General features: G+C 55.4%; 50 protein-coding genes and 2 pseudogenes (2 of these 52 cut by a window edge). 32 read left to right on the plus strand and 20 right to left on the minus strand.

The features are described 5' to 3' along the window. Positions 1-122 carry the 3' portion of a hypothetical protein gene (locus ACL2XO_RS07810; RefSeq protein WP_413723613.1) on the plus strand. The gene continues 289 nt to the left of window position 1, outside the view, so 122 of the gene's 411 nt are visible here — the last part of the coding sequence; the start codon falls outside the window, past its left edge; the stop codon is at positions 120-122. Positions 123-166: 44 nt separating this feature from the next. On the opposite strand, the pseudogene ACL2XO_RS07815 reads toward ACL2XO_RS07810, so the two are convergent. Both ACL2XO_RS07815 and ACL2XO_RS07820 read right to left on the minus strand, forming a co-directional pair. Then, positions 167-418: pseudogene (locus ACL2XO_RS07815) on the minus strand (autotransporter outer membrane beta-barrel domain-containing protein); the annotation flags it as partial. A gap of 795 nt (positions 419-1,213) precedes the next feature. Beyond that, positions 1,214-2,098 (minus strand): DUF2076 domain-containing protein, encoded by an 885-nt coding sequence (locus tag ACL2XO_RS07820; RefSeq protein WP_413742511.1) that lies wholly within the window; start codon positions 2,096-2,098, stop codon positions 1,214-1,216. Between the two features lie 290 nt (positions 2,099-2,388). Here ACL2XO_RS07820 and ydfZ point away from each other — a divergent pair, with 290 nt between their 5' ends. From ydfZ to ppnP, 8 genes are all read left to right on the plus strand, one after another. Beyond that, complete coding sequence (ydfZ, locus tag ACL2XO_RS07825; RefSeq protein WP_132922984.1) at positions 2,389-2,589, plus strand: putative selenium delivery protein YdfZ; 201 nt, start codon at positions 2,389-2,391, stop codon at positions 2,587-2,589. Positions 2,590-2,876: 287 nt separating this feature from the next. Beyond that, entirely contained in the window at positions 2,877-3,533 is a 657-nt protein-coding gene (locus tag ACL2XO_RS07830; RefSeq protein ID WP_413742512.1) for an epoxyqueuosine reductase QueH, read from the plus strand. 398 nt (positions 3,534-3,931) lie between these two features. Then, positions 3,932-5,140, plus strand: a complete 1,209-nt coding sequence (locus ACL2XO_RS07835) for an MFS transporter (RefSeq protein ID WP_203522422.1) — start codon at positions 3,932-3,934, stop codon at positions 5,138-5,140. Between the two features lie 210 nt (positions 5,141-5,350). Next, positions 5,351-6,892, plus strand: coding sequence for an FAD-dependent oxidoreductase (locus ACL2XO_RS07840; protein ID WP_413742513.1), 1,542 nt, complete (start codon positions 5,351-5,353; stop codon positions 6,890-6,892). 260 nt (positions 6,893-7,152) lie between these two features. Further along, positions 7,153-7,683, plus strand: coding sequence for a shikimate kinase AroL (gene aroL / locus ACL2XO_RS07845; protein ID WP_413726895.1), 531 nt, complete (start codon positions 7,153-7,155; stop codon positions 7,681-7,683). 120 nt (positions 7,684-7,803) lie between these two features. After that, the gene (locus ACL2XO_RS07850; RefSeq protein ID WP_132922980.1) at positions 7,804-7,995 is read left to right on the plus strand and encodes a hypothetical protein; all 192 of its coding nucleotides are present in this window, start codon (positions 7,804-7,806) and stop codon (positions 7,993-7,995) included. Between the two features lie 424 nt (positions 7,996-8,419). Next, positions 8,420-9,190: an IclR family transcriptional regulator gene (locus ACL2XO_RS07855; RefSeq protein WP_413742514.1), complete on the plus strand. Its 771-nt coding sequence runs from the start codon at positions 8,420-8,422 to the stop codon at positions 9,188-9,190. A 106-nt stretch (positions 9,191-9,296) separates the two neighbouring features. Beyond that, positions 9,297-9,587: a pyrimidine/purine nucleoside phosphorylase gene (gene ppnP, locus ACL2XO_RS07860; protein WP_132922978.1), complete on the plus strand. Its 291-nt coding sequence runs from the start codon at positions 9,297-9,299 to the stop codon at positions 9,585-9,587. 56 nt (positions 9,588-9,643) lie between these two features. Here the strand turns inward: ppnP and rdgC are convergent, their stop codons facing one another. Then, the gene (gene rdgC / locus ACL2XO_RS07865) at positions 9,644-10,555 is read right to left on the minus strand and encodes a recombination-associated protein RdgC (RefSeq protein ID WP_413742515.1); all 912 of its coding nucleotides are present in this window, start codon (positions 10,553-10,555) and stop codon (positions 9,644-9,646) included. Positions 10,556-10,873: 318 nt separating this feature from the next. Here rdgC and ACL2XO_RS07870 point away from each other — a divergent pair, with 318 nt between their 5' ends. Beyond that, on the plus strand, positions 10,874-11,905 hold the full coding sequence (locus ACL2XO_RS07870) for a CAP-Gly protein (protein WP_413742516.1): 1,032 nt from the start codon (positions 10,874-10,876) through the stop codon (positions 11,903-11,905). A gap of 13 nt (positions 11,906-11,918) precedes the next feature. Here the strand turns inward: ACL2XO_RS07870 and ACL2XO_RS07875 are convergent, their stop codons facing one another. Further along, on the minus strand, positions 11,919-15,599 hold the full coding sequence (locus ACL2XO_RS07875) for an AAA family ATPase (protein ID WP_413742517.1): 3,681 nt from the start codon (positions 15,597-15,599) through the stop codon (positions 11,919-11,921). Continuing rightward, the gene (gene sbcD / locus ACL2XO_RS07880; RefSeq protein ID WP_413723620.1) at positions 15,596-16,828 is read right to left on the minus strand and encodes an exonuclease subunit SbcD; all 1,233 of its coding nucleotides are present in this window, start codon (positions 16,826-16,828) and stop codon (positions 15,596-15,598) included. Before sbcD ends, ACL2XO_RS07875 begins: the two co-directional genes overlap by 4 nt. 269 nt (positions 16,829-17,097) lie before the next feature. On the opposite strand from sbcD, the gene phoB reads away from it, so the two are divergent. From phoB to proY, 5 genes and pseudogenes are all read left to right on the plus strand, one after another. Further along, complete coding sequence (gene phoB, locus ACL2XO_RS07885; RefSeq protein WP_132922973.1) at positions 17,098-17,787, plus strand: phosphate response regulator transcription factor PhoB; 690 nt, start codon at positions 17,098-17,100, stop codon at positions 17,785-17,787. 24 nt (positions 17,788-17,811) lie between these two features. Beyond that, complete coding sequence (gene phoR, locus ACL2XO_RS07890) at positions 17,812-19,146, plus strand: phosphate regulon sensor histidine kinase PhoR (protein WP_132922972.1); 1,335 nt, start codon at positions 17,812-17,814, stop codon at positions 19,144-19,146. Then, positions 19,146-20,081 (plus strand): annotated as a pseudogene (locus ACL2XO_RS07895) (PstS family phosphate ABC transporter substrate-binding protein). The gene phoR and the pseudogene ACL2XO_RS07895 overlap by 1 nt, the downstream one beginning before the upstream one ends. Before the next feature lie 258 nt (positions 20,082-20,339). Continuing rightward, the gene (brnQ, locus tag ACL2XO_RS07900; protein ID WP_132922970.1) at positions 20,340-21,659 is read left to right on the plus strand and encodes a branched-chain amino acid transport system II carrier protein; all 1,320 of its coding nucleotides are present in this window, start codon (positions 20,340-20,342) and stop codon (positions 21,657-21,659) included. A gap of 74 nt (positions 21,660-21,733) precedes the next feature. Next, positions 21,734-23,110, plus strand: coding sequence for a proline-specific permease ProY (proY, locus tag ACL2XO_RS07905; protein ID WP_132922969.1), 1,377 nt, complete (start codon positions 21,734-21,736; stop codon positions 23,108-23,110). 63 nt (positions 23,111-23,173) lie between these two features. Here the strand turns inward: proY and ACL2XO_RS07910 are convergent, their stop codons facing one another. Both ACL2XO_RS07910 and ACL2XO_RS07915 read right to left on the minus strand, forming a co-directional pair. After that, positions 23,174-23,776: a peroxiredoxin C gene (locus ACL2XO_RS07910; RefSeq protein ID WP_132922968.1), complete on the minus strand. Its 603-nt coding sequence runs from the start codon at positions 23,774-23,776 to the stop codon at positions 23,174-23,176. 233 nt (positions 23,777-24,009) lie between these two features. Then, a complete protein-coding gene (locus ACL2XO_RS07915; protein WP_132927850.1) occupies positions 24,010-24,597 on the minus strand; it encodes an ACP phosphodiesterase in 588 nt (195 codons plus the stop codon). 104 nt (positions 24,598-24,701) lie between these two features. On the opposite strand from ACL2XO_RS07915, the gene queA reads away from it, so the two are divergent. The 5 genes from queA to secF all read left to right on the plus strand — a co-directional run bounded on the left by queA (position 24,702) and on the right by secF (position 30,212). Then, the gene (gene queA / locus ACL2XO_RS07920; RefSeq protein ID WP_413742518.1) at positions 24,702-25,775 is read left to right on the plus strand and encodes a tRNA preQ1(34) S-adenosylmethionine ribosyltransferase-isomerase QueA; all 1,074 of its coding nucleotides are present in this window, start codon (positions 24,702-24,704) and stop codon (positions 25,773-25,775) included. A gap of 102 nt (positions 25,776-25,877) precedes the next feature. Next, a complete protein-coding gene (gene tgt / locus ACL2XO_RS07925; RefSeq protein ID WP_132922966.1) occupies positions 25,878-27,026 on the plus strand; it encodes a tRNA guanosine(34) transglycosylase Tgt in 1,149 nt (382 codons plus the stop codon). Next, positions 27,027-27,359 (plus strand): preprotein translocase subunit YajC, encoded by a 333-nt coding sequence (yajC, locus tag ACL2XO_RS07930; RefSeq protein ID WP_132922965.1) that lies wholly within the window; start codon positions 27,027-27,029, stop codon positions 27,357-27,359. A 27-nt stretch (positions 27,360-27,386) separates the two neighbouring features. After that, positions 27,387-29,234 (plus strand): protein translocase subunit SecD, encoded by a 1,848-nt coding sequence (secD, locus tag ACL2XO_RS07935; protein ID WP_132922964.1) that lies wholly within the window; start codon positions 27,387-27,389, stop codon positions 29,232-29,234. Positions 29,235-29,243: 9 nt separating this feature from the next. After that, positions 29,244-30,212, plus strand: a complete 969-nt coding sequence (gene secF, locus ACL2XO_RS07940; RefSeq protein ID WP_132922963.1) for a protein translocase subunit SecF — start codon at positions 29,244-29,246, stop codon at positions 30,210-30,212. 238 nt (positions 30,213-30,450) lie between these two features. On the opposite strand, the gene ACL2XO_RS07945 is transcribed toward secF, so the two are convergent. Beyond that, complete coding sequence (locus ACL2XO_RS07945; protein ID WP_413742519.1) at positions 30,451-31,041, minus strand: DUF3251 domain-containing protein; 591 nt, start codon at positions 31,039-31,041, stop codon at positions 30,451-30,453. A gap of 176 nt (positions 31,042-31,217) precedes the next feature. On the opposite strand from ACL2XO_RS07945, the gene nrdR reads away from it, so the two are divergent. The 6 genes from nrdR (at position 31,218) to pgpA (ending at position 35,342) form a co-directional block, all read left to right on the plus strand. After that, on the plus strand, positions 31,218-31,667 hold the full coding sequence (nrdR, locus tag ACL2XO_RS07950) for a transcriptional regulator NrdR (protein ID WP_132922961.1): 450 nt from the start codon (positions 31,218-31,220) through the stop codon (positions 31,665-31,667). Positions 31,668-31,676: 9 nt separating this feature from the next. Next, positions 31,677-32,801 carry a bifunctional diaminohydroxyphosphoribosylaminopyrimidine deaminase/5-amino-6-(5-phosphoribosylamino)uracil reductase RibD gene (gene ribD / locus ACL2XO_RS07955; protein ID WP_413742520.1) on the plus strand — a complete coding sequence of 375 codons (1,125 nt, stop codon included), beginning with the start codon at positions 31,677-31,679 and terminating at the stop codon, positions 32,799-32,801. 85 nt (positions 32,802-32,886) lie between these two features. Then, a complete protein-coding gene (gene ribE / locus ACL2XO_RS07960) occupies positions 32,887-33,357 on the plus strand; it encodes a 6,7-dimethyl-8-ribityllumazine synthase (RefSeq protein WP_132922959.1) in 471 nt (156 codons plus the stop codon). Positions 33,358-33,372: 15 nt separating this feature from the next. Next, positions 33,373-33,792, plus strand: a complete 420-nt coding sequence (gene nusB, locus ACL2XO_RS07965) for a transcription antitermination factor NusB (RefSeq protein ID WP_132922958.1) — start codon at positions 33,373-33,375, stop codon at positions 33,790-33,792. Positions 33,793-33,859: 67 nt separating this feature from the next. Beyond that, entirely contained in the window at positions 33,860-34,837 is a 978-nt protein-coding gene (gene thiL, locus ACL2XO_RS07970; protein ID WP_132922957.1) for a thiamine-phosphate kinase, read from the plus strand. A gap of 4 nt (positions 34,838-34,841) precedes the next feature. After that, a complete protein-coding gene (gene pgpA / locus ACL2XO_RS07975; protein WP_132922956.1) occupies positions 34,842-35,342 on the plus strand; it encodes a phosphatidylglycerophosphatase A in 501 nt (166 codons plus the stop codon). Positions 35,343-35,621: 279 nt separating this feature from the next. Here pgpA and ACL2XO_RS07980 read toward each other — a convergent pair whose 3' ends face one another. Next, the gene (locus tag ACL2XO_RS07980; RefSeq protein ID WP_132922955.1) at positions 35,622-36,596 is read right to left on the minus strand and encodes an aldo/keto reductase; all 975 of its coding nucleotides are present in this window, start codon (positions 36,594-36,596) and stop codon (positions 35,622-35,624) included. Between the two features lie 235 nt (positions 36,597-36,831). Here ACL2XO_RS07980 and ACL2XO_RS07985 point away from each other — a divergent pair, with 235 nt between their 5' ends. After that, the gene (locus ACL2XO_RS07985; RefSeq protein ID WP_132922954.1) at positions 36,832-38,088 is read left to right on the plus strand and encodes a dicarboxylate/amino acid:cation symporter; all 1,257 of its coding nucleotides are present in this window, start codon (positions 36,832-36,834) and stop codon (positions 38,086-38,088) included. Between the two features lie 98 nt (positions 38,089-38,186). On the opposite strand, the gene ACL2XO_RS07990 is transcribed toward ACL2XO_RS07985, so the two are convergent. Next, positions 38,187-39,137: an AraC family transcriptional regulator gene (locus ACL2XO_RS07990; RefSeq protein WP_243701450.1), complete on the minus strand. Its 951-nt coding sequence runs from the start codon at positions 39,135-39,137 to the stop codon at positions 38,187-38,189. Between the two features lie 160 nt (positions 39,138-39,297). Between ACL2XO_RS07990 and ACL2XO_RS07995 the strand changes: the two genes are divergently transcribed. Continuing rightward, positions 39,298-40,188 carry an oxidoreductase gene (locus ACL2XO_RS07995; protein WP_413723625.1) on the plus strand — a complete coding sequence of 297 codons (891 nt, stop codon included), beginning with the start codon at positions 39,298-39,300 and terminating at the stop codon, positions 40,186-40,188. A 642-nt stretch (positions 40,189-40,830) separates the two neighbouring features. Then, positions 40,831-41,685 (plus strand): inverse autotransporter beta domain-containing protein, encoded by an 855-nt coding sequence (locus ACL2XO_RS08000; RefSeq protein ID WP_413723626.1) that lies wholly within the window; start codon positions 40,831-40,833, stop codon positions 41,683-41,685. Positions 41,686-41,730: 45 nt separating this feature from the next. Here ACL2XO_RS08000 and dxs read toward each other — a convergent pair whose 3' ends face one another. The 3 genes from dxs to xseB are packed head-to-tail and all read right to left on the minus strand — an operon-like array spanning position 41,731 to position 44,777. Beyond that, positions 41,731-43,593 carry a 1-deoxy-D-xylulose-5-phosphate synthase gene (gene dxs, locus ACL2XO_RS08005; protein ID WP_413742521.1) on the minus strand — a complete coding sequence of 621 codons (1,863 nt, stop codon included), beginning with the start codon at positions 43,591-43,593 and terminating at the stop codon, positions 41,731-41,733. 37 nt (positions 43,594-43,630) lie between these two features. Further along, positions 43,631-44,530 (minus strand): (2E,6E)-farnesyl diphosphate synthase, encoded by a 900-nt coding sequence (gene ispA, locus ACL2XO_RS08010; RefSeq protein ID WP_413723627.1) that lies wholly within the window; start codon positions 44,528-44,530, stop codon positions 43,631-43,633. 4 nt (positions 44,531-44,534) lie between these two features. Further along, entirely contained in the window at positions 44,535-44,777 is a 243-nt protein-coding gene (xseB, locus tag ACL2XO_RS08015) for an exodeoxyribonuclease VII small subunit (RefSeq protein ID WP_132922949.1), read from the minus strand. Positions 44,778-45,003: 226 nt separating this feature from the next. On the opposite strand from xseB, the gene thiI reads away from it, so the two are divergent. Beyond that, positions 45,004-46,452: a tRNA uracil 4-sulfurtransferase ThiI gene (gene thiI, locus ACL2XO_RS08020; RefSeq protein ID WP_203522404.1), complete on the plus strand. Its 1,449-nt coding sequence runs from the start codon at positions 45,004-45,006 to the stop codon at positions 46,450-46,452. A gap of 77 nt (positions 46,453-46,529) precedes the next feature. On the opposite strand, the gene yajL is transcribed toward thiI, so the two are convergent. Together yajL and panE are read right to left on the minus strand one after the other, a co-directional pair. Then, positions 46,530-47,120 (minus strand): protein deglycase YajL, encoded by a 591-nt coding sequence (gene yajL, locus ACL2XO_RS08025; protein ID WP_413742522.1) that lies wholly within the window; start codon positions 47,118-47,120, stop codon positions 46,530-46,532. After that, positions 47,080-47,997 (minus strand): 2-dehydropantoate 2-reductase, encoded by a 918-nt coding sequence (gene panE, locus ACL2XO_RS08030; protein WP_413723630.1) that lies wholly within the window; start codon positions 47,995-47,997, stop codon positions 47,080-47,082. Before panE ends, yajL begins: the two co-directional genes overlap by 41 nt. Positions 47,998-48,189: 192 nt before the next feature. Between panE and ACL2XO_RS08035 the strand changes: the two genes are divergently transcribed. Beyond that, the gene (locus ACL2XO_RS08035; RefSeq protein WP_132922945.1) at positions 48,190-48,681 is read left to right on the plus strand and encodes a YajQ family cyclic di-GMP-binding protein; all 492 of its coding nucleotides are present in this window, start codon (positions 48,190-48,192) and stop codon (positions 48,679-48,681) included. 328 nt (positions 48,682-49,009) lie between these two features. Continuing rightward, positions 49,010-52,786, plus strand: coding sequence for a hypothetical protein (locus ACL2XO_RS08040; protein ID WP_413742523.1), 3,777 nt, complete (start codon positions 49,010-49,012; stop codon positions 52,784-52,786). Between the two features lie 46 nt (positions 52,787-52,832). Here the strand turns inward: ACL2XO_RS08040 and ACL2XO_RS08045 are convergent, their stop codons facing one another. The 5 genes from ACL2XO_RS08045 to cyoB form a co-directional block, all read right to left on the minus strand. Continuing rightward, positions 52,833-54,197, minus strand: coding sequence for an MFS transporter (locus ACL2XO_RS08045; RefSeq protein ID WP_413723632.1), 1,365 nt, complete (start codon positions 54,195-54,197; stop codon positions 52,833-52,835). Positions 54,198-54,371: 174 nt separating this feature from the next. Further along, complete coding sequence (gene cyoE, locus ACL2XO_RS08050) at positions 54,372-55,262, minus strand: heme o synthase (protein ID WP_132922942.1); 891 nt, start codon at positions 55,260-55,262, stop codon at positions 54,372-54,374. A gap of 15 nt (positions 55,263-55,277) precedes the next feature. Beyond that, positions 55,278-55,610: a cytochrome o ubiquinol oxidase subunit IV gene (locus ACL2XO_RS08055; RefSeq protein WP_132922941.1), complete on the minus strand. Its 333-nt coding sequence runs from the start codon at positions 55,608-55,610 to the stop codon at positions 55,278-55,280. Further along, positions 55,607-56,224: a cytochrome o ubiquinol oxidase subunit III gene (locus tag ACL2XO_RS08060; protein ID WP_132922940.1), complete on the minus strand. Its 618-nt coding sequence runs from the start codon at positions 56,222-56,224 to the stop codon at positions 55,607-55,609. Before ACL2XO_RS08060 ends, ACL2XO_RS08055 begins: the two co-directional genes overlap by 4 nt. Beyond that, positions 56,214-57,671, minus strand: partial view of a cytochrome o ubiquinol oxidase subunit I gene (cyoB, locus tag ACL2XO_RS08065; RefSeq protein WP_413742524.1) — the 3' portion only. Its footprint extends 537 nt past the window's final position; the window shows 1,458 of its 1,995 coding nt (coding positions 538-1,995); its start codon lies off the right edge, out of view; the stop codon is at positions 56,214-56,216. Before cyoB ends, ACL2XO_RS08060 begins: the two co-directional genes overlap by 11 nt.

A 57,671-nucleotide genomic window follows, 5' to 3' on the forward strand; every position in this document is an offset into this window, starting at 1 on the left:
TTAATGGCTGCGAAAAAAATGCTATTTTAAAAATGCCATCATTCGTGAGACGCTGTGACGCCATTGAGGCTGATGCCGAAAGCTGTGCTGTTATGGATCCAGTGAGTTTTCGCATAACATGACTTGGATAAGGCACGCTTTCAGCGCTATTAGCCGGCCTGTTTTGTCAAAATAGATATTTCAAGCCCAGCATGCCGGCGGTATCGCTGTAGCCTTTATTGCCCACCTGCTGGCCGACGCTGCCCCACAGGTTGAAGTTTTTGTTAAGCTGCCCGTTCACCCCCAGTTTCAGCTCGCCGATATTGGCCGCGCCGTCCTGACTAACGGTGACGCCGTTCAGCGTGGCGCCGAAATCCTTGCTGTTATGTATCCAGTTGGCTTCGATAAACGGCTGGAACAGGCGGTCCTTGTTTTTATCCCGTTCGCGCATGTCGTGGTCACGCCATCCGCTGGCGCAGGAGCGCAAGCCGCCGACGCCTTTTCAGGTATGGAATATATACATAACGTCATTGCAATGGTCGCGGTGATAATATTAAATTTATTTATATTTTTAATCTGATAAAATATTCTTTTATCAATGTTTAAAGGTGTAAACGTAATAACAAAGGCGCCACTGAGTTTTTTTACGCATAATTATCAGCCTTTATAACAGATATGTTATTAAATTAGCTTGATTTAGTAATTCTTAAAAAATTTATATCCTCTGCTATTGATGCGTAAGCCCGGTGCTGCAAGCTGTCATGTAATAACATGATTTTTATCAGGCCTACTGTCAGGGATGTCCTGCTAAAACTAACGTATGGTGAGTTTTATTTATTATTTTGGTAAAAGATCCTTCGCTAAAATACAAAGACTGTCGATGAAATACGAGTTTTTTACTTTAACTGTATTTATGAATTTTTGAGAAAAAAAGGTTCATGAAATTATTGTAATTTAATATTTTCTTATTTTCTAGCGAAATTTAGAAGTAAAGAGAGTATTCGTGAGGTGAAGTGAAATTATCCTTCAAATCGTCATGGAGCGATGGGTACAAGCTTAGGGGACATTAGAATGGTTCGCATAGATAACGCGGGGCTCGATATAATTAAACCCCGGCCATATGAACCGCGCTGCTAGCGGGCTGGGTAGTATTGCTTTGGCGGCGCGGTTCAAAAGCAGGAATTTGTTTTCGCCAGCGGCGCTACGCCGGCGATTTTTTTAAGCAGACCGGCTATCAGACAAAATTATCATCGTCGCTGAAGTCATCGTCTGAACCGAAGCCGCCATCCGAACCAAAACCGTTATCGGAGCCAAAGCCATTATCTGAACCAAAACCATTATCCGAGCCAAAGCCGTTATCGGCACCAAAGCCGTTATTGTAATCGGTATCGCCGCCGGCATTATCGCCGCCCAGATAATTATTGTTATTATCCAGGAAATGGCTGTCCGAGACATCATTGAAGGTGTCGAGGTTATTGCTTTGGAAATCCTGATTGGTCAGGGGATCCGTGGCGGCGGTATCCATGGGCTGGTCGATAACATTGACTATCTCCTCCGGCCGGCTGTTATGGAACATGCCGGTGAGCATATTGCCCAATACCACTCCGCCGGCAACCCCGGCCGCGGTTTGCAGCGCGCCGGCCATAAAGCCGCCGCCACGCGGAGGCACCGGCTGTTGTCCATAGCCGGGAGGCGGCGTTTGGGCGTAGCCATTATAGCCGGGGGGAGGGGTTTGCCCATAGCCGTTATAGCCGGGAGGGGGTGTTTGCTGCCCTTGGCTGCCCCAGGCGTTGGCGGGCTGTTGGGTCTGCGTCTGAGGCTGAGCCGCGCGTGAACCGCCGCCGAACAGATTGCTGAGAAAACCGCCGCTGTGGGCGGGCGGAGTGTTTTTCAGCTCGGTCAGTTCGTTTTCAAGCTGGGTGACCCGCTGATGCAGACGTTTGAGCGCGGCTTCCTGAATCAAAATAGACTGCGCCATATAATAAGGCGCCGCGGGCTGCTGACGGATGAATTCCTGGATTTGCCGATCCGCCGCGGTATCACGGGCGCCGGATTGCTGTTCCGCCTGTTTCAGGCGCTGAAACAGCCCTTCAATAAGACGTTGCTCTTCAGATTGCATGGCTTTGACCTTTTGACATGTTCAGGTTCGCAGAAGGCTGCATTACGTTTAAATCTAGTCTGTTTACGGCTAATCATAAAGGCGCCGAGCGTAAAGGTTTGCAGATATATGTTACCAGTTAACATACTTTGTCCAATGGGGCGCCTAGAGCAGGCTTCCTGCGGGGTTGGCTTCTGCGGCTGAAAAGGCGCCGGCGATGAACCGTTGTTTTGCTTGATATAACTCAAATTATGCCGCTTGCGGCGGGCCTATGCTTGCTATCGGTTTCGTGATGGAAATTGGAGGAGTGTATGATTCACGTTTATGACAGGAATCGGAATGCAATCATCCCTGGTCAGAAAGTCATGATTGCCGCTACCGGTGAGACATCCATTGCCAAGGCCGTACATGCCGAGGGGCTATCGCCCGTCGAGGCCGAACGGGCAAAGTGTGTGGAACTGCAAAATACCGCCGAGCGCTATATTCCCTTTGAGCTGATTCGTCTGGCCTGAGTAGGGCCGCCATCCGGTCTACCATGCCATGGGGCGCTAGGTCCGGCGGAAAACTCCCGTCCGATCCGGCCTCATTGGCATGGTCGCCCGTTAACGCGCTCGGTACTTGGCGTGGTGATAGCGGGCCTATTATGCCTGTCGGTATCTGCGGTAAGGTGGATTGGGTGTATTTGCTTGCCCCGATTGCCTGAACCTTGCTTAAACGCCGCCCCCGGCGGCACCGCGTTCCGCCTGCGTTATGCTATATTTTCCTCGACCAGTTATCCGTTGCCAGAGAGACAGCGCCCATGGCCGAATTGACCCGTCCCATGCTTCAACTTCCCCACCAGGCCCATAAGCTGCTGCTGCATTCCTGCTGCGCGCCCTGTTCCGGTGAGGTGATGGAAGCGCTCGGCGCCTCGGGAATTGACTATACCATTTTCTTTTATAACCCGAATATTCATCCGCGGCGGGAGTACCAAATCCGCAAAGAGGAGAATATCCGTTTTGCGCAAAAGCACCGGGTGCCGTTTGTGGATGCCGATTACGACAGCGATAACTGGTTTGCCCGGGCCAGGGGCATGGAGCATGAACCGGAGCGGGGGATACGCTGCACGATGTGTTTCGATATGCGTTTTGAACGTACCGCGCTCTATGCCTTCGAGCAAGGTTTCAGCATTATCTCCAGTTCGCTGGGCATTTCCCGCTGGAAAAACATGCAGCAAATAAATGACTGCGGCAAACGCGCCGCCGCTAGATATCCCGGCATCACCTATTGGGATTATAACTGGCGCAAGCAGGGTGGTTCATCGCGCATGATTGAAATCAGTAAACGCGAGCATTTTTATCAGCAGGAATACTGCGGTTGCATTTACTCTCTTCGCGACAGTAACCGGCACCGCAAATCACAGGGGCGGGATATTATTCGTATCGGGATGACATACTATGGCGATGCTGATGAATAAACATCAATTCATGTTAATAATGTTAATTCAATGATCGTTCTTGACAGCATTCGTGAATAATCGTCTAATCCTGTTTACCACGCTTTATCCTTATTTTTTTCCGTCACCCCGTCGTATCAATCGTTAAGCCGTTCATACCCGCCAACATGCATTTCATTCCGGGTGGAGGGCATCTCATTCCCATTTCGAGCCGCTCCCGCCGGCATTGCCTTATAGTGGCGCCATTAAGCCCGGATGAGGGCATCGAAATACCCTTCATCTTTCAAGTTGCAGCGGTGTTGGCTGCGCTCGTTTATCCCAGTCACTTGGTTATCTAAGCTCCTGGGGCTCACGAGCTTGCCGTCTTGCTGCAACTGGAAATCTCTTGGGTATAGATAGTGATTACTACGAGGCAGAACATGATGACTCAACAATCCAATCATATCCGGTGGCTGACCCTATGCGGCACTATCGTGACCCAGTTTGCCCTGGGATCGGTGTATACCTGGAGCCTGTTTAACGGTCCGCTGGCGGATAAGCTCCACCAGCCCGTCAGCCAGGTGGCTTTTTCTTTCGGCCTGCTGAGTCTGGCGCTGGCGGTGGCCTCGTCGGTGGCGGGTAAATTTCAGGACCGTTTCGGCGTGCGTAAGGTGACCATCGGCGCCGGCGTGTTGCTGGCGGCGGGGTTTTGGCTGACCGCCTACGCAACCAACCTGGCGATGCTGTGGTTATGCGCCGGTATCCTGGTGGGATTGGCTGACGGCATCGGTTATTTGATGACGTTATCCAATTGCGTCAAATGGTTCCCTGAACGTAAAGGCGTGATCTCCGCCTGCGCTATCGGCGCCTATGGCTTGGGAAGCCTGGGGTTCAAATACATCAACAGCCAGCTGCTCGCCCGTTACAGCCTGGAAGTGACGTTTGAACTGTGGGGACTGATAGCCATGCTGATGGTTATCGCCGGCGGTCTGGTGATGAAAGACGCACCGCGGCAGGAAACCCAAAAAGTGCAGGCTGCCCACGATTTTACGCTGGGACAATCCATCAAAGTGCCGCAATATTGGCTGCTGGCCCTGATGTTTTTGACCGCCTGCATGAGCGGTCTCTATGTTATCGGGGTGGCAAAGGACATTGGCGAAAGCCTGGTTCACTTATCGCCGGTATCGGCCGCCAATGCGGTAACCATTATCGCCATAGCCAATCTCGGCGGACGCCTGGTCTTGGGCGTGCTTTCCGACAAAATGCCGCGGATACGGGTTATCACGCTGGCGCAGGTGGTATCGTTGGCAGGGATGGCGGCGCTCACCTTCGCTCCTCTCGCCGAGGCATCGTTTTTTCTCTCCCTGGCCTGCGTTGCCTTTAGCTTTGGCGGCACCATCACCGTTTATCCTTCACTGGTAAGTGATTACTTCGGTCTCAACAACCTGACTAAAAACTACGGTGTGATTTATCTCGGTTTCGGCGTCGGCAGCATTATCGGTTCTATTGTCGCCTCGTTGTTGGGTGGATTTATGGTGACCTTTCATTTGATTATGGTGTTATCGATAATTTCCCTGGTGGTCTCCTTGACGCTGCGTCGCCCCGGTGAAAAAGGCCGTTTGGCGCTGCGTCAGGCAATGAGTAAATAACCGCCTGCGTAAAACTTTTTTATCAGCCCGTATCCCCGCGGGCTGATGCGCCGCCGGGTTTATCCTACGCTTCGCACCGTTAATGCATCCTGTCGCGTTCTAAGTCCCCCACGCTTTCCACCCTTAAATTAGCTGCTAGGCTTAACGATAGTCCTCTAAAGAGTACGGTTTTATAAAAACGATGATTTTAGATACCTGAAGGAGCCTATCGTGGCCTATCAAAAAGTGATGTCGTTATCCGCTTTGCCGGAGCTGGAACCCAAAAAAGTCAGCATGGACGAAACAGATATTCTGCTCATCAGGAAAGGCGATGAGGTTTTTGCCCTTGAGGCGACCTGTCCTCATTCCGGCGCCCCGCTGGAAAAAGGCGCCCTTTGTGAAGGGAAGCTGATATGTCCCTGGCATAAATCCGTATTTACCATCGAAGAGGGGGCTTTGTGCGAACCGCCCTCTCTGCGTGCCCTGAAACGTTATCCGGTGAAGGTGGAGGAGGGGGCAATCTGGCTGGATCCCAAGGCCCTGCCGGGAGCCGCGCCGCTGGACAAGGTGGACGATACGCAGGCGATAGTGGTCCTGGGTTCAGGCGCGGGCGGCAGCGCCGCGCTTAAGGCGCTGCGCGAAAAGGGCTATAGCGGCCGGTTAATCGTTGTTGAGCGCGAAAAACAGGCGCCCTATGACCGCACTGTATTGTCTAAATTCGTGCCTCAGGGGGATATGTCCATTGATGAGGTTCCGTCGTTGCTCGACGATGATTTTTACAAAAAGCAAAAGGTCGAGCGCATTACCGGCAACGTGGAAGAGCTCGACGTAAAAAAACACCAGCTGCGGCTGGAAGACGGCACCGTCGTACCCTACCGGACGTTATTGCTGGCCACCGGCGGTATCCCGCAGCGGCCGGATCTGCCGGGCAAGGCGCTGCTGGGCATCGAGGTTCTACGCAGTTGGGAGCAGGCGGCCGCCATTATGGCCGTGGTTGAGCAAAAGCAGCGGCTGGTGATAATCGGCAATAATTTTATCGGCATGGAGGTGGCGGCTGCTTTCCGTAAACAGGATATAGATATTACGGTTATCGCTAAGCATGAGCTGCCGTTTGAAAAACAGTTCGGCAAGGATCTGGCGTGCTTTTTCCGCCGGCGCCATGAGCAAAAGGGCGTAAAATTCATTGAAGGCGAACCTGCGTCCTTCGATGGCCAGCGCCATGTGTCGGCGGTGGTACTGAAAGACGGTCGCCGCATTGATGCCGATGTGGTGTTGCTGGCCACCGGGGTCACGCCCGCTACGGACTTTATCCATGAATTGCCGCTCAATAAAGACGGCAGTTTGACCGTGGATGAGTCCATGTCGGCCGGGCACGATATTTTCGCCATCGGCGACATCGCCACCTTCCCGCTTAACGGACATCCCACGCGAATTGAGCACTGGCGCGTGGCGCAGCAGCATGGCCGCGTAGCCGCAGGCGTTATGGCGGGTCTGGATGAGAAATACGATTCGGTGCCTTTTTTCTGGACGCAGCATTACGGGGTGCGCTACGAATACCTGGGGCATGCTGAGAAATGGGATGATATCGACATCATCGGCTCGCCGGATAAAGACGATTTTGTGGCGCTGTTCGGCCTGAAAGACAAACTGATGGCCGTGGTGGGCACCGGCCGCATGCGTACAACCGGTACCTTGCTCATCAAGATGGGCGAGCCGCTGACCATGGACGATGCCCGCCGCATCGTTAAAGAGGTTAAGGAACCCAAAAGCTGATATTTGCCCGGGCCGTTACGCGCCCGGGACGCCATGACCATCATGCCAAACGCTGCGGATAAACCTGCTGTGTTTGGCTTTTTTTTTTGCGCCATAGAGGACAACCCCACAAAAAGTATGTTATTTAATGCTTCTTACCGGCCGCATAATGCTCCGCTGGACTTCATCGGCGGTTGCTGCCAGTATTGCCGTCGGTTTTTTGCGGGTCGAACGGGACAAAGGTTCGATTATAGCTATTTGTGAAAAAGGATATGCAGTTGATTATACAGCCCATTTTTATGGTTGGTGCTAGGGGATGCGGCAAAACCACCGTTGGCCGGGCATTGGCGCAGGCGCTGGGATTTCAGTTCACCGATACCGACCTGATATTGCTGCAGTCCACCGGTCTGAGTGTGGCACAGATAGTGGAGCAGGAGGGCTGGGCGGGATTCAGGACCCGCGAAAGCGATATATTGCATGGGGTGGCAAGCGCCGACGGCCGTCAGGTGGTAGCCACCGGCGGGGGAATCATTTTATCAGAGGCCAACCGGCGGTTCATGCGCGCCACCGGCACCGTGTTTTATTTGCACGCCCCGGCGGACGTGCTGGCCCGGCGCCTGGAAGCCGTGCCTGAAGAGGATCAGCGTCCCAGTCTTACCGGCAGGCCCATCGCCGAAGAGATAGCGGAAATATTACTGGCCCGCGAGGCGCTGTATCAGGATGCTGCCCATCATGTGCTGGATGCCGGCCAGTCGCCGCAGGATGTGGTCTCGGCTGTTTTGCAGCGGCTTTGTCCCTGCGCCGCCGGCTGAAGGGGCGGCCGTTACGGCGCCATCCATGCAGCCGTTCCCGCGGACCTTTACCCGCCAGCAGAGTTTTCAAGAGTAGCCTATACTTATTTACCCGACCAAATCATAAATAAGGGAGTGATTATGGCGAGTAAACCACCGTATCCGCGTGAAGCGCATATAGTAAAGAAAGAAAAGGGATTGCCTGGTAAATCCAAAGAAGTCTATGAATTGCGGGCGGATCATCCAAGGCCCGATACGCTTATCAGCGAACATGATACCGAGCAGGAAGCGCTTGACGCTAAGGATCGGTATCAGGATGAAGATAAGTCCTGATATACCCGCCTTTTTGCAACTCGAATTATTTTGGGTATAAGCAGCAGGGCGGTAGGATTGTACGCTATCACTTACCGGCGGTTCAGGCTCTAGCGGCTGAACCGCCGGTTAATCATTTTTTACGTCATTTTCAATAGGCTTGTATTTGTATTACTTTTATTGAATTCAGGCCCGCAACTATCAGTAAATTGAATAATAATCTTATCTTTATCCGCGCGGAGCAATTCACTGAATTACCGATAGCCTTACGGCTATAACCGTAGATTGTCAGGAATAAGCTCGTTATTATCGTGCTTAAGGGATTAAGCACGCTATCTTTAACTGAAGGTTTATTTTGTGGGGAAATATTATCTTGACGGAGAGCGGCTGACAATTTAAAGATTATTCAACCTGCTTTTAATAAAAATGAAAATGAAAAATAATCATGTCTACCTTGGAAAATGCATCAGCGGTATTAAAACTTTTTGCCCATGAAAGTTCGTCTTTACCACAACAGGGATTATCTTTCAGCGATGTGGCCAGCCGGCTGCCGTTGCCGAAAAGTACCTTGTCCAGATTATTGGTGGCCATGGAAGATCAGGGGTTATTAGTCCGTAACCCCGCCAACCGGCTCTATTCCGTGGGTGAATTGCTGCTGGCTGTGGGCGGCCGGCAGCGTGCAAAGCCATTAACGGATGAGGTTGCTCCCGTCCTGACTGCCCTGACCGACGAACAGGGCTGCGCCGGCATGATTTGTCTGCTCGAAAAAGATTATGTCCGCATCGTATCGGTATTTAACGGTTGCCCCCACCGGCCGGCATCCTATAGCGCCGGACACCGGTTACCGGCGGCGAACACCGCCGTCGGACGCGCTCTGCTGGCCGGTTATTCCGAGCGTGACGTTATCGATCGCCTGGTCCCGGGCGCGGCGGCGCATGCGTCTTTTTCGCAACACGGGTTAACCGGTTTATTACAGCGCCTTACCGTGGTGCGCCGGCAGGGTTGGTCTTACGCCCGAAATGAAACCCGGCCCGACCAGAGCGCGCTGGCGACGTCTCTGACGCATCCTCTGCGAAACGAACGCGTCGGGCTTTGCCTGACCTTTCCAAGCCTGAGCGACGGCAATGCGTTCCCGCAACCTCTGCTAACGCGCCTTATATCCGTGACCCGGATGCTGGCGGAAAAAATTGGCGACCCAGGCTGGCGGCATCGTTAACTTTTCTGCCTGGTTACCGGCATTTTTCAGTATTAGGACGTGACAAATCGATATTTCACCTTTTACTATGAATGACTTAAATTATGATCGATACAGGAAATGATCCATGCTGAATGTAAATGAGTATTTTGCCGGGAAAGTGAAGTCCATTGGTTTTGACTCCGCCAGCATTGGTCGCGCCAGCGTCGGCGTTATGGAAGCCGGAGAATATACTTTCACCACCGCACAGCCGGAAGAGATGACCGTGATCAACGGTGCGTTGAAAGTACTGATTCCCGGCGCGCACGATTGGCAGGTGTTTATGCCCGGCGAGATGTTTTTTGTACCGGCGAAGAGCGAGTTTTTCCTGCAGGTGGCCGAAGCCAGCGCCTATCTGTGCAAATACCTGAGTAAATAGCCAGAATATAGGCAAACCGAAACGGAGGGCCCCACAACCGGCCCTTCTCGTTTATCCTAACGCTGGGTTTCGCCGCCCAGCGCCGCTGTCAGCTGGCTGATGAGCTCGGATAGCTCGCCGGTCATCAGAATGAAATCCGCATCAAAGCGCTGCGCCACGTCCTCTCTGTCGATATCGTCGTTTTGCTCACGCAGCTGCTCGGAGAATTTAAGCCTTTTCAAGGTGGCGTCGTCCGCCAGTACGAACTGAACCCGCTCCAGCCAGTCCAGCGCCAGTTTTGTCACGACTTTTCCCGCCTCGATATGCGCGGCGATTTCGTCGCTGGCGAGGTCCTGTTTTTTACAGCGGATGATGCCGCCGTCTTCCAGCAGGGCTTTGAGTTCGGCCTCGTCCTGAATGGCGAAACCCGCCGGGAGTTCCGTGCCGCGGACCCACTGCGTCAGGGTCAGCTCGATGGGATTCTCCAGGGTAAGGGGCGCCACCGGCAGCGAACCGAGGGATTTGCGCAGCAATGCCAGGGTGTCTTCGGCTTTTTTGGCGCTGGCGGCATCGACAATCACCAGGCCTTTTCCCGTATCGATCCAAAGAAATGTCTGGCTGTAACGGCTGAAGGCGCGAGGCATCAAATTGAACAGCACTTCCTCTTTCAGGGCGTCTTTTTCCGCTTTACGCAGCTTGCGGCTCTGGTCTGCCTCCAGCTTTTCCACCTTGCCCTGCAACTCCTGTTTCACCACCGAAGACGGCAGGATTTTTTCCTCTTTGCGCACGCAAAGCAGGATATGCCCGTTAACCCCATGGGTTAGCGCGGTGCTTTTGTCGCCCAGCGGTGAAACCCAGCCGGATTTCGCCATATCCTGGCTGCCGCAGGGAGAAAACACCGAGCCCGCCAACTGTTTTTCCATGTCTTCCGCCGATAGCGCAAGATCGCGGGTCAAGCGGTAAATCATCAGATTCTTAAACCAAAACATATTTTTTATATCCCTGACCTGGCGCGCCCGTCAGCGCGCGGGTTGTTCAAACGCAGGGCGCATGATAGCGCATAAGGACGTTAAAATCGGTAAAGATTTTTCCGGTTTTCGCCTACGAGCGCCGGCAGTGGCGAAGAAAAAAAAGGACATAACCGTCGTTAAGTTAAAAGAGCGCCAGACTGGATTAGTTTCAAATAATAATTGAATTATCTAATTAATAATATCTCCCAGAATTGTGCATTCTTGAATTCACGCCAACATAAACTAACTTGATTGCGTAGCCTATTGCTACAAGGGAGAATATCGAGGAGAAAGTTTATGGAGTCGCATACTGTCATCGCCACAGCAAGAGTTACCTCCTGGGGTGCTATTATCGGTGGAGTCATTACCGTATTGGCAATATCCGTTCTGCTTTCGGTATTGGGAACGGCATTAGGGTTGAGCAGGGCGGAGCCCTATTCCGAGCAGCCGGCGCAGGGAGTCGGTAGCGCGGTAACAGTCTGGTCATTTATTTCAATACTCATTAGCCTGGCATGCGGCGGTTATGTCGCCGGTCGACTGGCCGGCGCGGCGGGAATAAGCCATGGCTTTCTGGTATGGGCCATGTCATTAATAATCGCAATTATCATTAGTAGCATTATTATAGGCGGGGCGCTACGGGCCGCCGGCAGTATTATCGGTTCCCTTGCCTCGGTCACCGGCGGCGCGTCGTCAGGCATGGTTTCGTCTTTATCAGACAATAAAGGCCATTTACAAGGCCTGTTAGAGAATACCCTAAAGCCCATGGGGATGAATGCCGAACTCCCGGCGGACCCGATGCCGAAAAAGGCAGTGAATGCTTTGCAAAACAGCAGTATAGAGTCGTTAAAGCCGGACTACCTGCCAAGACAGCTGTCGGCAGCCCGTGATGATATGCAAAGCGCCGTGAAGGCCATTTTAAAAAGCCCGGCCAGTTTCGACGGCGAGATGCATCAATTGTCCGTCAAACTCAAGCAGCGCGGGGACGGTATCACGGATGATATCAAGCGGGACGACATCCGCCAGGCGCTGGCGCGCGATACCTCGATGTCCCCCGATGAAGTTAACCAGGCCACCGACACGGTGATCCGCTACCAGCGGCAGGCGATCGCCGAGGTCAAGGCGCGTTTGGAGGATCTCCAGCAGAATATTGATGATGCCATGGCGGAAATGCAGCAGTGGAAAGAGCAGGCCAGGGAGCAAGCCGATGCCGCCGCGAAAGCCATTGCCAAATCCGCGGTATGGTTGTTTATCGCGCTACTGATCGGCGCGGCGGTGGGCGCCTATTGCGGCCTCTGGGGCGCTAGAACCGCCCATCGCTACGCCTTTTGAAGGGATAAGCCGGCTAGCGGACCGCAAAACGGGCTTCCAGCCGGCTGACGCCCATGCCGTTGATTTTATAAACCTTGATCTGCACCGGAATCCGATCTTTCATGGCCTCCACGTGGCTGATAACGCCAATCATTTTACCGGTGGCGTTTAACGTATCCAGGGCATCAAGGGCGATATCCAGCGTCTCGGCGTCCAACGTGCCGAAACCCTCATCGAGAAACAGGGAATCAATGCGGATTTTGTGGCTCACCAGATCCGATAACGCCAGGGCCAGGGCCAGGCTGACCAGGAAACTCTCCCCGCCGGACAGCGTGCGGGTATCCCGTATCGCTTCCGCCTGCCAGGTATCCACGACTTCCAGTTCCAGCTCGGCGGCGGATTTACGCCGCAGCTGGTAACGATCCTGCAGGCGCGCCAGCTGCCGGTTCGCCAGATGAATCAAATGTTCAAGGGTGAGACCCTGGGCAAACTTACGGAATTTGTCCCCCTCTTTGGAGCCTATCAGCTCGTTAAGGTAGCTCCAGTCCGCATAGGCCGCCTCGCTGTCGGCAATAGCCTGCAGCAGGTTGTGCTGATCGAGCCGGCGGCGTTCATGGCTGGACAATTGCTGCTGGATTTCACCCTGCCGCCGGGCTTTTTCCGCCAGCAGGGTTTTGACGGCGGCCAGACGCTGCTCCACGGCGGCGGGCTGTTGCTCCTCTCCCAGGTCGGCAGGACGTTCCGCCAGACTGTTTTTCAGCGCCTGTTCCGCCTGTTCATACCAGGCCGCGGCGTGCTGGCGCCGCTCCTTGAGCTGCTCTTCCATGTCCCGCAGTTGATCCCTTTCCTGCGGGGGCAGCAGAGCCGATAGCAATTCGGCGACGGTGGCGAACGGGCTGCTGTCGAGAGCGCCTTGCAGCGCGGCCCCGGCCTGCTGCGTCTGCATGTCGAATTCCTGTAATTGACGCTGTTGCGCTTCGATACTGCCCGTTAATTGCAGCAGTTGTTCCCTGGCATGCTGCAGCCGTTGCTCCGCCTGCTGGCGCGCCTGTTCCGCCGTTTCTCCCAGACGGCGCAGTTCGTCTCCCAGCTGCGGCACGGTGGCATCCCCCACCCATAACCGCCGCTCATCCTGCGCCTGCTGTAGCGCGGTTCGGGTGTGTTCGGCCCGCTGTTCAAGCTCGGCCGATTGGCGCGCGAGTTCCTCCAGGCTGTCTTGGTGGTTGCGAATTTCATTAGCCTGCGCCGCAAGGGACACCTTAAGCTCCTGCTCCTGCTGCAAATGCCCGCACCACAGTTGCCACTCTTGCTGGCGCGCCGCCAGCCACTCCTCGACATTATTCTCTTCCGGCACGGTAAGCCCTAGGGGAGACAACGACGCGGCGACTTCCGTCGCCAACCGCCGGACCAGGGTTTGCTGCTCGGTCAGGCGCTGCGTGGCCTGCTGTAACGTCTGCGCGGTGGTGTGCTGCAACTGGTCGTTCAGCGCCAGCCGGGCCTCGGCCGATGCCACTTTCCCGTTGGCGTCGTTCATGGCGTCTCGCGCGGCCTGTAATTGACCCTCGGCCTGCCGCCGCGTCTCGAGCCGTTCCGCTAAAGCCTGCTCCCGCGCATCCTGTTGCGCCAGCCATTCCGCCACGTTCCCGTCGTCGGCGGGTGAGCGTTCCCTGCCCAGCGCGGCGGCGGCCAACGCCCACTGCTCATCAATGGCCGTCAGTTCCCTTTGCAGTTGCGCCTCGTCATCCGCCGCTTGATGCCGTTGGTTCAGCAGCATGCCGCTGCGGGTATCCGTCGCCACCCGGTCGGCGGTTATCGCCGATACTTCCTGTTGCAGCGCCTGCAGCCTGAGCTCGGTTTGCGCCGGCTCCGGCAGTCGGTAATGATCGACAAAGGGGTGTTCAACGGCGCCGCACAGCGGGCAGGGCAGCCCGGATTGCAAATGTGCTCTTTGGCCTTCCAGCGCGACAATGCGCTGCTCAAGCTGATAGCGGGCGCTGACTTCATTCAATAAGCGGGACTTTTCCTCCCACTGCTGTTGCCTGGTCCGGCTGCTTTGCGCCAGCGCATCGAGTTCCTGCTGCAATGCCGTCTGTCGCACGGCGGCGGCGGCGAGATCCCGCGTGAGCCGCCGGCGCTGGGGCAATAACGACGCGAGCACGGTGCGGGCAGGGCTGTGCCGGCGGCTTAGCTCCCATTCATCTTGCAGCGCGCCAAAGGGAGTGAGTGCTTCCCGCTGCTCCCGTTGGCGCCGCAGTTCGTTAAAGCGTTCGGTGAGGACAGCCACCTGCCGGCGGCAGCTCTTGGCCTCGGCAAGGACCGATTGCCGTTCGGCCAGCAGCTCTTGCTGCTGTTGCAGGCAGCCATCGCGCTGCCGGCCCAACTGGTCCGCCTGCAGGCGTTCCCGCTGCCGGCGGGCGAAGAGTTCGCGCCACAGCGGCAACCCTTCTCCCCACTGGCGATAGTCCGGATGCTGCGTTAAATAGCTCTCGGCCTGCCGGAGCTGCTGTTCGGCCCGGGAAAGGGCGGTCTGTTGTTCCGCCAGCGCCGATTGCCTTTTTTTCCGCTGGGCGCTGAGCTCCCGGGCAGCCTGGCGCAGTTGCGCCGCCTGTTGTTCCAGTCCTGCGATATGCTGATCCAGGGGAATAATGCGTTCGTCCATAAGCTGCTGAAGCTGCCGCCGGTGCCGGAGATAATCCTGCCAGCCCTGGCGGGCGCGCTCGAAAGCCTCCTGCAAGGGCAGTAAAGCCTGCTGCGTACGTTGCTGCTCGGCGCGCTGCGCGGCGATGGACTCGTCCAGGTGTTGCTGCCTAAGCCGGCTGCGTTGCTGCTCTTCCAGCAGCGGACGCAGGGACTCCGCGGGTTCCCCCCGGGTCAGCCGGGACAGCTGCGGCTGCGCTTCGTCATAAGCCCGCGCCGAGGCCTGTTGCCTTTCACGGGCGGCGGACAAGGCCGCCGTAAGCTGCCCGTGCCTTGCCAGCCAGTCCAAATGACGCTGCAGCGCCTGCTGTTGGTGGTTTAGCCTTAGCTCCTCTTCCTTTAATCGCGCCAGCTCATTGTTTAGCTCCTGCAGTTGCGGTTCGGTGAGCAGCTCAATGGCGGCGGCGCGGGCTTGCAAATTATCCAGCTCTCCTTTGACCGCTTTATGGCGTTCGAATATGCCGGCGGAAATGCGACCGTAGATGTCGGTGCCGGTGAGCTCTTCCAAGAGTTCGGCGCGCTTTTTGGCGTCGGCATTGAGAAAGGCGGCGAAGTCCCCCTGCGCCAACAGCATGGATTTGGTGAAACGCCCGAAGTCCAGCCCGGTGATGTCGGTGACCAGCCGCAGCTTGTCGTTGATTTTATCCGCCAGGATACGGCCGTCGGCGATGAGCGCCAGTTCGGTTCTCGGCGGCTGCAGGTTGCCCTGCGGGCTGTTTTTCGCCCGCCGCTGGCTCCAAAAGGCGCGGTAGCCGATACCTTTCACTTCGAACTCCACCTCCGCCAGCGCTTCGGCGGTGTGGCGGGTCATCAGCTCCTGGCCGGGATTGCCGCCCAGACGGGGAGTCTGGTGATAAAGCGCCAGACAAATGGCGTCCAGCAAGGTGGTTTTACCGGCGCCTGTGGGACCGGTAATGGCAAACAGGCTGGCGCCGTCGAAAGGGGCGGCGGTAAAATCGATTTTCCATTCCCCTTGCAGCGCATTGAGATTTTTCAGCCGCAGCGTCAGGATTTTCATCGGCTGGGCTCCTGTGCCGGACTTTCGTGCCGGATATCCGCCACCACCCGCTCATACAGCAGGCGGATGCGGCTGAGTTCCTCTTCATCCCGCACCAGCACCTGCGCCAGGCGGCGTTCGAACACCTCTTCCACGCTGAGTTCGGTCAGCGTTTCATGAGGCTCTTTTTCCAGCGCCTGGCGCCGCTGCTCGCGGTTGCGGCGCAACAGCAAAATGTCCACCGGCAGATCGGCGGCAATCTGCTGTATTTGCCGCTGGATATCATTAAGCCAGGCATCGGTCAGCACTTCGATATCCAGCCATACCCTCGTCTGGCCCCGGTAATCGCGAAAGGTGAGCAACTGCGCTTCAATTTCCGCCAGGGTGCCGCGAATCAGGCGCAGGGGCTGGACCTCCGGCACCGTCAACGGCGTCACCACCGCCGTCAGGTCCGGCTGGAAATCCACCATATTGACCTGTTTGGGCTGGCCGGCCTCGTCAAAGCTCAGGGGAATGGGGGAGCCGCAATACAGAATATTCGGCCGGCCGCCGACGCTCTGCGGCCGGTGAATATGACCGAGGGCGATGTAATCGGCGGGGGGAAATAACGGGACGGGAAAAGCATCCAGGCTGCCGATATAGATATCCCGTACCGAATCGCTGGTGCCGGCGCCCACGGCGGTCAAATGACCGGTGGCGACGATGGGCACCGGCGCGGTCAGGGTATCGCGCAACGCCACGGCCTGTTGATATAAATCCCGGTAATGTCCGGCGATGGCATCCATCAGGGAGCGCTGTTTGTCATCCCCCGACTCGCCGGCGCGGCTTACCAGCATATCCCTGGCCCGTAAAAAAGGGATGGCGCACAAAATCGCTCCCGGTTTTCCGCTACGCTCATCAAGCACGAAAACCTGCTGTTCGGCGTCGCCGCCGGCAATGACGCGGGTATTGAGGCAGGCCAGCAGTCCGCGTGATTCGTTGAGGGTGGCGACGGCGTCATGATTCCCCGCCAGCACAATCAGCCCGCAGCCGGTGGGCTGTAGCTCCACCACAAAACGGTTGAAGAGTTCCCGTGCATAGCTGGGGGGCGTGCCGGTATCGAATATATCGCCGGCCACCACCACCGCGTCCGCCTGATGCAGTTCAACCTGCGTCACCAGCCAGCGCAGGAAGGCCTGATGTTCATGGGCGCGATTCTTGGTGAAAAACGACTGACCCAAATGCCAGTCGGAGGTATGAATGATCCGCATGAGGCTCCGGAGAAAATCCCTGAATCAGGGCGAGAGTATATACCCAATAGCGTTCAGGTTGCAGCCAACTCAGCCGCAACCTGAACGCTATCGGGTATAACCCTTGCTTCGGCGGATACCGAAATAAAGGTGCGATTATATAATTTGCGGCGGAAAAACGGCGATCTCCTATCCTTGAAGCAGGCGGCGCCTATTTTAATAAATCTGTCATAAAAGTGACGCATAATGCCCGGGCACGATAACCGCAGAGAATAAACGGCAGGAAAATAATGGCAAAACGCATATTAGTCGTGGAAGATGAAGCACCCATCCGTGAAATGGTCTGCTTTGTTCTTGAACAAAATGGCTTCCAGCCTATTGAGGCGGAAGATTACGGCAGTGCGGTGAGTCGTATGGCGGAGCCTTATCCGGATCTGGTCCTGCTCGACTGGATGTTGCCCGGCGGTTCGGGTATACAGTTTATCAAACTGATGAAGCGCGAAGTATTGACGCGCGATATTCCTGTCATGATGCTGACGGCGCGCGGCGAGGAGGAAGACCGGGTGCGGGGACTGGAAGTGGGGGCGGATGATTATATTACCAAGCCCTTCTCTCCCAAGGAACTGCTGGCGCGGATCAAAGCGGTAATGCGGCGTATCTCGCCGATGGCGGTGGAAGATAAAATCGAAGTGCAGGGCTTGAGCCTGGACCCCTCTTCGCACCGGGTAACATCCAATGAGCTGGCGTTGGATATGGGGCCTACCGAATTTAAACTGCTGCACTTTTTCATGACCCATCCCGAACGGGTCTATAGTCGCGAACAGTTGCTCAACCATGTATGGGGTACCAATGTTTACGTGGAAGATCGTACGGTGGACGTGCACATTCGTCGTTTACGCAAGGCGCTGGAAACAGGCGGGCACGATCGGATGGTACAGACGGTACGGGGAACCGGCTATCGTTTCTCGGCCCGCTATTGAATCTGTCTCAAGGGAGAACGGCCGGTGCTAGAACGTTTATCCTGGAGCAAACTGCTGCTTGAACTGGGGCTTTTTTGCCTGCCCGCCCTGCTGTTGTCGTTACTTATCGGGCATTTGCCCTGGCTGCTGGCGGCGGCGCTGTTGGCGGCGCTGCTGCGTAACTATTATTATCAGCTCCGGCTGTCCTGGTGGCTGTGGGTAGACCTGAGCCGGACCCCGCCGGTGGGCCGCGGCAGTTGGGAACCGCTGTTCTACGGCCTGCATCAGATGCAACTGCGCCATCGCCGCCGCCGCCGCGATTTGGCAACGCTGTTCAAGCGATTTCGCAGCGGCGCGGAAACCCTGCCGGATGCGCTGGTGATGCTGACCGGCGACGGCCATATATTTTGGTGCAATGGCTTGGCGCAGCAGTTGCTGGGCTTTCGCTGGCCGGAAGACAACGGCCAGCATATCCTCAATTTGCTGCGTTACCCCGAGTTTAATGAATACCTGCAAAATCAATCCTTCCAGCGGCCCCTTACGCTACACATCAACAACCAGCGCTATGTGGAGTTCCGGGTGATGCCTTACACCGACGATCAGTTGTTAATGGTGGCGCGGGACATTACCCAGATGCGACAGCTGGAAGGGGCGCGGCGCAACTTTTTTGCCAATGCCAGCCATGAGCTGCGTACGCCGCTGACGGTCCTGCAGGGTTATCTGGAGATGATGAACGATCAGGAGATGGACCCGGCGATTCGCGCCAAGGCAATCCATACCATGCAGGATCAAACGCAGCGCATGGAGCGCCTGGTTAAACAACTGCTGGTGCTTTCCCGCATCGAAGCCGCTCCCCACAGCGAAGTCAACGAGAATATCGACGTTCCTTCCATCCTCAAGCGGCTGCAGCAAAGCGCGGAGGGGCTGAGCCAGGAGCGCCACGACATTGTGTTTCGCGTTAATGAGCATCTGCGGGTGCGCGGTAACGAAGAGCAGTTGCGCAGCGCCATGTCGAATCTGATTTACAACGCGGTGATCCACACGCCGCCGGGCACCCGTATCGAGGTCTGCTGGCAGCGTACCTCCGCCGGCGCGGAATTCCAGGTGAGCGACAATGGCCCGGGTATCGCGCCGGAGCATATCCCCCGACTGACCGAGCGTTTTTACCGGGTGGATAAAGCCCGGTCACGGCAAACCGGCGGCAGCGGCCTCGGGCTTGCCATTGTGAAACACGCCCTCAGCAATCATGACGCGCGCCTGGATATCATCAGCGAACCGGGCGCCGGTACCCGATTTTATTTCACCTTGCCGAACCGGTTGATAGTTGCCCCGTCCCTGAAGGAAAATAACCTCACCTTTAAGCCGCCCGTCGAGCTTTGATGAAAATCGTCCGTCCCATCGTCTGCTGTCTGCTCATATTACTGGCCTGGCCGGCCTCCTCCCGGGCGGTAACGGTATTGTCGGGCAGCCTGACCAGTACCGGTTCCGATACCCTGGCCAATTTGCTGACCGGCTGGGGAATGGATTTTAATCGCCGTTTTCCCGAGGTGGGGGTGCAGATCTAGGCCTCGGGCTCGGCAACGGCGGCGGCGGCGCTGACCGCCGGCACCACTCAGCTGGGGCCGATGAGTCGCCCCATGACCGAGCCGGAAGTTGACGCATTTCGCCGGCATTACGGTTACCCTCCGTCGGCGGTTCCGGTGGCGCTGGATGCGGTGGTGATTCTGGTGAATGAGGATAATCCCCTGCAATCCCTGCCGTTGAGCCAATTGGACGGCATCTTTTCCATTACCCATAGCTGCGGTCCCTCGCCGGCCTTGAAACGCTGGGGGGACCTGGGGCTGAAAGGGCATTTGGCCGGGCAGACCCTGCTGCGCTACGGTCGCAATTCGGCGTCCGGCACCTACGGCTATTTCCGTCAGCGCGTACTGTGCGGCGGCGATCTGCTGACGTCGGTGAACGAACTGCCCGGCTCGGTATCCGTGGCCCAGGCGGTGGCGGGTTCAGTCAACGCCATCGGTTACGCCGGTATGGGTTTTCACGCCAGCGGCGTCAAAATCCTGGCGTTGACCGACGGGCAGGGGAAAACGGTTCAGCCGGATGATGCCACCCTGCTCAACGGTGAATATCCCCTGGTGCGGTATCTTTATATCTATGTGAATAAAGCGCCGGATCGGCCGCTGGAGCCCATCACAGCGGCATTTTTTGATCAAATCCTTTCCCCCGGCGGACAGCTGCGCGCTCGCCAGAACGGCTACCGACCGCTGCCGGAGGCCGTCAGGCTGCAGGCACGCCGCAATATCGGACTCGAATAGGCCGGCAGGCTTCGCCGCAGCCATTAACGTCTGTGTATCATTTTATCTTATTGTTATATGTGATCTTATTCAGCAAGTATATATGGAGTATTTAAGGTTTTAAGAAATTATTCACTGCATTAACGGTGTTTATTCGGCTAATTGTTCCGCATTAATCCTACACTCTTGTTTTGCGCCCCTTTATCAGTTTAAAGTGCGCCGGTTCCAATCCATAGGTTTTTCTTATTTATTACCTAAAAACAGGCACGACAAGATTTCATGAGTCAGCGTTTAACTTATAGAGACATTCTGGCACTCGGCTTTATGACCTTTGCGTTATTCGTCGGCGCCGGCAATATCATTTTTCCCCCCATGGTGGGATTGCAATCCGGCCCTCATGTCTGGTGGGCGGCAGCGGGCTTTTTGATTACCGCGGTGGGACTGCCGGTGTTGACCGTTATCGCGCTGGCGAGGGTGGGGGGCGGCATCGACGCCCTCAGTTCTCCCCTCGGCCGCAAAGCCGGCTTGGTGCTGGCGGTGGTCTGCTATCTGGCGGTGGGTCCGCTGTTCGCCATTCCCCGCACCGCCACGGTCTCCTTTGAAGTGGGCATGGCGCCTTTTACCGGCCAGGGCGGCGGGCCGCTGTTGTGCTATAGCCTGATCTATTTTGTCCTGGTCATCGGCATTTCCCTTTATCCGGGCCGCCTGCTGGATACGGTGGGCCACGTCCTGGCGCCGCTGAAAATAGTGGCTTTAGGCATCCTGGGCGCCGCCGCGCTGCTCTGGCCGGCAGGGAGTCCGATCCCGGCCAGCGAAATCTATAACCAGATGCCGTTCTCAACCGGCTTTGTGAATGGCTATCTCACCATGGATACCTTGGGCGCCATGGTGTTCGGCATTGTCATCGTCAACGCGGCGCGGTCCCGCGGCGTGGATAATCCGCGCCTGCTGACCCGTTATACCGTTTATGCCGGTCTGATTGCCGGCATCGGTTTAACGGCGGTCTATATCACCCTGTTCAAGCTGGGATCGGGCAGCGGCGTGCTGGTGCCCTCGGCGCAAAACGGCGCCGAGATCCTGCATGCGTATGTGCAATACCGGTTCGGCAACGGCGGCAGCGGCTTCCTGGCCGTCTTGATTTTTATTGCCTGCATGGTCACCGCGGTTGGGCTGACCTGCGCCTGCGCCGAGTTTTTCAGCGGGCATTTGCCCCTGTCCTACCGGACGCTGGTGGTGGTGCTGGGGCTGTTTTCCATGTTGGTTTCCAATCTCGGGCTCAGCCATCTGATTCAATTCTCCATACCGGTGCTGACCGCCATTTATCCGCCGTGCATCGTACTGGTTTTACTGAGTTTTACCCTGCGCTGGTGGCGCAGCAGCACGCTTATCATCGCCCCGGCGATGCTGGTCAGCCTGATGTTCGGCTGTGTCGATGCCCTCAAGATGTCGTCGTTCCATGATGCGCTTCCCGCCTGGACAGGCCATTTGCCGCTGTCGGCGCAGGGTCTGGCCTGGCTTTTGCCGACCCTGGCGGTGGGTATCATGGTGGCTGTCTATGATAAATTCCGTCTACGGCATGAAGTAACCGCTCACTTATAAAATTCAAACAACGCTGTTGGCCACGGAGAATGCTTCGTGGTTTTTGTCATTTGCCAAAACAGAGTATCAGGGATATGCAACAACCACCCGTAACGTTAAAACGCGGTCTCACCACCCGTCATATTCGCTTTATGGCCTTGGGTTCCGCTATCGGCACCGGGCTGTTCTACGGCTCCGCCGACGCGATCCAAATGGCCGGTCCCAGCGTCTTGCTGGCCTACCTGATCGGCGGCATCGTGGCGTATATCATCATGCGCGCCCTGGGAGAGATGTCGGTCCACAACCCCAGCGCCGGATCGTTTTCCCGTTATGCCCAGGATAATCTCGGTCCGCTGGCGGGTTATATCACCGGCTGGACCTACTGCTTCGAGATCTTGATTGTCGCCATCGCCGACGTTACCGCCTTCGGTATCTATATGAGCGTGTGGTTTCCGGCGGTGCCGCATTGGGTCTGGGTGCTTGGCGTGGTCTTGTTTATCGGCGCCATCAATCTGCTGAACGTCAAGGCTTTTGGCGAGATGGAATTCTGGTTCTCCTTTTTCAAGGTGGCCACCATCATCGCCATGATCCTGGCCGGCGTGGGCATTATCGTCTGGGGTTTCGGCAATGGCGGTCAGCCCACCGGCATTCATAACCTCTGGACTCACGGCGGCTTTTTCAGCCATGGCTTCCTGGGCATGATTTTGTCGCTGCAGATGGTGATGTTCGCCTACGGCGGCATCGAGATCATCGGTATCACCGCCGGCGAAGCCAGCGAGCCGGAAAAGTCCATTCCCAAGGCGATTAATTCCGTGCCCTGGCGGATCCTGGTGTTCTATGTGGGTACCCTGCTGGTAATCATGTCGATTTTCCCCTGGAACGAGGTAGGCACCGCGGGCAGCCCGTTTGTGCTGACCTTCCAGAAGCTGGGCATCCCCACCGCCGCCGGCATACTGAATTTTGTTGTGATCACCGCTTCGCTGTCGGCGATCAACAGCGATGTCTTCGGGGTGGGCCGGATGCTGCACGGCATGGCCGGCCAGGGTTATGCGCCGAAAATGTTCGCCCGGGTGTCCCGCCAGGGTATCCCCTGGATAACGGTGCTGGTGATGATGTTCGCCCTGCTTATTGCCGTTTATCTTAACTACATCATGCCGGAAAACATCTTTCTGGTGATTGCCTCCCTGGCCACCTTCGCCACGGTGTGGGTGTGGATTATGATCCTGTGCTCGCAGATGGCCTTTCGCCGCCGGCTGGGACCGCAGCAGGTCAAAGCGCTGGCGTTTCCCATGCCCGGCGGAGTGCTGACTTCGGCGGCGGGAGTGGCCTTCCTGCTGTTTATCATCGGGCTTATCGGTTATTTTCCCACCACGCGTATTTCTCTCTACGCCGGCGGTATTTGGGTGGTATTGCTGCTGTTGGGCTACGGTTTTACCCGCCGGCGGCCGGGCGACGCCGCCAGCATTAGCTGAAAAAGAAAACCCGCCGGTAGCGGCGGGTTTATTCAAATATACTACTCAATAAGTGTCCGTTTATTACAGCTTATCGATGTTCTCAGACAGGTATTTGGCCACGCCCAGGGGTGAAGCGTCCATGCCTTCCTGACCCTTTTCCCACTGTGCCGGGCACACTTCGCCGTGCTCTTCATGGAACTGCAGCGCGTCAACCATACGAATCATTTCATCGATGTTGCGGCCCAGCGGCAGGTCGTTAACCACCTGATGGCGGACAACGCCTGCTTTGTCGATCAGGAACGAACCGCGCAGCGCCACGCCGGCTTCCGGATGTTCAATACCGTAAGCCTTGATGATTTCATGTTTGATGTCGGCAACCAGCGGATATTTAACCTGGCCGATGCCGCCTTTATCCACCGGCGTGTTGCGCCAGGCGTTATGTACAAACTCTGAATCAAAGGATACGCCGACGATTTCAACGCCGCGATTTTGGAATTCAGCGAAACGTTTATCAAAGGCAATCAGTTCTGACGGACACACGAAGGTGAAGTCCATCGGCCAAAAGAAGATAACGGCGGGTTTACCCTTGATAAAACTATGCAGATTGAAGTTATCAACGATTTCTCCGTTGCCCAAAACCGCTGCAGCGGTAAAATCGGGTGCTTGACGAGTGACCAGGACCATGTGTACTCCTGTAAAATACGGTTAGGTTGGTTGACAGGGAAGATGTAAAACGAGAGTCAGTATAGGTTGTCGCAGCTAATGGATAAAGCCATTGACGCCGATTGATGAGATAGTTTTTACCTATTAATTTGATTAGTATTTTATTTTTATATTACAAAATAACCCTTTGCGATACAAGGAAAAAACGTTAAAGATTTTATTTCATTCCAGTAACAATTAGTGCTGTTTTTTGTTTACAAGGTAAATGCGCCCTGATGCGCCAGCTGCAACATATCCGGGTAAAGTTGCCAAAAACAGGCCTCCAGCGCCGGATAATGTTGTTCAATTTCCGGGTAAATTTCCCCCAGCGCGGCCAGTCTGGGCCGCCGGCTCGCCATGCCCGTCAACACCTGCGCTAAAAAAGGCCGCTGGGCATAACGTTCGAGCCAACGTTCACGCCAAAGATAGGCATTAAGCGAGCGGAACGCTTCCGGCGTTTGCGGCAGCGCCGGCGTAATAACCGCTTCGGCCTGCAGCACGAACCGGCGTAGCGGTACGTCCGGCACGACCCGGCTCCAGTGGAGCGCCAGAAAATGATCCCACACCACGTCCAGCGCAATGGGCGCCACCCGCCGGTAATCGGCGCTGAACAGGGTTTTGGCGGATTTCACCACCGTATGGCTATCGGTAAGGGTATCAATGCGCCGGTGCATGCGGATACCGGCCACCACTTCGGCGGAATAAAGTCCGTCGGGGTTGCCGCGGACAAAATCCGCCATCAGATTGCCTAATAGCGAGCTGTGCGCCACGGAGGCGAGATGGAGATGAGCAAGAAAATTCATTGCAAGAGTATAAGGTAAAACACCGGCAAAGCCGCTTATTTCTTGCAGGCCGCGCTGCATAGCCCTAGACTAAGCCGCCTGTTTTTTGTCTTAAGTGAACTGGAATGCGTGTCGCCGAATTCTCATATGAACTTCCTGAGGCCCTGATTGCCGACTATCCCCTGCCGGAACGCAGCGCCTGCCGCCTGCTGGCGCTGGACGGCCCCTCCGGCGAGATGACGCACGGCGTATTTACCGATCTGCTGGATCGGTTGGCGCCCGGCGATCTGCTGGTATTCAATAATACCCGGGTGATACCGGCCCGGCTGTTCGGTCGTAAGCTCAGCGGCGGCAAGATCGAAGTGCTGGTGGAGCGGGTACTGGACGATCATCGGGTATTGGCCCATGTGCGCGCGTCCAAGTCGCCTAAACCCGGCGCCGCGCTATTGCTCGGGGATGATGAAAGCATCGCCGCCACCATGGTGGCGCGCCGTGATGCGCTGTTTGAGCTGCGCTTCGATGACGACCGGGATGTGCTGACGCTGCTGAATGCCGCTGGTCATATTCCGCTGCCGCTCTATATCCATCGCCACGATGAGGAAACCGACCGGGAGAGCTACCAGACGGTTTACAGCGAACGTCCCGGCGCGGTGGCCGCCCCTACCGCCGGCCTGCATTTTGACCAGCCCATGCTGGATGCCCTGCGGGACAAAGGCATTGAAATGGCCTTTGTCACCCTGCACATCGGGGCGGGCACCTTTCAGCCGGTGCGGGTTGAAAACCTTGAAGAGCATGTGATGCATTCGGAGTATGCCGAAGTCCCGCAGGAAGTGGTGGATGCGGTGCTGGCATGCAAGAAGCGCGGCAACCGGGTCGTCGCTGTGGGCACCACCTCGGTACGTTCCCTTGAAAGCGCCGCGCAGGCGGCCCGGGGGGCGGTTATCGCGCCGTTTTTCGACGATACCGATATATTTATTTTTCCCGGCTATCGGTTTCGCATTATCGATGCGTTAATAACAAATTTCCATTTGCCGGAATCGACCCTGATTATGCTGGTATCGGCGTTTGCCGGCTATAAACATACCATGGCGGCTTATCATGAGGCCGTGGCGCTGGAGTACCGTTTTTACAGTTACGGCGATGCCATGTTCATCACCCGTAACGATTTGGCCGCCCTGGACGCCATTGGCGAACGGTAGGCCGCAACCCCGCCGGGGGCGAAATGCCGCCCGGCTTTGCTGCCGCTGCGAACGCAGCCGGCATAAACTGCATCGGACTGTTTCTCCGGTGTCGGAGGCTGAGTGAAGTACGAATTAATCAAAACTGACGGCCGGGCGCGCCGCGGACGCCTGGTGTTCGAGCGCGGCGTGGTGGAAACCCCGGCGTTTATGCCGGTGGGCACCTACGGCACGGTAAAGGGCATGACTCCGGAAGAGGTGGCTGAAACCGGCGCGCAAATCATCCTGGGCAATACCTTTCATCTCTGGCTGCGTCCGGGGCAGGAGATCATGAAACTGCACGGCGATCTGCATGATTTTATGCAGTGGCACGGTCCGATTCTCACCGATTCCGGCGGCTTCCAGGTGTTCAGCCTGGGGGATATTCGCAAGATAACCGAAGAGGGCGTGCATTTTCGCAATCCCATCAATGGCGATGCGATATTCCTCAGTCCGGAAAAGTCGATGGAAATCCAGCATGACCTGGGTTCGGATATCGTGATGATATTCGACGAATGCACGCCATTTCCCGCCGAACATGACTATGCCCGCAAATCCATGGAGATGTCGCTGCGTTGGGCGGAGCGAAGCCGCCGCCGTTTTGACGAGCTGGGAAACAAAAATGCGCTGTTCGGCATCATCCAGGGCAGCGTTTACGAAGATTTACGAGATGTTTCGGTAAAAAGACTGGTAGAGATCGGCTTTGATGGTTACGCTGTGGGCGGCCTGGCGGTGGGTGAGCCGAAAGCGGATATGCACCGCATTCTCGAGCACGTCCTGCCGCAGATTCCGGCTGACAAACCGCGTTATCTGATGGGCGTGGGTAAACCGGAAGATTTGGTGGAGGGCGTGCGTCGCGGTATCGATATGTTCGACTGCGTAATGCCGACGCGTAATGCGCGCAACGGTCATTTATTTGTCACCGACGGAGTGGTGAAAATCCGCAACGCCAGTAACAAAAGCGACACATCGCCGCTGGATGAACATTGTGATTGCTACACCTGTCGCAATTATAGTCGCGCTTACTTGCATCATCTCGACCGTTGCAACGAAATACTCGGTGCGCGTCTGAATACCATCCATAATCTGCGGTATTATCAGCGTCTGATGGCGGGTTTACGCCACGCTATCGATGAAGGTAAATTAGAGCAGTTTGTTGACGAATTTTATGGCCGGGTTGGAAAACCCGTTCCGCCTTTAGTCGTTGAGTTAAATTACAATGAGGGAATTTAAATGAGCTTTTTCATTTCTGACGCCGCTGCCGCAGCAGGCGGGCCGTCCCAGGGAAGTCCTTACTCTCTGGTGATTATGTTAGTGGTATTTGGCCTGATATTTTATTTCATGATCCTCCGTCCGCAGCAAAAACGCACCAAGGATCATAAAAAGCTGATGGACTCCATCGGCAAAGGCGATGAAGTACTGACCACAGGTGGTCTTGTGGGTCGCGTGACCAAAGTCGCGGATACCGGCTATATTGCGATAGCGTTGAACGATACCAATGAAGTGGTTATCAAACGTGATTTCGTGGCCGCTGTCTTGCCGAAAGGTACGATGAAAGCGCTGTAATTGTCGATTTTCCCGAAGGGAACTGCCGTGTTAAACCGTTATCCTTTATGGAAGTACATCATGCTTATCCTGGCACTTCTCGTCGGGCTGCTGTATGCGCTTCCGAACCTCTATGGTGAGGATCCGGCCGTACAAATCACTGGTGCGCGGGGTGCCGCCGCCAGTGAGACGACGCTGGTTCAGATCCAAAATGTCCTAAAAGAACAGAATATCGCCAGCAAGTCGATCGCCCTGGAAAACGGCGCCATCCTGGCCCGTTTCTCCAATCCGGACGTGCAGCTGCGCGCTCGGGAGGCGTTATTGAGCGCTCTTGGCGAAAATTATGTGGTGGCATTGAACCTGGCCCCGGCCACCCCCCCCTGGTTGGCCATGATGGGGGCCGAACCCATGAAACTGGGTCTTGATCTGCGCGGCGGCGTGCACTTCCTGATGGAAGTGGATATGGATACCGCCCTGGGCAAGCTCCAGGAACAGACCATGGACGCCTTGCGCTCGGATCTGCGTGAAAAAGGCATCCCTTATGCCACGGTGCGCAAAATCGAAAATTACGGCACCGAGGTGAATTTCCGCGACGGGAATTCCCGCGATCAGGCGGTCAGCTACCTGGTCCCGCGCCACCGCGATCTGGTGATCAACAGCACCGGCGATACCGGGCTGCGCGCGGTCATGGCGGACACCCGCCTGCGGGAAGCCCGTGAATATGCGGTGCAGCAGAACATTACCATCCTGCGCAACCGCGTTAATCAGCTGGGTGTGGCCGAGCCGCTGGTACAGCGCCAGGGCGCGGACCGGATAGTGGTTGAGCTGCCGGGTATCCAGGATACCGCGCGCGCAAAGGAAATCCTCGGCGCCACCGCGACGTTGGAGTTCCGCCTGGTGAATACCACTGTTGATCGCAGCGCGGCCGCCAGCGGCCGGGTGCCGGGTGATTCCGAAGTGAAATATACCCGCGACGGTCAGCCGGTGGTGCTCTATAAACGGGTCATCCTCACCGGCGACCATATTACCGATTCCACCTCCAGCGCCGACGAATACAACCGCCCGCAGGTCAATATCTCCCTCGACAGCACCGGCGGCACCAATATGTCCAATTTTACCAAGGACAATATCGGCAAGCCGATGGCAACCCTGTTTGTGGAATACAAGGACAGCGGCAAGAAAGACGCCAACGGCCGGGCTATCCTGGCCAAACAGGAGGAGGTTATCAATGTGGCGACCATCCAGTCCCGCCTGGGTAACAGTTTCCGTATCACCGGCATCGATAATCCGAACGAAGCCCGCCAACTGTCGCTATTGCTGCGCGCCGGGGCGCTGATTGCGCCGATTCAGATTGTCGAGGAACGGACTATCGGCCCGACGCTGGGCATGCAGAACATCACGCAGGGTCTGGAAGCCTGTCTGTGGGGGCTGGTGGCATCCATCATCTTTATGGTGGTGTGGTATCGCAAGTTCGGCCTTATCGCCACTACCGCGCTTATCGCGAACCTGGTGATGATCGTGGGCATCATGTCTTTACTGCCCGGGGCGACGCTTACCATGCCTGGGATCGCCGGGATTGTGCTGACGCTGGCGGTGGCGGTGGATGCCAACGTGCTGATTAACGAGCGTATCAAAGAAGAGCTCAAGAACGGGCGTACCGTTCAGCAGGCTATTCATGAAGGTTATAAAGGCGCCTTCTCCAGTATCGTCGATGCCAACGTGACTACGCTTATCACCGCGATTATCCTGTACGCGGTGGGCACCGGTTCCATCAAGGGTTTTGCCATAACCACCGCTATCGGGGTCGCCACCTCGATGTTTACGGCGATTGTCGGCACGCGCGCCATCGTGAACCTGCTTTACGGCGGTAAACGTATCAGCAAACTGTCTATCTAGGAGTGCGTTGTGGCTCAGCAACATAGAGTTGAAGATTTAAACTACGGCCGTAAAGTCTATGACTTTATGCGCTGGGATTACGTGGCATTCAGCATTTCCATTACGCTGTTAATCATTTCCGTCGCGCTGATGGCCACCCGTGGATTTAACTGGGGGCTGGATTTTACCGGCGGTACGGTTATCGAGCTGAACCTGAGCAAGGCCGCCGATCTGGATGCCATGCGCGGCGCGTTGGAGCATGCCGGTTTCAAGGATCCGCTGATCCAGAACTTCGGCAGCAGCCGGGATGTGATGGTCCGCATGCCGCCGGTGCAGGACGGCGCCGGCCAGGAGTTGGGCAACAAAGTGCTGGGAGTGGTTAACCAGACCTTTGATTCGCAGGCCACCGTGAAACGTATCGAGTTCGTCGGACCCAGCGTCGGCAGCGATCTGGCGCAGGCCGGCGGCATGGCGCTGCTGGTGGCGCTAATCTGTATCCTGATTTACGTCGGCTTCCGGTTCGAATGGCGGCTGGCCCTGGGGGCGGTGCTGGCCTTGGCTCATGACGTGGTGATTACCATGGGTGTCCTGTCGCTGTTTCATATTGAAATCGATTTGACCATCATCGCCTCGCTGATGTCGGTGATAGGCTATTCACTGAACGACAGTATCGTGGTTTCCGACCGTATTCGTGAAAACTTCCGCAAAATACGGCGCGGCAGCTCTTATGAAATCATCAACGTGTCGCTGACCCAGACCCTGAGCCGCACCTTGATGACCTCGGCCACCACGCTGATGGTGGTGCTGATGCTGTTTATCTTTGGCGGCCCGATCCTGGCCGGTTTCTCCTTGACCATGCTGATAGGCGTCACCATCGGTACGGCTTCATCCATCTATGTCGCCTCGGCGCTGGCGCTGAAGCTGGGGATGAAACGCGAACACATGATCCAGCAGAAAGTCGAGAAAGAGGGCGCGGATCAGCCTTCGTTGCTGCCATAATTTAGCGGATTGCCAGCAGGACAAACCCCGCTTCGGCGAAGTCAGATTGCTGACAAACGTACCCCGAGTCAAAAAGGCGGGGCAGGCTGCCAGAAGAGTAAACCGTCCGCGCCAAGGATGGCGCGGATCGAGCCTACAAGGAGGTATTTACGGCGTGTTTACGATCTGGCGGTTTGCCCCGACCGAGCACTTTGCCAACAAGCTCACCCCGCTTCAGCGGGGTTTATTATATCCGCCGCTATTGCTGGGACAGTGGTTTGACGGCGTCGGGGGGCGGTGGGGATTCCGGGGATATTTTGATAATATCGTGCAGCCGGACAAAACCCACCTGTTCCGGCGCCAGTCCGCTCAGGCGCAGCTCGATGGCGGCGTCGGATTTCGGCAGCAGCGAGGCGGGCACCACAATGGACTGGCTTAGGGCATCGGCGGTCAGGGGTTTGCCGGTGGCGGGATCCACCTGGCCCCAATCCACCGTGGCGGAGAAAGGCGTCAACGGCTGATTGTCGGTGGTGCGGATACGCATTAGCGTCCTTGAACCATTTGCTTCCGTTTCAATCGGGCTCAGCGATACCTGAAGCTTGCCGACCTGGCTTTCCACCTCGGCGGCGGTTTGGGCGGCGGGATAAATATACACGCCGCTGGTGGACTGCGCGTTAAGGGCATTCTGCTGCATCAATGCCGACACCTGGTTGTTGAGGTAATCCAGCCGCTGGTTCAACTGGCCCATTTCGTTCTTCAGGGCGGGGGCGTTAGCGTTCGGTTGTCTGGCGCATCCGGCAAGCAACAGCAGGGCGACAACAACACAGGCCGGGCGGTAAGCGATTGTCATAGCAACAGTTTCCTTATTCTGCCGATAAATTACAGCTTAGCCCGGAACACCGCAAAAGTCATGAACTGAAAGGCAGGAGAATTCCGAGTCCTTTGCTTGCGGCCGGGGAAGGGCCTTTGTTGTCGCCACAGTTCGCGCTAAACTAGCATACCCCTATCAGCCGCACAGGAAGCTTTATGCATTGTCCTTTTTGTTCCGCAGTCGATACCAAAGTCATTGATTCCCGTCTGGTGGGGGATGGTTCCCAAGTCCGGCGCCGCCGGCAATGCCTGGTTTGCAACGAGCGTTTCACCACCTTCGAGGTGGCGGAGCTGGTATTGCCCCGGGTAATCAAAAGCAATGATATCCGGGAGCCATTCAATGAAGATAAATTACGCGGCGGCTTTTTGAAGGCGCTGGAAAAAAGGCCGGTCAATTCCGACGATGTGGAAATGGCCATCAACCACATCAAATCGCAGCTGCGCGCCACCGGCGAACGGGAAGTTCCGAGCAAAATGATCGGGAACCTGGTGATGGACGCGTTGAAAAAGCTGGATAAGGTGGCCTATATCCGTTTCGCGTCGGTGTATCGCAGCTTCGAGGATGTACGGGAGTTTGGCGAAGAGATTGCCCGTCTTCAGGATTAAGGTGGTGTTATGCAGCAGGATGAATATTACCTGGCGCGAGCGTTTGAACTGGCCCGCCGCGGACGTTTTACCACCACGCCGAATCCGAATGTCGGCTGTGTCATCGTGCGGGACGGCAAGATTGTCGGCGAAGGCTTTCACTACCGCGCAGGCGAGCCGCATGCCGAAGTGCATGCCCTGCGCATGGCCGGTGAGGCGGCTCGGGGCGCCACGGTCTACGTCACGCTGGAACCCTGCAGCCATCAAGGCCGGACGCCTCCCTGCGCCGATGCGCTGATTGCGGCGGGCGTGGCGCGGGTAGTAGTGGCCATGCAGGATCCGAATCCCCAGGTCTCGGGGCGGGGCATGCACCTGCTGCGGCAGGCGGGTATCGATGTCCGTCACGGATTGATGATGGTCGAGGCGGAAGAGGTGAACCTGGGTTTTCTAAAGCGCATGCGCACCGGTTTCCCTTATGTCCGGCTGAAACTGGCCGCATCGCTGGATGGACGCACCGCCATGGCTTCCGGCGAAAGCCGGTGGATAACCTCTACCCATGCGCGGGAAGATGTGCAATCTTTCCGTGCCCAAAGCTCCGCAATCCTGTCCACCAGCGCCACGGTGCTGGCGGACGATCCCGCCCTGACCGTTCGCTGGCACTCGTTGCCGGAACAGGTCCGCTTATGTTATCCCCAATCCGAATTGCGCCAGCCGGTGCGGGTGGTTATCGACAGCCGTAACCGCGTAACCCCGGCCCACCGGCTGATAGCCGAGGAGGGGCAAACCTGGCTGGCCCGCCTGGCGGCGGATAACCAGCCCTGGCCGTCATCCGTTGAACAAATCGCCATGCCCGCGGGAGATACCGATAACCCCCGCATCGATCTGGTGATCCTGATGATGCAATTGGCCCGGCGCCAGATAAACAGCGTCTGGGTCGAGGCCGGCGCCGCCCTGGCCGGCGCGCTGCTGCAGGCGGGGCTGGTGGATGAGCTTATCCTTTACCTGGCTCCCCGGCTGCTGGGGGACGGGGGCAGGGGGCTGTGCGTCCTGCCGGGGCTTGAGCGCCTGGCGCAGTCGCCGTCGTTTACGGTGGCGGATTTATGCCAGGTCGGACCGGATATCCGGGTACGGCTTAAACCTGGCTACGCGGATTAATTGGCCCGCGCAGCGGACAAAAGAATATGTTAGAATCCGCCCCCTCTTGGGGCAATTATCGCCATTTGCCAACTGAAGGAAAGCCATGAACGTTATCGAAGGTGTTATTGCCACTCCACAAGCCCGTATAGCGATCGCGATTGCGCGTTTCAATCATTTCATCAACGACAGCCTCCTTGAAGGCGCCATCGATGCCCTGAAACGTATCGGGCAGGTGAAAGACGACAATATCACCGTGGTCTGGGTCCCCGGGGCCTATGAATTGCCGTTGGCGGTCCGCGCGCTGGCGGACAGCAAGAAATTCGATGCCGTGGTGGCGCTGGGCACGGTTATCCGCGGCGGCACAGCACATTTTGAATACGTTGCCGGCGGATGCAGCACCGGCTTATCCCGCGTGGCCCTGGACAGCGTATTGCCGGTGGCGTTCGGGGTATTGACCACGGAAAGCATCGAACAGGCGATTGAACGGGCCGGCACCAAGGCCGGCAACAAAGGTGCGGAAGCCGCATTGACCGCACTTGAAATGATTAACGTACTGAAAGCTATCAACGCGTAAGTAAAGGGGAATTTTGTGAAACCTGCTGCTCGTCGCCGTGCCCGTGAATGTGTCGTCCAGGCGCTTTACGCATGGCAAGTATCTCATAACGATATTGCCGAAATTGAAGTCCAGTTCCTGGCGGAACAGGATGTCACGGACGTTGATATCGCTTATTTTCGCGAGCTGTATTCAGGTACGGCGACGCATGCGGCGGAGCTGGATCAGCTGATGGCCCCTTATCTTTCACGCCAGCTTGACGAGTTAGGCCATGTGGAACGGGCTATTTTACGCCTGGCCTTGTACGAGTTAAGCAAACGCCAGGATGTGCCCTACAAAGTGGCGATCAACGAGGCCATTGAACTGGCCAAAACGTTCGGCGCGGAAGAGAGCCACAAATTCATCAACGGCGTACTGGACAAGGCGGCGCCCTATATCCGCCCCAACCGCAGGTAGCACGGCGGGTGAGAATGCCGGATCCGGCGCGCGGCGCGGTAGCGGGACAACTCTATTTGGATAGGTTATGGCCTGTGGCGAATTCGATCTGATTGCCCGTTATTTCGACCGGGTAAAAAGCGCACGCCGTGATGTCGTGATGGGCATCGGCGACGATTGCGCCCTGTTGTCGGTTGATGAAAAACGGCTGATTGCGGTCAGTACCGATACCCTGGTATCGGGCATCCATTTTTTGCCGACGATTTCGCCGGCGGATCTCGGCTATAAATCCCTGGCGGTTAATCTCAGCGATCTGGCCGCCATGGGGGCCGATCCCGCCTGGCTTTCGCTGGCGCTGACCCTGCCGGAGATGGATGAAAACTGGCTGGCCGCCTTTAGCGACAGCCTGTTTGAGCAATTGGACTACTACGGCATGCAGCTGGTGGGCGGTGATACCACCCGCGGCCCGCTGAGCCTGACCCTGACCATCCAGGGGCTGATTCCCGCCGGGCGCGCCATTCTTCGATCCGGCGCCCGCATCGGCGACTGGATCTATGTCACCGGCACCCTGGGTGACAGCGCCGCCGGCCTGGCCGTACTGCAAGACCGGCTTATGGTGGCGGCCGCCCCCGACCGGCAATACCTCCTTGAACGCCATTTACGACCGCAGCCGCGCATTTTGCAAGGTCAGGCCCTGCGGGATCTGGCCAGCTCAGCCATTGATTTATCGGACGGCCTCATATCGGACCTGCGGCATATTCTCGACCGCAGCGATTGCGGCGCGCGCATCCATCTGGAAGATCTGCCTTATTCCACCGCCCTGCGCCGCCAGGTCTCGCCGGACCAGGCGCTACGCTGGGCGCTCAGCGGCGGGGAAGATTATGAACTCTGCTTTACCGTGCCCGAAATCAATCGCGGCGCGCTGGATGTGGCGTTAGGACATGCGGGCGCGGATTTTACCTGCATCGGCCAAATCGGACCCCGCAGCGAAGGCCTGCAGCTACTGCGGGATAATCAACCGGTAGACCTTGATTGGCACGGTTATGACCATTTCAGCCGGGAGTGACGCCATGACCAGCGAAGTGACGCTCGGCATCAGCCGGATCAAACTGCGTAATCCCTGGCACCTGATGTCCACCGGTTTCGGCAGCGGACTGTTTCCCTGGATGCCGGGCACCGTCGGTTCGCTGGCGGCCATACCTATCTGGTGCCTGATGACTTTCCTGCCCTGGCAGCTTTACTCCCTGGTGGTGATGCTGGCCATCTGCCTGGGGATCTATGCCTGCCATAAAACCGCCAAAGATATGGGCGTGCACGATCACGGCTGCATCGTCTGGGATGAATTTGTCGGAATGTGGATTACCCTGATGGCCCTGCCGGTGAACGACTGGCGCTGGGTGCTGGCGGGATTTCTGCTGTTTCGCGTGCTGGATATCTGGAAGCCCTGGCCCATCCGGTGGTTCGATCGTGAAGTTCACGGCGGCGTGGGGATCATGATCGACGATATCATCGCCGGCATCGTCGGCGCCGGGCTGATCTATATGCTGGGACACCATTGGCCTTTGTTTTAAGCCGATACCGCAGCCCACCGGACATGAATAGATCGTTTAAAGGGAAACCGCGCTGATGGGGTCGAATCGGGCGTGGTTTTCCCGCCCGACCGAGCGCCCCACAGCACGGTAAGCCCGCTATCACCGAACGTGCAGCGAGCCTGTTAAAGGGAAACCGCGCTGATGGGGTCGAATCGGGCGTGGTTTTCCCGCCCGACCGAGCGCCCCACAGCACGGTAAGCCCGCTATCACCGAACGTACAGCGAGCCTGTTAAAGGGAAACCGCGCCGATGTGACCGTCTAGGCAAATCCCACCGGATAATGCGGGACATAGGCGGTTTCCAGCTCGGCAATGTCCTGCTCGTCCAGCGTCACATCCAGAGCACCGACCAAATCAGCGAATTGATCCGGACGGGATGCGCCGATAATCGGGACGGTCACCGCCGGCTTGCTCAACACCCAGGCCAGCGCGACCTGCGCCCTGGAAACTCCGCGGGTATCGGCTATCACGCCCACGCGCTCGGCTATACGGGCATCCACCTCTTCAGTACGGGTATACATCGCCGTGAGCACCTCATCTGAAACCGATCGGGCGGTGGTCTCACCCCAGGGCCGGGTCAGCTTGCCGCGGGCCAACGGGCTCCAGGGCAGAACAGCGATATTTTCAAACTGGCACAGCGGATGCATCTCCCGCTCTTCCTCGCGCTGGATCAGATTATATTGATCCTGCATGGTGACAAACCGGGTCCAGCCGTGCAAATCCGCCGTATATAGCGCCCGGGCAAATTGCCAGGCGTACATTGACGATGCGCCGATAAAACGCGCCTTGCCGGCCTTCACCACATCGTGCAGCGCCTCAAGGGTCTCTTCCAGCGGGGTATCGTAATCCCAACGATGGATTTGCAGCAGATCCACATAGTCGGTCCCTAAACGGGTCAGACTATCGTCAATGGACTGCATGATTTTTTTACGCGACAGCCCCTTGGGCAAATTGCTCATTTCGTTAAACACTTTGGTGGCCAGCACGATCTGATCCCGCTGGGCAAAATCCTTTAATGCCCGGCCGACGATTTCTTCACTGCTGCCGTCGGAATAGCTATTGGCGGTATCGAAAAAGTTGATGCCCGCGTCCAGCGCCTGTTTGATCAGCGGCCGCGAGCTCTCTTCGGGCAGGGTCCACGCATGCTTGCCCCGGGCGGGATCGCCAAATGTCATACAGCCGAGGCATAAACGGGAAACACGAAGATTGGTCTGGCCGAGCGTGGTAAACTGCATGATTATCTCCTGGATAGGCGGCGGTGCCTTAATGAATTTATTATAGCGGCGTTTAACCATCGGAGGCGATGGTAAATGCGATGTGCAACCGGCAGTCAACCGGTTAATGATTTTATTTGTTTTGTTTTTTTGATGTGCTGCAGGGAAATTTATTCTTCATCAAGGATGATTATGCGACTAAATCTTATCTTCTCACCACTATATACGCTTCAGGGAACTGATCAGCGGGAAATATATGTCTAAATCTAACAAGTTAACCACTTTCATCCTGGCATTCATGGTGCTGGGCATCATCGTCGGCGCTCTGGTTCATCAGTTTGCGTCTGTGGACAGCGCTCGCGCCTATGCCGATAACGTCGCGCTGCTCACCGACGTTTTCCTCCGCTTAATAAAAATGGTTATTGCGCCTTTGGTCTTTACCACATTGACGGTGGGTATCATGAGCATGGGAGACACTTCCGCCATCGGAACTTTGGGCGGCAAGGCGTTTCTCTGGTTTATCTCCTCCTCGGTCGTCTCGATCCTGCTGGGCCTGGCGGTGGTGAGTATCATCCAGCCCGGGGCGGGCCTCAATCTGCAGGTGCCGGCGCAGGCGGTGAATACCGGACTGGCCACCGACGGCATGTCCCTGAAAACCTTTATCGCCCACACTTTCCCCACCAGCATAGTTGATGCCATGGGGCACAATGAAATATTGCAAATCGTGGTGTTCTCGCTGTTTTTCGGCATTGCCGGCGCGTCGCTGGGGGAGAAATTCAATAAGCCGCTGGCGGACGGTCTGAATGTGGTATCGCACATCATGCTCAAGGTCACCGGCTACGTCATGTATATGGCGCCCATTGCGATATTCGCCGCCGTGTCGTCGGTTATCGCCAACGAAGGGCTGGGCATCCTGAAAAGCTACGCGTCGTTCATCGGCGGCTATTACCTGGCGATCCTGCTGTGCTGCGTTATGATGGTGGGCTTTTGTTATATTGTTCTGAAGTCCGCCACCTTCCGGCTGATAAGCCTGCTGAAGGAGCCGGTGATACTGGCTTTCACCACCAGCAGTTCGGAAGCCGCCTATCCGAAAACCCTCGAACAGCTGCGCCGCTTCGGCTGCCCGAACAATATCGCCTCGTTTGTCCTGCCGCTGGGCTACTCCTTCAACCTGGTGGGCTCGATGATCTATTGTTCGTTTGCCTCGATGTTTATCGCCCAGGCCTACAACATCCACCTCACCGGCGCGGAAGTCGCCATGTTGATGCTCACCCTGATGATGGCGTCAAAAGGCATCGCCGGCGTGCCGCGTTCGGCCCTGGTGGTGCTGGCGGCCACCATCCCGAGCTTTAATATTCCGGTGGCGGGTATCTTGCTGCTGATGGGCATCGACCATGTGCTTGATATGGGGCGTTCCGGTATCAATGTGCTGGGGAACGGTATCGCCACCGCCATGCTATCCCGCCCCGACGCACAGGAAGCGGTGGCGGGGGAGTGGCAGGAAAATCATTGATATACCGATAGATTAAAGTGGCGGCGGCCGGGAAAGGCGGAGCTCATGGATGAGCCTCGTAACGCCGCCGAACGCCTGCAGCTTGAATGATGACGGGGTCAGTGCGACGAGATAAAGCCGGAAGCCGTATGCGGCGGGGGCAGGGCGAAATTCGCTTTCATGCGTTTGGCTTCCTCCTGCGGGCTTTGGCCGAATAACCGTTTAAACTCCCGGCTGAATTGCGACGCGCTTTCATAGCCTACATCCAGGCAGGCCGTCGCCGCGGTCATATTGTTGCGCACCATCAGCAGGCGCGCCTGATGCAAGCGGATGGATTTTAGGTATTGTATCGGCGTTGTGTTGGTGACCGACTTGAAATGGCTATGGAATGTGGGCACGCTCATACCCGCTTCGCCGGCCAGCCGCTCGACGTTGAGATCCTGGCTGAACGAGGCGTGTATGCGCGCAATCGCCTTGGCAATCTTGCCGAACCGGCCTTGCATCAGCAGCGCTGCGCGCATTGAACTGCCCTGTTCGCCGGTAAGCACATGGTAATACAGTTCCCGCACCAGGGACGGGCCGAGGATCTCCGCCTCCAATGGCCGGTTCATGGCTTCCAGGAAGCGCAGCACCGATTCGCTGAACCGCCGGTCCATGGGCGTGGAGATCATGCCCTGAGGCCTGGCCTGGACGCCGGTGTAGCGCTGGTCAATGCGGATCATCAAATCCGCCGCCACCTTGAAATCAAGATGCATATAGATAGCCAGCAGCGGTTGTTCCGGGCTGGCATCGGTTTCCATGGTAAAGGGCACCGGCACCGACACGGCGAGATAATGCTGACGGTCATACAGATAAACCCGGTCGCCGAAAAACCCCCGCTTCCTCCCCTGGCAGACGATCACGATGCCCGGATCATATAATACCGGCGTGCGGCTTAGCGGACGGTTGGAGCGCAAAAAGCGCACATCAGGCAGCGCCGTCAGGTTATAGCCCTCCTCCGGAGCCAATTTCCCCAGCAGTGAAACCATGCGGTCCTGCAACGAGGCGTCGTTGCCGTCGGTCTTTTCCATCCTGTTTTCCTTTTATCGGCGTCTAGGCGCATTATGCCATAGCTTGCCTAGAATATTTACTTGTTCATAGGATTAGGCAAGATAAACAGAACAACAGACAGCCGTTCTATTCTCGCTACGGGATATCATGCAACTCCTCTCTCACTATTGGGTGTTGAAAATGAATGATTCCGTAAAAAACGACGCATCTTTACATGAAAACGCGAAAACAACGGGCCCGACTGCCGCCAAAACGCTATTGATAACCGGCGTCAGCAGCGGGTTCGGGCTGGCCTTGGCCAAAGCAGCTCTTGCCGACGGGCATCGGGTAATAGGAACGGTACGAAGCCCGGCGGCAAAGGCCGACTTCGAAGCATTAAACCCGGCGCAGGCATTCGGACGGATACTGGATGTTACCGATATTGAACTTATGGATAGTCTGATAGCTGATGCCGAGTCATTGCTGGGCCCCATCGACGTTCTGGTGAATAATGCCGGCTACGGTCATGAGGGGGTTTTTGAAGAATCGCCGCTGGCGGACATGCGGCGCCAGTTTGATGTCAACGTGTTCGGCGCCGTGGGGATGATCAAAGCGGTATTGCCCTCTATGCGCAAGCGGCGCGCCGGCCATATTGTCAATATCACCTCCATGGGCGGATTCATTACCATGCCGGGTATTGCGTATTACTGCGGCAGCAAATTCGCCCTGGAAGGCATATCCGAGGCGCTGGGCAAGGAACTGAAGCCGTTTAACATCGCCGTTACCGCCGTGGCGCCCGGTTCTTTTCGCACCGACTGGGCGGGACGCTCCATGGTACGCTCGCCGCGCAATATCGCCGATTACAACGCGATATTCGATCCCATCCGCAAAGCGCGCGAGGAAAAAAGCGGCCATCAGCTCGGCGATCCCGCCAAAGCCGCGCAGGCCATCTTGAGGCTGATTGAAAGCCGGGAGCCCCCCGCCCATTTGTTGCTGGGCAGCGACGCCCTGGCGCTGGTACGGGACAAACTGGCGCAATACGCGCTTGAGATTGACGCCTGGGAAAAGGTAACCCGATCCACCGACGGTTAGCCCAATGCGCCGTAAGGCTTCGCCCGGGACGGACTGAACTCAACATTTAGACTTTTCCGGGTTCACTTCAACCGCGGGCGGGAAGATAAAACCAACAGAGTCGGCGAATCATCTGGCGGCCCGCCCTGGCGCTATTGCCCAATGAATAGTCCTCGGCGGCGCCATTCATTTTAAATACGATTGTATTATAATTCCTCCCCATTCAAATTTGCTAAATAATTCGTTTGATATCTATATAATTTAGTTCCCGTTAATAAGGTTGCCAGGCCTTTATTACCTATGTCTGCCCTTTATTTTAATAAGCCATGCTTCTATTAATTTAAAATTAAATCAATAATAGATAAGTATTGTTGTGCAATACAAATAATAAAAAATAATATCCTGTTAATTGTGTTTTTAATATGTATATTAAATATGGCATTAGATAAAAATATACTAAGTGTTGGGAACTCGTGATTCTTTATTTTGGGGGGCGTCAATATGTACAGGATGGCTTATGATTCAGCCGATCGTCCAATTAAAAATCCTCATCTTGGTTACGCTTTTTTACTCTATCCTTTACTTCACCGCGGCCTGTATGCATGGGTTATAATAGCTATAACGGTGCCTTTCTTTTTGGCGGCGTCCCCTAAGGCGGCCGTGGTGAATAACCCTGCCGGTGCTAACGATAGTTTAACGGCCGGCGGGGAGGCTTTCTTCGATGGCGACGACAAATCCGCCAACCTTGCCTCTTTTGCGCAATCGGCCAGGGAATCATCCAGTCAATTCGGCAGCGCCCGGTTTCAGTTTAATGCAGACGATGATTTTCATTTGAACGGCAGTTCTGTCGATCTGCTGGTGCCCTTTGATAACAGGCCAAATACGATGTTGTTCACTCAATTAAGCGGTCGTCACCGGGACAGCCGCAATACGCTGAATCTGGGCGCCGGCGCCCGCCTGTTTACCAATAACTGGATGTTCGGTTTAAACTCGTTCTTCGATAATGATTTTAGCGGCACAAATCGGCGTATGAGCCTGGGTGCCGAACTCTGGACCCACTATGTTAAATTATCTTCAAACCTTTATTACCGAATAAAAAACTGGAGCCACTCCCCTGATTTGGAGAATTTTGATGAGCGGCCGGCCTTCGGTTACGATATGCGGGGCGATGCCTATTTGCCGTTCTTTCCCCAATTGGGGGCTCGCATGGTATTTGAGAAGTATTATGGCGACGGGGTGGCGCTGTTCGATAAAAATAAACGGTTGGACAGTCCCCGGGCGCTGATTGTCGGTCTTAATTATACGCCGATTCCCCTGCTGACGCTGGCGGTTGAGCAGCGCGTCGGCAGCGGAGATCAAAGCGAGGATCGTATCACTTTGCAAATAAATTACCGGCTGGGCCTGTCCTGGCGGGAACAATTCAATCCGCGGGGAGTAGCCTCCCTTCGAACCCTGGACCTCAGCCGATATGATTCGGTGGAGCGCAATGGCGATATGGTGCTCGACTACCGGCGGTGAATATTGTCCGGTGCGGCAGGCGCTATTCTTGCCGCCGGTGAGGGCTCACGCCAGCCAATGCTGTATCTGGCTCAGAATACCAACGCTGTCCAGGCCGATATCGGCGCGGATTTCCTGCTGGGAGCCCTGTGGAATAAACCGGTCGGGCAGGCCGATATTCAATACCGGCACCATTAGCCGCTTGCGCATCAGAAATTCATTCACCGCGCTGCCGGCCCCGCCCATGACCGCATTCTCCTCCAGCGTCACCAGTACTTCATGGCCGGCGGCCAGTGACTCAATCAATTCCTCGTCCAAGGGCTTCACAAAGCGCATATCCACCAGGGTAGCGTTTAGATGCCGGGCCGCGATGTCGGCTTCCTGCAGCAGGGTGCCGAAATTGAGCAGGGCGATTTTCTCCCCTTGGCGCCGGATAATCCCTTTGCCGATGTTCAGCGGCGCCAGCGGCGAGAACGCCGCGCCGGTGCCGTTACCCCTGGGATAACGCACCGCGCTGGGGCCGGCTTCATAATGGTAGCCGGTATGCAGCATCAGGCGGCATTCGTTTTCGTCGCTCGGCACCATAATCACCAGATTGGGAATACAGCGTAAAAAAGACAAATCAAACGCGCCCTGATGCGTCGGCCCGTCTGCCCCGACGATACCGCCGCGATCGATGGCGAACAGCACCGGCAGACGCTGAATGGCCACGTCATGAATCACCTGATCATAGGCCCGCTGTAAAAAGGTCGAGTAGATCGCCACCACCGGCTTATAACCGCCGATGGCCAAACCGGCGGCAAAGGTGACCGCATGCTGTTCGGCTATGGCTACATCGAAATAGCGATCCGGATATTGCCGGGAAAACGGCACCATGCCGGATCCTTCCCGCATGGCCGGCGTTATCGCCATCAATTTAGGGTCGGCGGCGGCGGTTTCACACAGCCAGTTGCCGAAAATGGACGAATAGGTGGGCAGGCCTTCGGCGCTCTTGGGCAGCGTGCCGATTTGCGGATCGAACTTCGGCACCGCATGCCAGCCAATGGGATCTTTTTCCGCCGGGGCGTAGCCTTTGCCTTTTTTGGTCATGATATGCAGGAACTGCGGGCCTTTCCTGCCGCGCATATTTTTCAGGGTATGCACCAACCCCAGCACGTCATGGCCGTCAACCGGCCCGATATAATTAAAACCCAGCTCTTCAAACAGGGTGCCGGGCACTACCATGCCCTTAATGTGCTCTTCGGTACGCTTGACCAGTTCTTTAATGGGCGGGATGCCGGACAGCACTTTTTTGCCCCCTTCCCGCAGGGTGGAATACAGCTTGCCGGACAGGATTTGAGCCAGGTGATTGTTCAGCGCGCCGACGTTCTCCGAGATGGACATTTCGTTATCATTCAGGATAACCAGCAGATCCGGTTTGATGTCGCCGGCGTGATTCATCGCTTCAAAGGACATGCCGGCGGTAATGGCGCCGTCCCCTATCACGCAGACCGTACGGCGGCCTTTGCCTTCATGCTCCGCCGCCACGGCCATGCCCAGCCCGGCGCTGATGGACGTGGATGAGTGCCCCACGGACAAGACGTCATACTCACTTTCGCCGCGCCAGGGAAACGGATGCAGGCCGCCCTTTTGACGGATGGTGGAAATTTTTTCCCGCCGTCCGGTAAGGATTTTATGGGGATAAGCCTGATGGCCCACATCCCAAATCAGATGATCAAAAGGCGTGTTATAGACATAATGCAGCGCCACGGTGAGTTCCACGGTACCGAGTCCCGAGGCGAAATGGCCGCTGGAGCGACTCACGCTGTCGAGCAAAAACTGCCTGAGTTCATCGCAGAGTTTCAGCAAACTCTCTTTGGGCATCAGACGCAGCTGCGCCGGAATTTCAGCTAAAGCCAGGGTCGGGTACTTTGTTATATCAAGACTCATTGGATACTCATACCTGAGGTAATAAAACCGTCAAATGCTATTTGTCACGCTCGATAACAAAACGCGCCAATGCCGCCAGCGTGGATGTATCATAGCCCAGGGCGGCGACATGTTCTAAGGATGACAACGATTCCCGATGCAGAGCCAGCGCCTTGGCCCGCGCTCCGTCCAGTCCAAGCAGCGCCGGGTAGGTATTTTTGCCCAGTTGCTGATCCGCTCCCTGCCGTTTGCCGAGGGTGGCGGTATCGCCCACAACGTCCAGAATGTCGTCCTGTACCTGAAACGCCAGCCCGATGGCGGCGGCATAGCGATCCAGATGGGGCAAAAGCTGTTTGCCCGGTGCGCCGGCGGCCAGTGCGCCCAGCGCTACCGCCGCCCGGATCAAGGCACCGGTTTTGTGCCGGTGGATGGTTTCCAAGGCCGGCAATGTCACCGGATGACCTTCCGCCGCCAGATCCTGCGCCTGACCCAGACACATGCCGCGGGCGCCGCTGGCCTGCGCCAGGGCGGATATCATCAGCAGGCGATCCTGGGCCGGCACCCCCGGCATCGTCGCATCAGCCAGAATGGAAAACGCCAGCGTTTGCAAAGCATCTCCGGCCAGAATAGCGGTATCCTCGCCAAATTTCCGATGGCAGGTGGGCTGGCCGCGCCGCAAATCGTCATTATCCATGGCGGGCAAGTCGTCATGGATCAACGAATAGGCATGGATACACTCAATGGCCGCCGCCGGCGCGTCCAGTATGTCAGGGGACAGGCCGAACATCTGCCCGGTACGGTAAACCAAAAACGGCCGCAGGCGCTTACCGCCCAATAACGCACCGTGGCGCATGGCCTGCATCAGCGGTTCGCGATGGTCCAGCGGCGCAAAAAAGCGATCCAGCGCGCCGTTGACCCGCTCATGGCTGGCCTTGAGCTGCGAGGCAAAATCACTCATGGTCCTATTCCGCATCCGGGGTGAATGGCGTTAACGGCGCTTCCTTGTCCTCGCTCAACAAAATCTGCACCCGCTGCTCGGCCTGCCGCAGGGTTTGCTGGCCTTGGCGCGCCAGCTGCACGCCTTGCTCAAACGCATTCAGCGCATCTTCCAGCGGCAGTTCGCCGGATTCAAGATGGGTAACAATTTGCTCCAGCTCTTTCAGCGCTGTTTCAAAACTGGCGGGCTGTTCGGCTTTTTTCGGCATAATTTTTTTCAATATAGTGAGTGGCTGCGAGTATGAAAGCAGTCAACGTTAGCCCAGAGTGCGCTGATAAGCAAATTGAGCCTCAATCCGCTGACGGAAGGTGATATACTCCGCGCCTCGGATGCTATTGATAACGCCCGCGCCCAGGCGCCGGGGATTACCGATATCTCATTATATGACGTGTTCCGATGCGTTGTCTTTTTCTGATCACATAACGACTATCGCCATGAAGTTTATCATCAAACTGTTTCCGGAAATTACGATAAAGAGTCAATCCGTACGGCTGCGCTTTATCAAAATCCTCACCAGCAATATTCGCAACGTCTTGAAACATTACGACGAATCTCTGGCGGTAGTGCGCCACTGGGACCATGTTGAAGTCCGCGCCCAGAATGAAAGCCAGCGTACGCCGATTGTCGACGCGTTAACACGTATTCCCGGTATCCATCATATCCTGGCGGTGGAAGATCATCCCTATGAAGATATGCATGATATTTACCGGCAAACCCTGGCGCTGAATCACGATCGCCTGGTTGGGAAAACCTTCTGCGTGCGCGTGAAGCGCCGTGGCACCCACGACTTTACCTCGCAGGACGTGGAGCGCTACGTCGGGGGCGGACTGAACCAGAATGTGGCCGGAACGCGCGTCAAGCTCAATCACCCCGAAGAAACGGTGCATCTTGAAATCGAAGATGACCGGCTGCTGCTTATCACCGGACGCTATGAAGGCATTGGCGGGTACCCCATCGGCACCCAGGAAGACGTGCTGTCCCTGATCTCGGGCGGCTTCGATTCAGGCGTGTCCAGCTATATGCTGATACGCCGGGGCTGTCGCGTGCACTACTGCTTCTTTAACCTCGGCGGCGCGGCCCATGAGATTGGCGTCCGGCAGGTGGCCCACCATATCTGGAACCGCTTCGGCAGCTCCCACCGGGTCCGTTTTATCGCCATTGATTTTGCGGCGGTAGTGGGCGAAATACTGGAGAAGGTGGACGACGGGCAAATGGGCGTCGTGCTCAAGCGCATGATGGTGCGGGCGGCGTCGAAAATGGCCGAACGCTACGGCATCCAGGCGCTGGTGACCGGCGAGGCGCTCGGCCAGGTCTCCAGCCAAACGCTGACCAATCTGCGCCTGATTGATAATGTCTCCGACACTTTGATCCTGCGGCCGCTTATCTCCCATGATAAAGAACATATTATCAACCTGGCCCGCAGCATCGGCACCGAGGATTTTGCCAAAACCATGCCGGAATATTGCGGCGTCATTTCCAAAAGCCCGACGGTGAAAGCGGTAAAACAGCGTATTGAACAGGAAGAAGCGAATTTTGATTTTGCCATTCTCGATCGGGCGGTTGATGAAGCCCAAAGCATCGACATCAGGGAGATTATCGAACAAACCAACCAGGATGTGGTTGAGGTTGAAACCTCGGACCAGGTAGGCGATAACGATATCGTGCTGGATATTCGCCCGGTGGATGAACAGGAGAGCCAGCCGCTGGTATTGGACAATATTCCCGTCAAGGCGTTGCCGTTTTACAAACTGGGATCCCTGTTCAGTGAACTGGATCAGAGCAAATCCTATCTGTTGTACTGTGAACGGGGAGTCATGAGCCGTCTGCAGGCGCTCTATTTGCGCGAGCAGGGATTTGCCAACGTCAAGGTATACCGGCCGTAAACGGGAATAGGGCGGCGCAGAAAGTATAAAACCCCGGCTGCCGCCCGTTCCCCTTCGCCCCCGTTCGCGGGAAACTCTCAGCCAGCGTAATTATCCACATCCGAGGGCAACACCAATTGCTCCGCCACCTCGGCCGCCTTGGCCCTGCCCAGCAAAATATCGATGATTTTCAGGGAAAAATCCATTGCGGTCCCCGGACCTTGGCTGGTCAATAGGTTATTCTCCTTCACATACACCCAGCGCTTATCACGCCACTCTGTCGGCGGTATACGATCCTTCAATGCCGGGAAGCCGGTCATGGCGACGGAGGGGAACAACTTATGGTGTTGTAATACCAGCGCCGGCGCCGCGCAGATTGCCGCTACCAGCTTGCCCTGACTTTTTATCCGACGGACGGTCGCCACCAACTGCGGATCGTCCCGGAAGCCTTCAGCGCCTTTGGCGCCGCCAGGCAATACAATGACATCAAACAATCGGTCGAGCACTGCCGACAAGGGCGTATCCGCCAGCAGACGCACCCCCCGCGAACAGCGGACTTCAAGTCCCTCGCCGTTATTCACGGCGGCGGTTGTTACCTCAATCCCGCCCCGCACCAGCAGATCGATAACGGTGACGGCTTCTGTCTCCTCACTCCCATTCGCCAGACATACCAGTGCCGAGACGGTCATAACGATTCTCCTTTTGCTTAACCAGTTCATACAAACGTTGATTGGCGGGGACATTGATGCCGTGCGCCCGCGCGCGCCGCAGTAGATAACCGTTGATATAATCAATTTCGGTATGGCGCTGTGCGCGTATATCCTGCAGCATGGAGGAGGTGTTGCCGGCGGTGTTTCTGATAATCTGCCCGACATAAAGCAGCAGGCTTTCATAGGAGGTGTGAAAACCTTCGCGATCCATTACCGCCGCCACTTCCCGGCATAACTCTTCGATTTCGCTGCTGAAACGCTCGATCTCGCCGTTTGTGCATTCATACACCGCGGTAAGCGGGTTGATAATGCAGTTCGACGCCAGCTTAATCCAGCAGGTAGCGGCGATATTGTCATGCCAGGCCACGTCCGGCAGCGCATCGTGCAAAACTTCCGCAACCGAACTGATGGATTGAGCATTGGCGGTCAGCGGCCCGATACGAGTGGTACCGCTGTAGACATGGATAATGCTGCCATCGCCGCCGCGGTAGGCCGCATGGGTGGTTATGCCTTGCAAAAGGGGCTGGGTCAGGGCCGGCAATTCTTCACGGGTGCCCAAGCCATTATGTAATAATAAGATGGCGCAGTCCGCTTTAAGCTGCGGCAGCAGGCTTCTGATCGCATCGGAAACCTGCCAGGCTTTCAGGGTCACCAGCAATAAATCGCTCTCGGCCAGTAACGCGGTATTATTGGCCGGCAGCTGATGTTGAAAGGTTTCTCCCAGGGGCGAAACCACATCAACGGTGCAAAAGGGTTGCGGCACGCGCAGCCAGCCCTGGAGGGTATGTCCCTGCTGGAACAGTCCCGCCAGCCAGAGTTGGCCGATAGCCCCACAACCCAGAACGGTAATATTCATGTGCCTAACCCTTGTGTAGATTTAGCCTTCACCCGGCTTCATGTGCAGTGCGACGCCTTCATTATAGACATTTACGCTATATGGGACATATTGCCGCCGGCCGGGGGCAGGCAATGGGCGACCACTGGTTTTTGTATCCGGCAAACCAAGCAGGTATGATGCTTGCCATGGTGAGACTGAAAGAGAAACATTATGCCCTCATTTGATATCGTTTCAGAAATAGATATGCAAGAAGTTCGTAACGCGGTGGAAAATGCCAATCGGGAATTATCCACCCGCTGGGATTTTCGCAACGTGCCGGCAAGTTTTGAGCTGAATGAAAAAAACCAAAGCATAACCGCCACCAGCGAATCCGATTTCCAGGTGCAGCAATTGGTAGAGATACTGCGGGAGAAGCTGGCCAAGCGTGGTATCGAGGGCGGGGCTATCGAACTGCCCGACGAGATGGCGCGCAGCGGCAAAACCTACAGCATCGAGGCCAAGCTCAAGCAGGGTATAGAGTCCACTCTGGCCAAAAAGCTGGTGAAACTGATCAAAGACAGCAAGCTCAAGGTGCAGGTGCAGATCCAGGGCGAACAGGTGCGGGTCACCGGTAAATCCCGGGATGATTTGCAGGGCGCCATGGCGTTGGTCAAAGGCGGCGAGCTGGGCCAGCCGTTCCAGTTCACCAATTTTCGCGATTGAGGGGCCCTACCCGCTGCCCGGCCTGAACAGATATCGGCGTTCCGCTCTTTGGCTACACTGCCGGAGAGCGGATTTATGGTTATGGCGGGGAGAATCCAAGCCGGGATCGAGACGTGGGTATGGTTTTTTTACAGCCGGGCGTCACGCGTAAGTTCTGTTTTGCAATAATTGATTAAACTACTATTTCTCTAGCAGCTTTATAGATTAAAAAAAGAAATTACACTCTGCATAGAACAAAACTCATTTCTTTAATGTGAAATAAAATTCTGGCGGCGCTTATTAAAAAAAAGTAGAGTCAAACTGAATTAAACTCACAAAGAGAATTGCTATGTATATTTCTGATTATAAAACATCTGATAATATTATAAATAGAGAATTATTATCCAATGAAGCTAACCCACAAGAATATGAAGAAACATTGCGATTTTTTGAGACGCTAAAAAGCATAAGAAAGCCGGAAAATATAGCTTTGGCGCCGCCAAAAGTCCGTCACAAGGGAAAGTTAACAAACCTCGCCTTGCAAATACTCTACGCATCGGCTTTTTCGCCGATGCAGCCTAGCTTGGGACACGTTAACGCGGCAGGGAATAATCCCCTTCAACGCGGCGCCGGACCGCTGTCCGGCCAGTCTGTCTTGGGAATGCCGGTCGCATCGGCTGATAATAACGCTGACACTACCCTGTTTCCTGATGCGATTTTGGTTAAAATCGATAGCCATGATAGCATTTTTCCCAGGCATCACCTGAGACGCAGCGTCGGAAACAATGATGAGTCAGCTTCTCTTTATTTACCGTCTGGATCCTTGGCCACAAAAAATATTAAAAGTTTTTTGATTAATAAAAATATTATGAATGGCAAACAGCCGTGGGGAAACGCGGATTTAATTAATGCTGTGGTGAAGTATATTAATACGAATAGCAATGGAATGGAAAAAGTCGCCAGACGTATGCTAAGACATTCAGGTCTGATGGGAGCTAAAAAAAATGAGGAAATGAGCGAATTTAATCAGCAAAAAACGGTGACTGCCTGGATGCATTCATTGCTTTTTGAGAAAGGTATTGAAGCGTTTATTGTCAATGAATTTATCAAGGTCTACCGAAATGAATCCTTGGGTAACGTGACCTCACCACAGAATTTCGCCATTCATCTTCTTCAAAAAGTGCGACAAGGATTTACAAATAATACCGGCATGAGCGGGTCGGATGGTTTGCAGGGGGGCGCCTTAGAGTTCATTGCCGATAATATTTTCTTGCCGATTATGCCGACATTTTTTTTTGATGCTATTCTTGACCCATCGGTGCACTATTCTATCGGGTCTGTTGAATGGGGATATCTACATGCAGGCCTATGCTTTGCCATGGGCGCTGAAATCAATCTGCAATCAATTTCGGCCAGTCAGCTATTATCCTTAGGTATTGTATTGGACTCCATGTTAAAAGAAGGTCTTTCTGACCCTTCCCTTTTTAAATTGTTTATGTTGCCAGCTATGCTTTATCATGTCAAACATAGCATAGATACTGATGACGTCATTGATATCAATAATATCATTGAGCCTTCCGGCATAAAAAAAGCTATTCTTGAAGAGTATTTATTGGCCTGTGACAAATTCAATGCCGCGAATGATCCGGTAACTTATTTCTCTGAAGCGCTAGCATCCTATCAAACCAGGTCGCAGCTTGCTGAAAAGGTGATTGATACATATTGTCACGTAGTGAATAAAGACGAAATGCCCTACGTTTCATACTATAAATACTATAATAGCGGCTTAACCTGTGCTGACGTCGTCTCCGGGGCTATTAACGCCGATAGGCCATTGCCGAGTCTAGACTCAATATATGAAAGGCAAAACGCCGATATTGCCGACGCATTCGCAAACGTTGATAAAAGGATTATTTACAAAGTGATATCCGCTATCGATGTTGGCGAACTTGAATTTCTGGCTTTTTCGGAGATAAAAAAAACCAGAGTGAGCTTCGCACACCGCATTAAACCAAAAACAGCCTTGGGTTATTTGGCTTTTTCTCAATATGTTAACTTGGCTATAAGGCAGGATGTCGATATATTCGCGGCGAGTAAAAATAATGAAGAAAGAGTCTATGCATTAATCAAGGAAAAAGACGGCTATCGGATAAAACGAACTGATGATGATCTGAAAGCCTATTTTGAGTTATTGAAGAATTTTTCCCCTGAATTAGAATTCGATAAAGATGTCAGACTTGTTTTGCATAAGGAAGATCGCGCTCTTTTGCAGTCGCCCGAGCAATCACTTAAGGTATTGGCGGCACAGTTAAGCCAGCTTCACCGTGACATTTTATACGTTAGTTTGAATAACGAAGGTTATGAAAAAACGGCGGCGGAGAAGACCCGGACTTTTTTCTTATCTTTGATACCTTTCCATGATTGCTCAATGCACCTCCTGGCGGCGGAGGAAAAGGAAGCTGTCGTGGCCTGTAGCGCAGATATCGTGATGGTGGGTCCGTTTGCGGTCAAGGGATTAATGATGAGCACCCAGGCCGCGAAAACCTTCGGCTATGGTGCAAGGATAGCATTAGGTGAGGCGGTAAGTGGTTTTGCCGCCAGGCAATCCCTGCGAATGGCGATGAAAAAAGCGATGCCCGCTCTTTCCAGATTTGCTATCTTGCCCGCCTCCCGTGAGCTAAATCGTTTGGCACTAACCGACTTGGGCATCGAATTTCTTCGCCTGTTCGATCCAGGTCTGGAGATGGCCGGGCGATTAAGCGGCGCAATAGTCACACAGGTGACGAAAGGGGTCGGCATTGCAAGCAGATCTGCCCCGGCGCTAAAAAAACTTTTTGCAGCCCTGCAAAGGAAAAAAATCGGGCAATCCATCACTTCCCCGGCAAAACTTTGTGATACGGCACGTTTGTCCGCCTCGGGACTGCAGGTGCCGGTGGTAAAGCTCCAGAAGAAAACGCCTGGCGGGCAAGAAATCTATGTCCGGGTAAACCCCGTAAACAATGATATCTTTGGCCGTAAATATACATTGTCCGCCGATAAAACCTTGGTGCCCATCCCCCTTGATTTGGCAAAAAGGCTGGATAATCTTCGAACCCAGGGGTTAGGCGGCCACGGCGCAAAAATACAGGGCAGGCAATGGATGAACGAGCAAAGACATCTGTCGGAACACGTTCATGAATCACTGCGTGAAGTCATACTTTCGCCAGCCAGTGGCCACGGCAATCGCCCCCCTATGCATCATTACCCGCAGGGGGGCGCGGCAGGCAGCGTTGAACGGTCCTGGCGGGCCGCCTATAGGGCGGAAAAGAATTTACCTAAGCAATTTTATATTAAAACCTTCGGCGATGGGGACAGCGAATCCGTGCTTTTTCCGGAAATCGGCATCTCATTGCATCAGAACAGCCTAGACGCCACTGAATATGAGCGCGCCTTTGCCCGATTACTGGAAAATGAAAAAACCGCGGTACGTACCTGGTCTTTGGTTGAAGATGACGTCAGAAGCTACAGTGACGGTTCGCCTAACCTCACCCGCTTGAACAAAAGGCCTATCAACGTCGAGATCAACCAAAAATTGCGGGACGGCTTACCCTTCGCTGCGGACGAAAAAGAGGTTTATGACGGTCTTATGGCTTTTTTGCGCGCGGATATACCAAGGCAGCGCGGAGGCTATCTGCGTATCGCGGAATACCGGCAGGGCCACCACATTCCTTGGCTTCATGATATTATCGTGGGGGACATTGTGACCAATTATCCGCAACTGATGAGCGTGTCGGGGGACGATGCGTTTGCGCGGCTTTTTGCTGAACAGGCCGCGGAAGACGGCCCGGAAATTGAAAAAGGTCTGGAAGCATTAGTTATCTATCGAATCGACAACGGTGAAAAATGCACCCCGCTTATACCTCTGGCCGCCAGCACGGCGCTTGATGAAGTGGAATATCTCTATCCGCCGAAAACGTATTTTCGCGTCAAGGGCATCAGTATCGCCAATGGGATATCACAATATATATTTCCAAGAAAACGCATCGGGGTCATTTTGGAGGAGATATCGGAAGTTCCTTTTAGCGCAAAAAATCTCTTTTCCGGGAATACCTATTCATACGAGCCGCTTCCGCCGGCGCGTCACTGAGCCTCTCCTCGGCTGTCATATAGCCACAGGCAGCAAGGCAACTGATTTATAGCGCGTCCACCAGACGCTCCAGCTCAATTCGGTTGGTGCGTTTGGTATCGATTTTGACATAGGCGCTCTGCTCTTCCGGCACCACCACCACTTCGGTAACCCCGGGCTGTGATTTCAATCGCTGCTCCAGTCCGCCGTCTTTTACCGCCAGCGCGGACAGGGTCAGCCGCAGGCTGCTGACATAGGGAGGTTCACGCAGCCGGCTGCTTACCAGCCACCATATCAGAGAAATTCCCGCCCCGGTCAAGAAGACCAGTCCGGCACCGGACAATTGAAACAGCCAGCCGCCCAGGCTGCCGCCCACCGCGACGCCGAGAAACTGGCCGGTGGAGTAGATGCCCATGGCGGTGCCTTTGTAACCGGCCGGCGCTTCTTTGCTGATCAATGAGGGCAATATGGCTTCCATCACGTTAAACGCCAGAAAAAACAGCTGCACGCCGATGAAAATGGTCCACAAATGCAGTCCGGCGGACCATAAAACGATCTCAGCCAGCATCAAGACCGTAATGCAGCCCATAAACACCCGCTTCATCTGCCTTTTAACTTCGGCATAGATGATAAAGGGAACCACGGCGGCGAACGAAATCAGCATGGTCACCAGATAGACTTTCCAGTGCTCGGCGGCCGGCAGTCCCGCGTTAACCATCATGGGGGGCAGGGCGACAAAACTGGACATCAATAACGCATGCAGGCAGAAGATGCCGAAATTCAGCTTTAATAACTGGGGATTGGCCAGTACCTTGGCAAAGCTGCCCTTAACGATGCCGGATTCGCGGTTGAGAATATGGGCATCGGCGTTAGGCACCACCAGCAGGGTCAATACGATACCCATCAACGCCAGAATGGCGATACCCCAGAACAGTGCGTGCAAACCGAGGGCATGGGTAATAATCGGACCCAGCACCATGGCAATGGCGAAGGTAACGCCAAAGCTGATGCCGATAAAGGCCATGGCTTTGGTGCGGTTTTGTTCCCGGGTCAAATCCGATAACAGCGCCATCACCGCCGCGGCGATAGCGCCGGAACCCTGCAGGGCACGTCCCAGTATGACGCCCCATATTGAGTCGGTCATGGCGGCTATCACGCTGCCGAGGGCAAACACCAATAGCCCGCCTACGATAAGCGGTTTGCGGCCGACGCGATCGGAAATCAGCCCGAAAGGCAGCTGGAATACCGCCTGCGCCAGTCCATATATACCGATAGCCAGGCCGATCAGCGCCTCGCTTGCTCCCTGGAGCGCCATCCCGTAAGTGGTAAGGACCGGCAGCACCATAAACATGCCCAGCATCCGTAATGAAAAAACCGTACCCAAACCCCAGGTGGCGCGTAGTTCGGTGCCGGTCATTTTATTGTCGTTCATTCTTACCTCATGATACCTAGGCGGGTTATTTTACAGCCATTCTGAAGCGGGGGAAATGGAATGTCTTTTAACAGATGTTACGGCAAAACGCCATTGATTCGGGAAAGAGGCCGGTTGGGCGAGGGGGACGGCAAAGCAAGGCTTTGCCGTAAAAGACTACTTAGCAGACATTAATTACCATACATAGGATAACAAGCTGTTACTGGCCGGGACCATAAAATCCACCGACATCATGACGCTCAGCGAGGTAATGGCGACGATGGAAAATATAAACAGCTTGCGCGCCCAGACCTTATCATCGTTGGCTGATTTGTAACCCTGCAAGGCCATGCCCAGCCACCAGACGCTTACCGATGCCGCGACAATCAGGTACTTGTAACCGGCATATCCCCCAAGCGTCAGCATCAGCGTGGCCACCATAAAGCCGATGATATAAAGGGTGATATGGTGTTTGGTAACCGAAATCCCCCGTTTCACCGGCAGTACCGGTATGGACGCCGCTTGATAATCCTTGAAGCGGAAGATGGCGATGGCGTAAGAGTGGGGCATTTGCCACAAACTGAAGATCAGCAACAGGATCAACGCCCCCATATCGAACCTGTCACTGACGGCGCAGTAGCCGATAACCGGCGGCGCGGCGCCCGACAGGCTGCCTATCAAGGTGCCGTAAACCGACTTGCGTTTCATGTACAGGCTGTAAATGCCGACATAAACGATAAAGCCCATCACCGCCAGCCACATGGCCAGCGGATTGGCCGCCGTATAGAGCAAGACGAAGCCCACAATACCCAGCACGGTTGCATAAACCAGCGTGACTTTCGGCGAGATAAGTCCTTTCACCAGGACACGGTTTTTTGTCCTTTCCATTTTTTTATCGATATCCCGGTCGATAAAGTTGTTGAAAACACAACCCGACGCGACCACCAGCGAGACACCGATCAAGGTGGCGATAAACAGGGCGTGATCTATCTGGCCTTTTGAGGCCAGAAGAAAACCACCGATGACAGAAATTAAATTACCGAAAATAATCCCTGGTTTAGTGACTTGCAGGTATTTTTTAATCATTACCGTTGCGCTCTTTTAATGGCCCATCAAGTTGTAGTTCAGGTACCACATAATCCACAGGGAGCCCACAACAAGAATCGCGATTATTAATACTGCAAAGACAAAGGCCACCAGGTTCCACCGCTGTTCGGAAGAGGAATCCAAATGCAGGAAATAGATCAGGTGGACTAATATTTGTACTACCGCGCAGGCAACCAGAACCGCAATCAGGGTGGTTTTGGTGGCCGAGCCGTTCATCACCATGGCGAAGGGGATGACGGTTAAAATGATTGACAGTACAAAACCGGTTAAATAGGACTTCAGGCTGCCGTGACTGGCGCCGCCGTGTCCGGTTGCGGAATGACTCATCCTATGGCTCCCATCAGATACACCACGGTAAACACGCAAATCCACACCACGTCGAGGAAATGCCAGAACAGGCTCAGGCACATCAATCGGGTTTGATTGGTGGCGTTCAGGCCGCGCCGGGAAACCTGCACCATCATCACCAGGATCCAGATAAGACCCGAGGTGACATGCAGCCCATGCGTGCCCACCAGGGTGAAGAACCCGGACAGGAACCCGCTGCGGTCAGGACCAAAACCCTCTTCTATCAGGTGATGGAATTCATACAGCTCCATGCAGATAAACGCCAGGCCGAACAGGAAGGTCAGTCCGAGCCAGGTGATAACCCGGCTTTTATTGCCTTTGTGCATGGCGAGGATCGCGACGCCGTAGGTGATGCTGCTGAATAACAGGCAAAAGGTTTCAACCAGTACAAAGGGCAGTTCAAAAATATCCTTGCCCGACGGACCGCCGGCGACGCTGTTCACCAGAACCGAATAGGTGGCGAACAGGGTGGCGAATAAAATACAGTCGCTCATCAGGTAGATCCAGAAGCCAAATACCTTTATGGCTCCCGCATCGTGGTGCCCATGCGCGGCATGGGCGGTATCATGATTTGACAGGGTCTCAGTTGACATTATTCACGCCCGCTTCACTAATTTGGTCAAAATGCCGGTTTTCGATACGCTCCACTTCCGCCGCGGGCACGTAGTAATCTACGTCTTCGTTGAAGCTGTGGATAATCCAGGTCACTATCATGCCGGCAAAGCCGACAATCGCCAGCCACCAGATATGCCAGATCATGGCGAAGCCGAAAAACAGGCTGAAGGCGGCGATAATGACGCCGGCGCCGGTATTCTTCGGCATATGTATCTGTTCGTAGGCCAGCGGTTTCTGATAAGCCGTTCCGTCTTCCTTCATCTGCCAGAAGGCGTCGCGATGATCGTTGACATCCGGCACCAGGGCAAAGTTATAGAACGGCGGCGGTGAGGAGGTGGACCATTCCAGGGTGCGTCCGCCCCACGGGTCGCCGGTGAGATCCCGGTTCTGATCCCGCTGGATGACGCTGAGAACGATTTGCACCACCTGGCACAAAATGCCCAGGGCGATAAGGACTACGCCGCCGGCCGCCACCATCAGCAGCGGATGGAATTCAGGGTCGATTTGCTGGCTTAAACGACGGGTCATGCCCATGAAACCCAACGCATACAGCGGCATGAACGCAATGTAGAAACCGATAATCCAGAACCAGAAGGCGCGTTTGCCCCATTTCTCGTTCAGGGTGTAACCGAAGGCTTTCGGCCACCAGTAGGTCATGCCGGCGAAACAGCCGAACACCACGCCGCCGATAATAACGTTATGGAAATGCGCTATCAGGAACAGACTGTTGTGCAGGACAAAGTCGGCGCCCGGCACCGCCAGCAGCACGCCGGTCATGCCGCCGATGGAGAAGGTGACGATAAAACCGACGGTCCACAGCATGGCCGAATTGAAAACAATGCGCCCCTGGTACATGGTAAACAGCCAGTTGAAGATTTTCACCCCGGTGGGTATGGCGATAATCATCGTCATGATGCCGAAGAACGCATTGACGTTGGCGCCGGAGCCCATGGTGAAGAAGTGGTGCAGCCAGACGCAGAACGACAGAAGCGTGATGGCGATGGTGGCCCATACCAGCGACGTGTAGCCGAACAGCCTCTTTTTGGAGAAGGTGGCCACCACCTCGGAGTAAACGCCGAACACCGGCAGTACCAGGATATACACCTCCGGATGACCCCAGGCCCAGAACAGGTTGACATACATCATCATGTTGCCGCCCATGTCATTGGTAAAGAAATGGGTGCCCAGATAGCGATCCAGGGTCAATAGAACGATGGTGACGGTGAGAATGGGGAACGCGGCGATAATCAGGATATTGGTGCACAATGCCGTCCAGGTAAACACCGGCATTTTCATCAGCGGCATGTTAGGCGCGCGCATTTTCATAATGGTGGCGAAGAAATTCACCCCGGTAAGAGTGGTGCCGATACCGGCTATCTGGATACTCCATATCCAGTAATCCACCCCCACCCCCGGGCTATACTC

It is taken from the genome of Sodalis sp. RH15, assembly GCF_047324255.1.
Classification (GTDB): Bacteria; Pseudomonadota; Gammaproteobacteria; order Enterobacterales; family Enterobacteriaceae; genus Acerihabitans; species Acerihabitans ligni.

Excerpts from the sequence above, each read along its gene's own strand:
- ACL2XO_RS07870 (WP_413742516.1), top strand. The coding sequence starts at position 10,874 with ATGGAGTCGCATACTGTCATCGCCACAGCAAGAGTTACCTCCTGGGGT.
- ACL2XO_RS08040 (WP_413742523.1), top strand. The coding sequence starts at position 49,010 with ATGTATATTTCTGATTATAAAACATCTGATAATATTATAAATAGAGAA.
- nrdR (WP_132922961.1), top strand. The coding sequence starts at position 31,218 with ATGCATTGTCCTTTTTGTTCCGCAGTCGATACCAAAGTCATTGATTCC.
- ACL2XO_RS07990 (WP_243701450.1), bottom strand. The coding sequence starts at position 39,137 with ATGGAAAAGACCGACGGCAACGACGCCTCGTTGCAGGACCGCATGGTT.
- ribE (WP_132922959.1), top strand. The coding sequence starts at position 32,887 with ATGAACGTTATCGAAGGTGTTATTGCCACTCCACAAGCCCGTATAGCG.
- ribD (WP_413742520.1), top strand. The coding sequence starts at position 31,677 with ATGCAGCAGGATGAATATTACCTGGCGCGAGCGTTTGAACTGGCCCGC.
- phoB (WP_132922973.1), top strand. The coding sequence starts at position 17,098 with ATGGCAAAACGCATATTAGTCGTGGAAGATGAAGCACCCATCCGTGAA.
- ACL2XO_RS07985 (WP_132922954.1), top strand. The coding sequence starts at position 36,832 with ATGTCTAAATCTAACAAGTTAACCACTTTCATCCTGGCATTCATGGTG.
- ACL2XO_RS08045 (WP_413723632.1), bottom strand. The coding sequence starts at position 54,197 with ATGAACGACAATAAAATGACCGGCACCGAACTACGCGCCACCTGGGGT.
- ACL2XO_RS08055 (WP_132922941.1), bottom strand. The coding sequence starts at position 55,610 with ATGAGTCATTCCGCAACCGGACACGGCGGCGCCAGTCACGGCAGCCTG.
- ACL2XO_RS07910 (WP_132922968.1), bottom strand. The coding sequence starts at position 23,776 with ATGGTCCTGGTCACTCGTCAAGCACCCGATTTTACCGCTGCAGCGGTT.
- queA (WP_413742518.1), top strand. The coding sequence starts at position 24,702 with ATGCGTGTCGCCGAATTCTCATATGAACTTCCTGAGGCCCTGATTGCC.
- xseB (WP_132922949.1), bottom strand. The coding sequence starts at position 44,777 with ATGCCGAAAAAAGCCGAACAGCCCGCCAGTTTTGAAACAGCGCTGAAA.
- pgpA (WP_132922956.1), top strand. The coding sequence starts at position 34,842 with ATGACCAGCGAAGTGACGCTCGGCATCAGCCGGATCAAACTGCGTAAT.
- ppnP (WP_132922978.1), top strand. The coding sequence starts at position 9,297 with ATGCTGAATGTAAATGAGTATTTTGCCGGGAAAGTGAAGTCCATTGGT.
- ACL2XO_RS07995 (WP_413723625.1), top strand. The coding sequence starts at position 39,298 with ATGAATGATTCCGTAAAAAACGACGCATCTTTACATGAAAACGCGAAA.
- ACL2XO_RS07915 (WP_132927850.1), bottom strand. The coding sequence starts at position 24,597 with ATGAATTTTCTTGCTCATCTCCATCTCGCCTCCGTGGCGCACAGCTCG.
- ydfZ (WP_132922984.1), top strand. The coding sequence starts at position 2,389 with ATGATTCACGTTTATGACAGGAATCGGAATGCAATCATCCCTGGTCAG.
- rdgC (WP_413742515.1), bottom strand. The coding sequence starts at position 10,555 with ATGTTTTGGTTTAAGAATCTGATGATTTACCGCTTGACCCGCGATCTT.
- dxs (WP_413742521.1), bottom strand. The coding sequence starts at position 43,593 with ATGAGTCTTGATATAACAAAGTACCCGACCCTGGCTTTAGCTGAAATT.
- sbcD (WP_413723620.1), bottom strand. The coding sequence starts at position 16,828 with ATGCGGATCATTCATACCTCCGACTGGCATTTGGGTCAGTCGTTTTTC.
- ACL2XO_RS07945 (WP_413742519.1), bottom strand. The coding sequence starts at position 31,041 with ATGACAATCGCTTACCGCCCGGCCTGTGTTGTTGTCGCCCTGCTGTTG.
- ACL2XO_RS08060 (WP_132922940.1), bottom strand. The coding sequence starts at position 56,224 with ATGTCAACTGAGACCCTGTCAAATCATGATACCGCCCATGCCGCGCAT.
- ACL2XO_RS08035 (WP_132922945.1), top strand. The coding sequence starts at position 48,190 with ATGCCCTCATTTGATATCGTTTCAGAAATAGATATGCAAGAAGTTCGT.
- brnQ (WP_132922970.1), top strand. The coding sequence starts at position 20,340 with ATGAGTCAGCGTTTAACTTATAGAGACATTCTGGCACTCGGCTTTATG.
- cyoE (WP_132922942.1), bottom strand. The coding sequence starts at position 55,262 with ATGATTAAAAAATACCTGCAAGTCACTAAACCAGGGATTATTTTCGGT.
- panE (WP_413723630.1), bottom strand. The coding sequence starts at position 47,997 with ATGAATATTACCGTTCTGGGTTGTGGGGCTATCGGCCAACTCTGGCTG.
- ACL2XO_RS07830 (WP_413742512.1), top strand. The coding sequence starts at position 2,877 with ATGGCCGAATTGACCCGTCCCATGCTTCAACTTCCCCACCAGGCCCAT.
- thiL (WP_132922957.1), top strand. The coding sequence starts at position 33,860 with ATGGCCTGTGGCGAATTCGATCTGATTGCCCGTTATTTCGACCGGGTA.
- ACL2XO_RS07835 (WP_203522422.1), top strand. The coding sequence starts at position 3,932 with ATGATGACTCAACAATCCAATCATATCCGGTGGCTGACCCTATGCGGC.
- ACL2XO_RS07820 (WP_413742511.1), bottom strand. The coding sequence starts at position 2,098 with ATGCAATCTGAAGAGCAACGTCTTATTGAAGGGCTGTTTCAGCGCCTG.
- proY (WP_132922969.1), top strand. The coding sequence starts at position 21,734 with ATGCAACAACCACCCGTAACGTTAAAACGCGGTCTCACCACCCGTCAT.
- ACL2XO_RS07875 (WP_413742517.1), bottom strand. The coding sequence starts at position 15,599 with ATGAAAATCCTGACGCTGCGGCTGAAAAATCTCAATGCGCTGCAAGGG.
- ACL2XO_RS07980 (WP_132922955.1), bottom strand. The coding sequence starts at position 36,596 with ATGCAGTTTACCACGCTCGGCCAGACCAATCTTCGTGTTTCCCGTTTA.
- yajL (WP_413742522.1), bottom strand. The coding sequence starts at position 47,120 with ATGACCGTCTCGGCACTGGTATGTCTGGCGAATGGGAGTGAGGAGACA.
- thiI (WP_203522404.1), top strand. The coding sequence starts at position 45,004 with ATGAAGTTTATCATCAAACTGTTTCCGGAAATTACGATAAAGAGTCAA.
- ACL2XO_RS07850 (WP_132922980.1), top strand. The coding sequence starts at position 7,804 with ATGGCGAGTAAACCACCGTATCCGCGTGAAGCGCATATAGTAAAGAAA.
- ispA (WP_413723627.1), bottom strand. The coding sequence starts at position 44,530 with ATGAGTGATTTTGCCTCGCAGCTCAAGGCCAGCCATGAGCGGGTCAAC.
- yajC (WP_132922965.1), top strand. The coding sequence starts at position 27,027 with ATGAGCTTTTTCATTTCTGACGCCGCTGCCGCAGCAGGCGGGCCGTCC.
- ACL2XO_RS07855 (WP_413742514.1), top strand. The coding sequence starts at position 8,420 with ATGTCTACCTTGGAAAATGCATCAGCGGTATTAAAACTTTTTGCCCAT.